The sequence below is a fragment of the Streptomyces ferrugineus genome (assembly GCF_015160855.1).
GTDB lineage: Bacteria > Actinomycetota > Actinomycetes > Streptomycetales > Streptomycetaceae > Streptomyces > Streptomyces ferrugineus.
The window spans coordinates 4,899,296-4,956,966 of record NZ_CP063373.1; the positions used below are offsets into that span (position 1 = coordinate 4,899,296).

Consider the following 57,671-nt stretch of genomic DNA (forward strand, 5'->3'; position numbering starts at 1 on the left):
GCTCGAGGCCACGGTGTGGGACCGCTACGAACTCACACCGGGAGCCGAGATGGCAGGACCCGCGGTCTTCGAGGAACGCGAGACATCCTGCTCCTTCGGGCCGGAATGCCGGATCAGGGTCACCGACGACCTGACCCTCGTCGTCGAGTTCGACCGCACCGGTACCGCCTCCTAGAAGCCGCACGACTTGACAGCAACAGTGGGCCGGAGCCGCGGGGGTCGATCGTCCCCCATCACCTCACCCCACAGGCCCGCACCAACCACCTCATTCAGTAGCTGCCCCGGTCGGTGGCGGCACGAAGGGACGATCCTCATGACGACGACGTCGGCAGGGCAGCGCCAAGGGACTCGGCGCATCACGTTCCTGGTGGCTCTCGCGGTTTTCGCACAGGAGTCGACCTGGAACTTCTACGAATCTCAGGTTCCGCCGCTCCTGTGGGAGCACCTCGCCAGCGCAGCCGTCGTAGGTCTGCTGATGGGCATGGACAACCTGCTGGGCATCTTCATCCAGCCGTGGATCGGCAACCGGTCGGACCGCACGAGGACCTCCTGGGGGCGGCGGATGCCCTACCTGGTCGTCGGAATGCCGATCGCCGCCGTGCTGTTCGTCGTCATCCCGCACACGGCGGCGTCCTTGCCGCTGTTGATCGCGGTGATGTTCTCGTACGCGCTCGTGGCGAACACGTTCAAGCCGATCGCCGAAGCACTCGTGCCGGACTTCATCGCGCCCGAGCGGCGCAGCCGGGCCAATGCCGCAGTCAAGATCGCGTCGAGTCTGACGGCCATCGTCGCGGCGGTCATCAGCGTCCTCCTGGTCGACAACCATCTGAGCCTCGCCTTCGCGATCCCCGCGATCATCATGCTGATCTCGATCGCGGTGCTCGCCGGCACCGTGCGCGACAGCCGGTCCCCGGCCTACCGCGCCGCGCTGGCCGAAAGCGACGAGACACACAGGGACGGGCGCGCCGAGCCACGAGTCAGGGACACCCTCCTGGAGATCCTCAAGGACACCGACCGCCGCCGGCTCCTGCTCCTCGTCGCGATTCTGCTCTTCGGCAGCGCCTGGGCCGCGTCCAGGTCGTTGATGACGCCGTACGGGACGGAAGCGCTCGACATGTCACGCGGCGCCGCCGGAGGGCTCACCCTGCCGAGCGGTCTCGCGTTCATCGTGGCCGCCTACCCGGCCGCCGTGCTCGCCGAGCGCTACGGACGGCTTCGGGTCATGACCGCGGGTATGTCGGTCTTCGCCGGCGCCATGGTGCTGGGGACGCTCATCCAGACTGCGACGGGAGCCACCGTCGCCCTGTGCATCGCGGCAGCCGGTGCGACCTGTTTCCTGGTCAACGCGGTGGTCGTCCTGTGGAACCTCGCACCCTCGGCACGCGTGTTCGGCACCTACGCCGGTCTGTACACCGTCGGTTGGGCCGGCGGCGGCTTCCTGGGTCCGGCGCTGGTCGGCGCGATGGTCGACGTCAACGGCTGGCGCTTGATGCTCCTGGACATCGCCGTCGTCGCCGCGCTGTCGATCACCGTCGTCACCAGGATCAGCGCACTCCAGCGGCGCACAGCCCCCGCACTCGCACAGCGGCAGGAGACGAGGAACACATGGCCCACATCCTGATCACCACGGACTACCTGCGGCCCGGCGACGAGGTCGACCAGTACCTGCGGACACACGGCCACACGACCGTCCACTCACCGATGGCCGGCCGACGCGACCCCGAGCAACTCGTCGCCCTCCTCGACGGCATCGACGCGGCACTCGTCGCCAATGAGCCCCTGACCGCCGACGTCCTGTCCCGAGCTCCCCGCCTGCGCGCCGTCGTGCGGACCGGCGTAGGCCATGACTCGATCGATATCGCCGCCGCGGGCAGGCTCGGCATCACGGTGAGCAATCTGCCGGGCATCAACGCCAACGCCGTGGCCGAGTACACCCTCGGTCTGCTGCTGGCCGCGGCACGGCGCCTGGTGCAGAGCGCGTCCGGGGTCAGGGCCGGTGGCTGGCCCAGGCAGGACGGCCGTGAACTGCGCGGGTCCACTCTCGGCCTGCTCGGGTACGGCGCGGCCGCCCGTGCCGTCGTACCGCTGGCCCAGGCGTTCGGCATGCGTGTCCTCTGCACGACCGGTGTGCCGGAGCACGAGCGCACCGATCCGTCGGTGCGGTTCGTCGGACTTCCCGAGCTGCTGACGACCGCCGACTACGTGTCGATCCACACCGCGCTCACGGACCGGACGCGACGACTCCTCGACGCCACCGCGTTCGGCCGGATGAAGCCGACGGCGATCCTGGTCAACACGGCTCGCGGAGCGATCGTCGACGAGCAGGCACTGGCCGACGCCGTGCGCACGGGACGGATCGCCGGAGCGGCGCTCGACGTGGTGGGCGACGAGCCGCTCGCCGCCGACAGCCCGCTGCGGGACGTGGACGGGATCGTCGTCTACTCCCACCTCGCCGGACAGACCGCCGAAGCACGCGCGGCTGCCGGCATCGAGGGCGCGGCCGAGGTGATGGCCGCCCTCGCGGGCCGCCCCCGATTCCCCGTGAACACCCACCTGCTGCCCCAGACCCAGCCGGACGGATGACACACCCCTGCCATGCCACTCACCCCACACCGACAGGTAAGGAAGAACACCCATGGACAACGAACCGGCCCGTTCCGTCAGGGTCCTCACACCAACAGGCATGCTCGGAGCCGGATTTCCCGAGGCCACCGTCGAACGCGGCCTGGAACTGGGCGCCGACGTGATCGCCGTGGACGGAGGGAGCACCGACTCCGGCCCCTACTACCTCGGTGCGTCGCAGCCCAAGACCACCCGCGCGGCGGTCGCCCGCGACCTTCGCGTGCTGCTGAAAGCCGCGGCACGCGCCGGCATCCCGCTGATCGTGGGCTCCTGCGGTACCAGCGGCACCGACAACGGCGTCGACTGGGTCTCCGAGATCGTCGCGGACATCCAGGCAGACGAAGGACTGAGCCTCCCGGTAGCGCGGATCTACAGCGAGCAGGACGCCGACCGCCTCAAGGAGCAACTGACGGCCGGCCGCATCCACCCGCTGCCGCCACTGGGAGATCTCCAGCCGGACACCCTCGACAGCTGCACCCACATCGTCGGAATGATGGGGCACGAACCGATCGTCGCCGCGATCGAGGCCGGCGCCCAGGTCGTGCTGGCGGGACGGGCCACCGACACGGCCGTCGCGGCCGCCTACCCCCTCATGAAGGGGATGCCGGCCGGACCGACCTGGCACGCCTCCAAGATCGTCGAATGCGGCGGACAATGCACCAGCGACCCAAGGGCCGGTGGAGTACTGGCCACCATCGACACCGACGGCTTCACCATCGAGCCGCTCGACCCGACCGCGGCCTGCACCCCCATCCTGGTCGCCGCACACATGCTCTACGAGACCGTGAACCCCTTCCGGATGCGTGAGCCCGACGGCACCCTCGACGTCAGCGAGGCCACCTACACGGCCCTCGACGACCGCACGGTGCGCGTGGAGGGTTCGCGTTTCCACGTTGCCGACCAGCACACCGTCAAGCTCGAGGGCGCGCGCGTCACCGGCTACGAGACGATGTCCTTCAGCGCCGTCCGGGACCCGCACATCCTCGCCCAGATCGACGACTGGGCCGACCTGTTGCGCGCGGTGCTGACGCAGCGGGTGGAGCAGACTCTGGGCCTCGGCGAGGACAAGTACGCCTTCGACGTACGCCTCTACGGCCACAACGCCGTACTGGAGCAGGCCGACCCGGCCCAGGGCCCGCCCCGTGAGGTGGGAGTCATGCTCCTCGTCAACGCGCCGGACCAGGAGACCGCCACCGCCGTCGCCAAGATCGCGAACCCCTTGATGCTGCACCTGCCGACTGCCGACATGCACTACCTGCCCAGTCTGGCCTTCGCCACCTCCCCGGCCGAGATCGAGCGCGGCCCCGCGTACGAGTTCGTCCTCAACCACGCCGTCGACACCACCACCCCCACCGACATGTTCCGCATCGAGATCGAGGAGACCCCGCGCCATGGCTGAGTCCGGCCCCACCACGCTCGGAGACCTGGCCTTCGAGGTCCGGTCCAAGAACGCCGGGCCCTTCTGGGTCACCATGGAACTGTTCATGCGTGACGCCGAGAGCTACGCCATCGCCGCCGACGAGTCGTTCCTCAACGAGCACACGGTCGCCGAGCTCTACGGAGTCGACGAGACCGAGATCCAGATGTTCCGCATCCCGTCGCTGAACGTCGTAAAGATCTCCTTCCCGCGCCCGGTCAGCCAGGCATCCCTCCGCGACCGTGACATTCACTCCGGACAGCATCACGTTCCCCTGGCGACGCTGCTCGTGCCCGCGACCTGAACACGCTTGGGGCCGGGTGGACATCGCCGTCCGTCCCACGTGGCCTGAGCTTGGTGTTTAACCTCGGCCGTTCACCTGACCCGCTGATCTTGGTTCGTTCCAGGGACAACAGGGCGGCCGTTCTTCACGCTTCGAGGTGTCGAGCAACGTCGCGTGAAGGAACGGCCGCTGGTGAAGAGTCTCGCCGCTGAACAGTCCGCTGACGCCGCGGTGGGCGTCCTGTCCCACTTTCGTGTCGAGTTCTACGACTGCCTCTACACCCGGGCGGATGCGCTCTTCGAGCTCACCGACGCGGTGCTGTGCTCGGACGGCCCGGTGACGTCGCTGGTCGAGTTGACGCTCACCGCCGAGCACCGGCGCGGGCACGGAGCGATGTACGACGCGGTCAACCACGGCTGGCTGGAACCGCGCCGCCTGCGCAGGCTGCTGGCCGCCACGCCGCTGCCACGCGCCGCCGACGGGCGGATCGTGCTCGCGGTGGACGTGAGCAACTGGCTGCGACCCGACGCCCCCACCAGCCCGGAGTTGCTGTTCTGCCACGTCTACGGGCGGGGCCGCAGCGCGGATCAGTTCATCCCCGGCTGGCCCTACTCCTTCGTCGCCGCCCTGGAGACGGGACGCACGTCATGGACGGCCGTGCTGGACGCGATCCGGCTGGGGTCGTGCGACGATGCCACCGCGGTGACCGCCGCCCAGCTGCGCGAGGTGGTCACCCGGCTGGTGCACGCCGGGCAGTGGCAGCCGGGCGACGCAGACATCCTCGTCGTGATGGACACCGGCTACGACGTCACCCGCCTCGCCTACGTCCTGGCCGACCTGCCCGTCGAACTGGTCGGCCGCCTACGCTCGGACCGCGTCATGCTCCGGGACGCCGGCCCACGCCGCTCCTCCCCGCGTGGCGGGCAGCCCCGCAAGCACGGCGGCGTCCTCACCTTCTCCAAGCCGGAGACCTGGCACACCCCCGACCAAGCCACGACCTGCGACACCACCCGCTACGGCACGGCCGAAGCCCTCGCCTGGGACCGGATGCACCCCCGATTGCAGGCCCGCGGCCCCTGGCTCGACCACTGCGGCGAACTCCCTCTGATCCACGGCACGTTGATCCGGCTGAAGGTCGAGCACCTACCTGGTGACCGCGACCCCAAGCCGGTATGGATGTGGTCCTCGCGCACCGGCATGACCGGCCAGGACGTCGACCTGCGCTGGCAGGCGTTCCTCCGCAGATTCGATCTTGAACATACCTTCCGGCTGTTCAAGCAGACCCTGGGCTGGACCGTCCCCAAGGTCCGCGATCCGCACACGGCCGACCTGTGGACCTGGCTGATCATCGCCGCCCACACCCAACTCCGCCTCGCCCGGCCCCTCGCCGAGGACCTCCGCCGCCCCTGGGAACGGCCCTCCGAGCCGCGCCGGCTCACCCCCGCCCGAGTCCGCCGAGGGTTCCGCCACCTCCGCGTGAAGACCGCCCGTCCCGCCGACGTGCCCAGACCCTCCAAGCCCGGACCCGGACGCCCACCCGGCTCGAAGAACCGCAGGCCAGCCCCACGTCACGAGCCTGGGAAGACCGTGAAACGAATCGAAACCCTCACCGAACACGTCCGCCTGAAACAGCAGCGAGGTTAATGATCAAGCTGAGGTCCCGGTCCGTATGCGAACCGGATGCGTTTGAACGGCCTGCTACTCGGCCGGCGGCGACATCCTGTGGGCGTCCACCGCTGGGCCGCGTCAGGCACCTCCCGGCGACCGGCCCGGAGGTGCCTGGCGGCAGCGCTTGGCTGCCGAAGTGGCCGTCATGCAGGCCGGCACGCCCTACGCCCTACCCCCTGTGCTCAGCGCCAGCCCAGTGCCGGAGCGACATGGGTCAGGAGGCTCTCGATCACGTGGGCGTTGTACGCGACCCCGAGCTGGTTCGGCACGGTGAGCAGCAGGGTGTCGGCGACGGCGACGGCTTCGTCGTCGGCGAGTTGCTTGACCAGCACATCGGGCTCGGCGGCGTAGGAGCGGCCGAAGACTGCGCGGGTGTTGGCGTCGATGTAGCCGATCTGATCCTTGGAGTCGCTCTCACGGCCGAAGTAGGCGCGATCACGGTCGTCGATCAGTGCGAAGATGCTGCGGCTGACCGACACCCGCGGCTCGCGGGTGTGCCCGGCCTCCCGCCAGGCCGCACGGTAGGCCTCGATCTGCTTGCGCTGCTGGACGTGCAGCGGTTCGCCGCTTTCGTCGTCCTTGAGGGTCGAGCTCTGCAGGTTCATCCCGAGCGTGGCCGCCCACACCGCCGTGGCGTTCGAGCCGGACCCCCACCAGATACGGTCCCTGAGGCCCTCGGAGTGCGGCTCGATGCGCAGCAGCCCCGGCGGGTTGGAGAACATCGGATTGGGGTTGGGCCGCGCGAACCCCTCGCCCCGGAGCACATCGAGGAGGCGCTCGGTGTGGGCGCGTGCCATGTCGCCGTCGGTCATCCCCTCGGACGGCACATGCCCGAAGTGGCGCCAGCCGTCAATGACCTGCTCCGGTGATCCCCGGCTGAGGCCGAGCTGCAGCCGACCACCGGAGATCAGGTCTGCGGCGCCGGCGTCCTCGGCCATGTACAGCGGGTTCTCGTAGCGCATGTCGATCACGCCGGTGCCGATCTCGATCCGGCTGGTACGCGCGCCGATGGCCGCGAGCAGCGGGAATGGCGAGGCGTACTGCCGCGCGAAGTGATGGACCCGGAAGTACGCGCCGTCGGCGCCCAGTTCCTCCGCGGCCACCGCGAGGTCGATCGCCTGGAGGAGGGAATCCGCCGCGGAGCGCGTCTGCGAGTGCGGGGACGGCGTCCAGTGTCCGAAGGACAGGAACCCGATCTTTTTCATACCGCTTTCAACAATCAAGGTCGCTGTTCATTCCCTGCCGACCCTGCCGCGCCCTGGGACCAGCAACGCGGTCGCCAGGGCACGCGCATGCGACCCTTCGCGAGCATCGGTGCCCTGGCCCGGGCGGTCACGAGCCAGTCCCGCTCGCTGGCCTCACCCCCCTGCTGGCCGGCTCTGAGCTTGGTGTTTAACCTCGGCCGTTCACCTGACCCGCTGATCTTGGTTCGTTCCAGGGACAACAGGGCGGCCGTTCTTCACGCTTCGAGGTGTCGAGCAACGTCGCGTGAAGGAACGGCCGCTGGTGAAGAGTCTCGCCGCTGAACAGTCCGCTGACGCCGCGGTGGGCGTCCTGTCCCACTTTCGTGTCGAGTTCTACGACTGCCTCTACACCCGGGCGGATGCGCTCTTCGAGCTCACCGACGCGGTGCTGTGCTCGGACGGCCCGGTGACGTCGCTGGTCGAGTTGACGCTCACCGCCGAGCACCGGCGCGGGCACGGAGCGATGTACGACGCGGTCAACCACGGCTGGCTGGAACCGCGCCGCCTGCGCAGGCTGCTGGCCGCCACGCCGCTGCCACGCGCCGCCGACGGGCGGATCGTGCTCGCGGTGGACGTGAGCAACTGGCTGCGACCCGACGCCCCCACCAGCCCGGAGTTGCTGTTCTGCCACGTCTACGGGCGGGGCCGCAGCGCGGATCAGTTCATCCCCGGCTGGCCCTACTCCTTCGTCGCCGCCCTGGAGACGGGACGCACGTCATGGACGGCCGTGCTGGACGCGATCCGGCTGGGGCCGTGCGACGATGCCACCGCGGTGACCGCCGCCCAGCTGCGCGAGGTGGTCACCCGGCTGGTGCACGCCGGGCAGTGGCAGCCGGGCGACGCAGACATCCTCGTCGTGATGGACACCGGCTACGACGTCACCCGCCTCGCCTACGTCCTGGCCGACCTGCCCGTCGAACTGGTCGGCCGCCTACGCTCGGACCGCGTCATGCTCCGGGACGCCGGCCCACGCCGCTCCTCCCCGCGTGGCGGGCAGCCCCGCAAGCACGGCGGCGTCCTCACCTTCTCCAAGCCGGAGACCTGGCACACCCCCGACCAAGCCACGACCTGCGACACCACCCGCTACGGCACGGCCGAAGCCCTCGCCTGGGACCGGATGCACCCCCGATTGCAGGCCCGCGGCCCCTGGCTCGACCACTGCGGCGAACTCCCTCTGATCCACGGCACGTTGATCCGGCTGAAGGTCGAGCACCTACCTGGTGACCGCGACCCCAAGCCGGTATGGATGTGGTCCTCGCGCACCGGCATGACCGGCCAGGACGTCGACCTGCGCTGGCAGGCGTTCCTCCGCAGATTCGATCTTGAACATACCTTCCGGCTGTTCAAGCAGACCCTGGGCTGGACCGTCCCCAAGGTCCGCGATCCGCACACGGCCGACCTGTGGACCTGGCTGATCATCGCCGCCCACACCCAACTCCGCCTCGCCCGGCCCCTCGCCGAGGACCTCCGCCGCCCCTGGGAACGGCCCTCCGAGCCGCGCCGGCTCACCCCCGCCCGAGTCCGCCGAGGGTTCCGCCACCTCCGCGTGAAGACCGCCCGTCCCGCCGACGTGCCCAGACCCTCCAAGCCCGGACCCGGACGCCCACCCGGCTCGAAGAACCGCAGGCCAGCCCCACGTCACGAGCCTGGGAAGACCGTGAAACGAATCGAAACCCTCACCGAACACGTCCGCCTGAAACAGCAGCGAGGTTAATGATCAAGCTGAGTGCCTGTGTCTGATCCAGTCATGCCAAGACTGGCGTCTTTCGTGTCCGATGACACGCGACGCTGTGAAACACCGCGAGGGGCAGCCGGATGACCCCGGCTGCCCATCGCGCCTGCTTCAGCGGTCCGGCGTCGCGCTCCGGACCTGCTGCGTGGTCAGGTCAGGCGGTGGCGGATCCACCAGGTGCAGAACCCGGTCAGGGCCAGGGCGAGGCCGAGGAAGAGCCCGGTCTCGGCCCATTGAAGGGCCCAGAAGTTGCCGGCGGGCTGGTACGTCACCTGCTGCTTGTAGCCCAGGGCGCCGAGGTCGGCGATGCAGCGGTCGAATTGCTGCAGGGTGGGCGGGTCTGACTCGGTGTGCAGGCAGTCGGCGAAGGACGACGGCACGGGGGCTGGCTGACCTGCGGCGTTCAGCGTCTGTTGGGAGGTCTCCCAGGCACCGGGCACCTCGGGATGCGCGACGATCTGCTTGGCGCCCTCCTGGATGCTGATGGGGGCGCCGCCGGGCTCGATCGGCACGGTGGTCCGGTCCGGGGCGGCCAGATGAGGCCGGATCCACATCGGCGCGGAGATCTGGACGGCGGTGTAGACGACGAGCGTGGTTGCCATCGCGGGCAGGGTGCGGCGGATGATGAGGCCGAGGGTGACGCCCAGGACGAAGGCGAAGGCGGCATGGGCCATGGGGACGACACCCCGTGCGGCGAAGGCCACGGGGTCGAGCCGAGGGAAGTACGTGTCCGTCGCGCCACCGCCGTTGACAGCCCGGTCGATGGGGCTGCTCCACCAGCTCACTGCGAGTGCGGCCAGTCCGGCGGCGGTCATGGCGGCTGCCGCACCAAGGCCCAGCTTGGTCGCCAGCCAGCGTGTGCGAGTGACGCCCTGGTTCCACGCAAGGTAGTGGGTGCCGGTCTCCAGTTCACGGGCGATCAGCGGTGCGCCCCAGAACATTCCGATGACCGCCGGCACGGCAAGCACGACCAGCAGTCCGGCGTAGTAGAGGGTCTGATCCGAACTGGAGAGCCGGTCCACCAGGCTGCTGCCGGCAGCGCGGTAAAGGTCGGCCAACTGCGGTCCTGTGATCGCGAGGGTGGCGGCGAGGGCAGTCACCGCGGCGGACATCACGGCGGCCTGGGTGCGGAACTGGCGCCAGGTCAGCCAGATCATCGAAGGACCTCCAGTGCGGGTCGGGTGTCGCGTACCGCATCGGCGGGCCGGGTCATGTAGGCCAGGACGATGTCTTCCAGACCGAGCGGGCTGACGGTCCAGGACGGGTCGTGGACGGCGGTGTCGGTGCGCACCAGGAGGGTGGTCTGCCGGTCGGTGTGGCTGGCGGTGATGACGTGCTGACCGGCCGGGAGCGTGTCCGGGTTCCGGCGCGGTCCGGTGAGCCGGTGGTGGCAGGCGACGAGGTCGTCGATGTCGCCGGCCACTTGTACCCGGGAGTCGACCAGGACGATGACGTAGTCGCAGGCCCGCTCCACGTCGGAGACCAGGTGGGAGGAGAGCACGACGCTCAGCTCGTGCTCGGCGACGGCCTCCATCAGGTCCTGCATGAACTCTCGCCGGGCGAGGGGGTCGAGGGCGGCGACCGGCTCGTCCAGGATGAGCAGCTCTGGTCGCTTGGCGAGGCCCAGGGTGAGGGCGAGTTGCGCGCGCTGGCCGCCGGACAGCCTCCCGGCCTTCTGTTTGAGGTCCAGGCCGAGCCGCCGGATCCGGTCCCGGGCCAGGACGTCGTCCCAGCCGGGGTTGAGGCGGGCACCCAGCCGCAGGTGATCGGTGATGCTCAGGGCGGCATAGGTCGGGGTGTCCTGGGCGACGAAGCCGACCTTGGCCAGCTGCGCGGGGCCGCTGGCGGGACGGCCGCCGCACACCTCGATGGTGCCTGCGGTCGGCTTCAGCATCCCGGAGGCCAGGTTCAACAGGGTTGATTTGCCCGCCCCGTTGGGTCCGACCAGCCCGACGACCCGCCCGGCGGGCACGTCCAGGTCGCAGTTCTGCAGCGCCCAGCGCTGCTTGTATCTCTTGCCCAGAGCCTGGGCCCGTAAGACGGCGCTCACGCTATGTCCTCTCCAGCGGCGGTCCGAAAGGTGGTCATGAACAGTGCCTCGATGGACTCCTCGTCGAGCCCGGCCAGGCGGGCCTTGGCCAGCCACCGCCGGAGGTCCTTCTGGAGCGGGCCGTGCGCGGCGAGCGAGGCGTCGGCCAGCGTCCGCGTCACGAACGTCCCCACCCCCGGCCGGGCGGCCACCAGTCCCTCGTGCTCCAGCTCCCGGTACGCCTTGAGCACGGTGTTCGGATTGACCGCCACCTGCCTGGCCACCTCCTTGACCGTGGGGAGCCGGTCCCCTTCCTTAAGCAGGCCCAGCCTCAGCGCGTGGCGCACTTGCTGGACCAGTTGCTGGTACGGGGACGTGCCGGAACGGTCGTTCAGGTGGAACTCAATCACGGGTTCCTCCATTTATCTAGTTGCCTAGTACTTTAGCCTCATCATGTGATGTTCGGTCAACGGGGAAGGTGCGGCATCGGCCGAAACTGACGAAGGAACAAGGAACTGCGTGGGAGTGCACCGGAGAATCGGGCCTGGCAGTCAGGCCGCTTGTGCGACCGGAGTCCACGTCGTGACCTGTGTGGCAGGGCGGCTTGACCGACGGGTCAGACGTCGGGTCATCAGGGTGATGGCGGCCCATGTGATCAGCGATTCGCTCATCTCAGGGAGGCGTTCGTAGTCGCGGCAGTGCCGACGGGCACGCATGATCCACGACCAAGATCGCTCCACCACCCACCGGCGCGGGCCTTGGCGCCCGGCGGACGGCGAACGGTCTAACGCGAGCCGGAACAGTAATTCCCGTGCCACGAGAGAGACTTGGGCCGCGGCGTCGGTGACCATGACCAGGAGGACAAGGCCGCTGTTGTCGGAGATCAGGTGTCTCTTCCGGCCATTGATCAACTTCCCGCCATCCCACCGTCGCGTGGCCTTGCCGACGGTCTCGGAGGCCTTGATGCTCTGCGAGTCGACGATCGCCGACGCCGCACGGGGTGTCTTCCCACTGGCCAGACGGACCTTTCGGCAGAGCTGGTCGCGGATGACGCCGATGACCCCGGCGGCGGCCCAGCGCCGGGCGAACCCGTAAATCATCCGCCTACCAGTTACGTGGAATCACGGCTCGCTGGATGCGGCTCGTATCCTGCGGGATCATCACGAGCTGAGGGGCCCCATGGGCAGTGGGATATCGGTGGAGGAAAAGTGGCCGGTGCTGGGCCGGCACGAGCGGGCGGCCGAGTGGCTTCGGGTGTGGACGGATCTGGGGAGGGCTCCTCGGACGATCGACGCGTACGCACGGGGGCTGGCTGAGTACCTGCTGGTCTGTGAGCGGGACGGAATCGACCCGGTTGCCGCGACCCGGTTACATGTGGCCGCGTTCGTGAAGGACCTGAGCACGCGGCCGAGTCGGCGCGGACCCAGCGTCGTGGCACTGGACTCCGGGGCCGGTCTGGCGAATGCGACGCTCCAGCAACGGCTGGTGCCGGTACGGCTGTTCTACGACTACCTCATCGAGGAGGGCTTGCGGGAGTCCAACCCGGTCGGCCGCGGACGCTACACACCCGACCGGAGGTTCGGCGGTCATCAGCGAGGGCTGGTACCCCGCCTGACGAAGCTGCCCTGGATCCCGAGCGAACGGCAGTGGCTCGACCTGCTGGAGATCGTGCGCGAGGAGCCCGTACGCAATCGCGTCATGCTCGCTCTCGCCTATGGCGCGGCACTGCGGCGGGAGGAACTGTGCTCGCTGCGGACCGATGACCTTGACCCCGCCCACCGGACCCTACGGATCCGGGCGGAGACGACGAAGACTCGGCGCGAGCGGATCGTTCCGTACTCGGCGGCGACCGGGGTCCTGCTGTCCGGCTACCTCGCGCACCGAGCCACGATCAACAGGGCCCGGGGACCGCTGTTCTTGTCGGAGTCACGCCGCAACTACGGCCAGCCGCTGACTCTGTGGACGTGGTCGAAGGTGATCCGGCGGGTCGCTCTCGCCGCTGACCTGCCGCGGTTCTCGACGCACACCACGCGGCATTTGTGCTTGACCGAATTGGCCCGGATGGGCTGGGAACTGCACGCTATCGCTTCCTTCGCCGGGCACCGCAGCACCGAGTCGACCCTGACCTACATCCACCTCTCCGGCCGTGACCTGGCGGAGAAGCTGAACCGGGGCATGCAGCAGATCCACTCCTGGCGTGTGGACATGCTGACCCGCACGGGCCAAGGCACTCAGGCGGTTGCCAAGTGACCGCGCAACCGAGTACGACGTCCGCACGGCCGACCAGCACCCTGACCTGGCCATGGCCTGTCGACCTCGCCTCCTATGACCGTCACGGTCTGCTAACCGAGGCCGAGGCGGAAGCACTCCAGGACCTCAGTATCGAGCGCGTCCGGCGCGAGGGACTCACCTCTGACGCGGTGGTCCTGCGGCCTATGGCCCGGCTGGTGCGGCCGCTGGCGGACTCCCTTGCCGCCGTGCACTTGCCTCCGGACGACCGTCATCAGCGGCGGTTCGCCCGGGACGCGGCCGGACTGGTTCTGATCCGCTGCGGCGAACTCCGCCGGGCCTTTTGGGGCTGGCCGGTGCAGGACTGGGTGGACCTAATTGACTCAAGCGGCGCCGAGTTCCGACGCACATGGGGTGGCCAGATCGGCCCCAACGCCCGGCCGTTCGTGATCGTCTATGCCTATCTGCTCGGCGAGTTCACCGCCTTCGACCGGCTCGGCCGCTTCCAGCGGCTGCCCCTGGCCCACCGGGTGTTCGGAGCCGACCGTGTCGACGATGCGGTCAGGCGGATCTGCGGAGTCCTGGCCGGCTGGGGTTACCGCCGTGATGCCGAGCGGCTGGCCTCGGCGATCTGCCAGATGCTGCTGCTGAACCGCAGTCCGCTGCTGGAGGACCTGTCCACTGACGCACTGGCCGCACTCCGCGTCCACCCGGCGATGAGCGGGCAGTGGGGCAAGGACCTCCACGGCCTCCACCGAGCGGTCGCCGCGCTCGGCCACGCGGATGCGTCGCCAGCAGGACACGAGTCCGGGCCGACAGCGATGGAAGGAGTCCCAGCTCCATGGGTGGAGTGGGTCGAGCGTTGGCACGCAACGTCGACGCTCACCGCAACGGTCCGCGGCGGTTACCGCAGCGTGCTCGCCAAGATCGGCCGAGGCTGGCCGCCGAACATCCCGGGGTCACCGAGCCGGGCCAGTGGAACCGGCAGACCTGCGCGGCCTGGGTCGCCGCAGTGGACCGGATGGCCGTCGGCGACTTCTCGCAGTGGACGCACGGCATGCTCTCCCAGGACCGCTTGGGCAAGCCGCTCACTGCGGAGTCGAAGTCCGGCTACCTCAAGGTGCCGCGCGCGTTCTTTCGTGACCTGCACGAATGGGAGTGGATCCCGCGCCGCTTCGACCCTTCCCATGCCCTGCGGAAACCCCGAAGCGTTCGTGCCCTGATGGGTCCGGACCCACGCGTGATCGCCGACGACATCTGGGCCAAGCTGCTGTGGGCCGGCCTGAACGTCGAGCCCGGTGACCTGCCGACTGCGGACGGCCGCACGTATCCGGTCGAGCTGATCCGGGCCATTACTTTGACCTGGCTGTTCGCCGGACAACGCAGCGATGAGATAGCCCGCCTCCGGGTCGGCTGCATCCGCTGGCAGCACGACGGCCTGCCCATCCCCGGCGACTCCGGAGAGGTCCTCGCCCGCGACGCGGTCTGCCTGCTGGACGTGCCCACCCACAAGACCGGCACCGCGTTCACCAAGCCCGTCGACCCGCTCCTGGGCCAGGCCATCGAGGCATGGCAGGCCGTCCGACCCGCCCAGCCCGCCACGCTCGACTCCAAGACCAGCGAGTACGCCGACTTCCTGTTCGCCCATCGTGCCCGCCGGGTCGCCAAGCACTACATCAACACAGCGATCATCCCGATGCTCTGCCGCAAGGCCGGCGTCCCCACAGCGGACGTCCGCGGCAACCTCACCAGCCACCGGGCCCGGTCCACCATCGCCAGCCAGCTCTACAACGCCAAGGAGCCCATGACGCTCTTCGAGCTGCAGGAATGGCTCGGCCACCGGACGCCCGAGGCGACCACACACTACGCGAAGCTCACCCCGAACACCCTGGCCAGGGCCTACAACGACGCCGGATACTTCGCGAGAAACGTCCGCACCATCGAAGTCCTGGTCGACCGCGACGCGGTCGCCTCCGGCGCCGCTGCCGGCGGCGAGCCCTGGCAGTACTACGACCTCGGCCACGGCTGGTGCACCTACACCTTCTTCGAACAGTGCCAGCACCGCATGGCCTGCGCACGCTGCGACTTCTACACCCCGAAAGCCTCCAGCAAGGGGCAGTTGCTGGAGGCGAAGGACAACCTGCAGAAGATGCTGGCCGGCATCCCCCTCACCGACGACGAACGCGCCGCCGTCGACGACGGCCAAGCCGCCCTCGACCAGCTCCTGGAGCGGCTCACCGACATCCCCACTCCCGCCGGGCTGACCCCACGAGAGATCGGGCTCCCGGCCACCGCGACGTTCCTGCCGATCATCGACGTTCGCCAAGGGCCGTCCGCGCCAGAGACGATCCGCTAAGACTCCAGACCCTGGTTACCGACACCCGGCTCCCAGAGCACACGGTCTGATCGTCTACGCGGTCTGATCGTCTACGCATAATGCGAGGCATGGACCTACGCTCGGAGCTGCTGCCACCGCCCGTGACCCAACAACAGCTCGACGAGATGTGCAGTGAGATCGAGCGCATCTCCGACTTGATCGCTCGCGGCGGCCCCGCTGAAGAGGCCGTCGCCGCCTTCAACAAGAAGACCGGGCACGAGTACACGATCCTCGACTTCGCCGAGTACTACGGATGGCGCGACCTGGAGGACTTTGCCCGGGAAGCCGCCCGGCCGGCATGGCCGAAGGTGCCCGACATCACGCGCGGCGAGCTCGTCGAGATCGTCTGCAGGATCTTGGCCACCGGCCCCGAGGCCGACTACTACCTGCGGCTTTTTGAAGTCAACGTGCCCCATCCGCGGGCGGCTGGCCTGATCTTCCATCCTCCAGCCGAACTGCAGGACGCCTCCGCCGAGACGATCACCGATGCGGCACTGAGCTACCGCGCGATCCCATTGTGACCAGATGAGCCAAGAGTCCCCCAGGGGGTTGACACCAGGACTCAGATTCCACAGAAAGGGCGGGGTAGTCGGCGGGCATGGACCGCCTTATGTGGAATCGAGCAGGGCTACGCTGCTGCCATGGCCCCGATCCCGTGGGGCAAGTTCCCCACTCTCGCTGAACATCAACTGGCCTGCCGGTGGCTGCAGTTCATGGCGAACATCGGTCGGGCTCCCAATACGATCGACGCGTACGGGCGAGCGGTCGAGGACCACCTGCGATTCTGCGCGGTGGACGGCACAGATCCCGTACTGGCCGGTGCGGACACGGTCGCCGCCTGGATCGGGGACATGCTCGATCGGCCCCGCCAGCGAACGGTGAAGGCGCCTTTGCGGCCGAAGACGGGTCTGGCGAACGCGACGGTCCAGCAGCGTCTGGTGGCCGTGCGGTCCTTCTACGAGTACCTGGTGGAAGACGGACTGCGCGAACGGAATCCGGTACGGCGGGGGCAGACCAGCCGACGTGGCCGCAGTCCTCGGCAAGGGCTCGTACGGCGCATCGAGCCGGCGCCCTGGATCCCCAACGAAGACATATGGCAGCGGATTCTCACCGCGTGCGCCGAGGAGCCGTTACGCAACCGGCTCATGGTCACGCTCGCCTACGACGGGGCTCTGCGCCGTGAGGAGCTTGTCCAGCTCGACGTCGAGGACTTCGAGCCCGCGCACCGCCTGGTCCATCTGCGTGCGGAGACGACCAAGTCCCAGCGGGCCAGGGAGGTCGCCTTCGGCGTCACGTCGACCCGGCTGTTCGTCGCCTACCTCAACGAACGCCGGGGGCTGTTCGGCCGTATCGACGGACCGCTCTTCCGGGCTGCTTCCAATCGCAACTACGGGCGACCGCTGGGGCCTTCCTCCTGGTCGAAGACCGTCGAACGCATCGCCCGCAGAGCCGGTGCCGCACGGCTGTCCACCCACACCTTCCGACACCTGCGGCTGACTGATCTGGCCCGCGCCGACTGGACCATCGATCAGATCGCCCAGTACGCCGGCCACCGCGACCTGGCGACCACGATGCGCTACATCCATCTGTCCGGCCGGGAGTTGGCCGCTCGGCTGCATCACGCGTCGGCATCGGTCCAGCAGGACCGGGAGAACCTGCTGGCGGCACTGGCGGCAGTCCGATGAGCGCGATCGAACGGCCGGCACCGGCCGCGCTCGCAAAGTACTGCGCCGACATCGCAGCCCAGAGCCCGGTGCTGACGGCGGATGAGCGGGCGGCGCTCGGCCGCCTGTCCGCGCTGGATCATCAGGTGATACACGCGCGCAATCGTGCTGACCTGGCCCGGCTGATCGACCCTCTGGAGACGGTCTCGGCTCGGTGGGGGAACGCACTGACCGACTCGGCCCGCAACATGCTCCTGATGGAGGTCGGCCGGCGCTCCGTGGCCTACTGGGCCTGGGACGAACAGACCTGGACGGCATTCGTTGCCTCCGTCACGGGCGAGATCCGTCACCGGCGCCGGGCCCACCTGGTGGCCTGGGGTTATCTCTTCGGTGGACACCGGCGACTGCACCACCGGGTCGGGATGCCCAAGTTGCGTCCGCTGGCCGACTTCGTGTTCGGATACGGGGCGGTCGATCCTGCTCTGGACCAGGTCTGCACGCTGCTGGAACGCTGGGAGACTCAACCGAAATCGCAGCCGGAGCTGGTCCGCTCCTCGGTGCTCGATGCCTTGCTCAGCGCAGGCAGCCCGCGTCTGGAGGACGTGACGCTGGAGCTGCTGGAGGACCTGGTCGCCGACCATCCGGCGTCCAGCGCCCGGCGCCGTGGGTTCTTCAAGATGTCGAGGGTCCTGGCGGCCAACGGCTACATCCCCGAACCGCTCACCGGCAGTCACCAACAGCGCGGAACGCGTCCGGAGACCGTGGCCTCGGTGCCGCCGGAGTGGTTGGAAGTTGTCCTGCGCTGGCGGAAGTTCAGCACCAACGAGCCCGGCACCGTCCGCACCAAGTTCCCCTTGCTGCTGGTGGCCGGACGCTGGGCAGCCGAGAAGCACCCGGAGGCGACGAGCCCACAAGCGTGGACGCGTGACATCGCCGCCGAGTACATCGCGGACACCATGACCGCAGTTCGCGGCCAATGGGCCGGCCACAACCGCAACCGCACCGGCTGGGGCGAGCCCCTGGGCGCCAGCGGGAAGGCCGGACGGGTCGACACCATCCGCAGCTTCTTCTGCGACCTGATCGAATGGGAATGGATCACCCCCAGGTTCGATCCCCGCCGTGTCCTCGCTCTGCCGCTGTCAGTCCGGGCAGGCCGCGACCCAGACCCCCGGATCATCGACGATGCCGCCTGGGCCAAGCTCATGGCCGCCGGTCTGACGCTGACCGCCGAGGGCCTGCGCGCCTACGGGACACCACGGGCGAAGGCTGCCGGATGGCACGCGAACTACTACCCGATCGAGATGATCCGCGCCCTGGTCGGGGTGTGGTTGTTCGGCGGGCTGCGGATGGACGAGATACGTCGTCTCGAACTCGAATGCGTCCGCTGGGACCAGGCCACCGACCCGGACAGCGGCGAGACCTACCGCGTCTGCCTGCTGCACATCCCGGTGAACAAGACGACGGCGGCGTTCTCCAAGCCGGTCGATCCCATCGTCGGTGAGCTCATCGATGCCTGGAAGACCGTCCGCCCTGCCCAGCCGGACATCACCGATCGCAAGACCGGACAGCGGCGCCAGCACCTGTTCTGCTACCGGGCCCAGCTCATCGGCTCCGCCTACCTCAACGACAAGCTCATCCCGATTCTCTGCGCGAAAGCTGGCATTCCCGAGACCGACTCCCGCGGCGCACTCACCAGCCACCGGGCTCGCGCCACGATCGCCACCCAGCTGCTGAACGCAAAAGACCCTCTGTCCCTGGCTGACCTGCAGCAATGGCTCGGGCATAAACACCCATCCAGCACCCGCCACTACGCCAAGATCCTCCAACGGACGCTGTCCGCGGCCTACAAGCGCGCCGACTATTTCGCCCGGAACGTGCGCACCATCCAAGTCCTCATCGACCGCCAGTCCATCCTCACCGGAGCCGCCGCTGGCGGCGAGCAGCCCTGGAAGTACTACGACCTGGGCGAGGGCTACTGCTCCTACGACTTCTTCGCCAAGTGCCCCCACCGGCTGGCCTGCGCACGCTGCCCGTTCTACGTCCCCAAGACCTCAAGCCGCGGCCAGCTTCTGGCCGTCAAGGACGGCATCGACCAGATGCTCGAACAGCTCGACCTCACCGACGACGAGCGCGAAGCCCTCGAGGGCGACCGCGAAGCGGTCGCAGCCCTCGCGGAACGGCTTAGCGACACCCCCACCCCGGCCGGCCCAACCCCCAGGGAGTTGGGCACCACCGACCGCTTCATTCCCCTGACCCAGCTCACGAGCACGATCACGACCCGCGGAGACAACGGCGGCCAATAGCCACGCTCATCCCAGGTGCGGATCGAGGAGAAACCAGTAGTTCACCGTGGGTCCCTGCGCAGCGAGCCCACCTCCGAGGGATTCGTACAGGGACCGGGCCGCCACGTTCGCCTCACCGGTGGTCAAGAACATCTTCGTGGCCCCGGCCTTCGCCCCCGCCTCCATGAAGGCGCGAAGAAGATCCCGTCCGACGCCCCGACGGCGACGAGCTTCCGCCACCTCCAGGTGGTGGACATAAAGCATCGATGACGAGTCCGGACGCGCCAAATGATGCCCCCAGCACCACCCAAGGATCTCTGCCTCATCAGCCGCTACGAAGGCGAGTGCGCTGGGCGTGTCAGCGAACGCCCGAACCGCATCGACCTCCTCGACTCCACGGAAGTGGCGGACCGCCTGCTCAAGCAGTGACGGGTCGTCTCGCGAAATCTGTGTGATCACGGCCTCATCCTGCCCCGATCGCTCAGGCGGCCGGAACGGTCAGCAACATCCCTCGCCGGACCTGGCACATCCCGCACCTCACCAGCCATGCAGTCACCCAGAAAGGTCACACCCCTGTCTCGATTCTCAATAACTTGCCACTTGATGCCGTTATCCACCAGGTAGCGGATGCCGCCGACGATCTCCCGCCGCGGCCATTTCTCCGGGTGTCCACCGGTCGATTTCTGGCAGGCCGGGACGGGTAAAAGCGACTCGATCAGGTGCCATTCGGCATCCGTCATGTCGGACGGGTAGCGGGGCTCGCGCATCCCGGGGTGGGCCCGGCGCGGTGGGAAGCACTGCGGACGCGTGGACCGGGCCCGGTCTCCTCTGTTCTCTCGCCGAGCGTCCCGGCCGTGAGGAGTGGTCAGCGCGGTGGGCGGGCGGCCATCGCGAGGTTCGACTCGGTCGCCTTCATCTGATCGCTGAGGTATCCGGCCCAGGTGCTTTTGGGGAATAGGGCCAGGTGTGGGCCGATCGTGCCCGTGATCACCCGACGGAACTGGGTGGGCTTCTCGCTGAGCCAGGCCCGCTCCCACTCCTCCAGTTCGGCCCCGCTCGCAAGAGTGATAACCCAGGTCACGCGTCCAAATGACGGGCGGCCAGCCGCGTTCGGCGCACAGGTCGCGCAGCGTGGCCAGGCCCCGTCTGGTCTGCCAGCGGCTGAGTTCGCAGGAGCCCATCAGCCGCGCGAGCGTCATGCCGGCGGGCGCGTCCTCGAACAGGGCAATGCGGATCAGGTCCGGCGTGGCGCTCCGCGATCGGGGAACGCTTGGCCACGGTTACTCTCCCCGCAACAGGCGGGCGAGTTCGTCGTCCATGTCGACCTCGCCGGTCTCGGCAGCGGTCTCGATCCAGTCCAGCGTGGCCCGGCAGTGCGCGACGTTCTGCGCCAGGACCGCCTGTTCGTCGTCCGACAGGTGCCGACCGCGCAATTGGGGCACCGCCTTCCCACAGGCCGCCACGAAGTGGTGGCAGGCGCCGACCAGTCCAAAAACTCCTGGGTCCGCTCGATCTTCCTCACCGTCCGCCCCGCTGGCGTCTCCCGACGGAACGCATCGGCCTGCTGCTGAGAGCGGTCGGTCTGGGCTCGGTTGACCGCATGGCGGGCGGTGTCGTCGGCGACCACCCTGGACGCGACCTCCGGACGGCGCAGCACATCGGAGGCGACCTGAGCCGCCACTGCGTCGTCCTCGATGAGGTCGTGGACGACCTCGGTCCGGTGTTGCGTGGTCTCCGCCTTGTTGACCATGTGACGGGCGGTGTCGTCCGCGACCACTTTGGCCGCGACCTCCGGACGGCGCAGGACATCCGTGGCCACCTGGGCGGCGACCTCGTCGTCGGCCAGGCGGTGGAGGTGGACTTTGTGGGAGACGCCGTGACGACGCTGGCCGGCCGGCCAGCGGTGTGCGGCGAACCGGTAGCTGCGGACCGTACTAAGCGACAGCCCCAGGTCATCGGCGTATATCTGCAACGAGACGTCGACGCCGAACGGCTCCTCACCGGGAGCCGGGTGAGCGCCGCCGACCGGCTGCATCGGCTCGATCTCCAGCGCGTGGTCGCCGATGGTGAACTGGATGCGCTGCATCTGCTCGACCAGTTCCCGGTCGGCGGCGATGATCTGCTCGTAGCGCTGGCGGGTTATGTGGCCGATTGTGGCGGTGGGCATGACGCCTCACCCGTCCCTCACGGGTCAGGGCCCGGCAGACCGGACCGCCTGCGACAACACCCCGGCCCAACTTCCGTCAGAGTCAAGCCAGTTCGAGATCCAACACCAGCAATGACAGCAACTGACCGTTCGAAACCAAACCGGACACATGAACCGTTCGTCGAAGCGTTTATCCGGACGCTTGGGCGAACGCTTCCTTACGCGCCACCCAGGCCCTCCGGCGGCACCGAGGCGAGCAGTACACCGCGTTGCGGCGGTGATCCACCCCGGCCGCCCAGACCGTCCCGCACACCGGGCACACCCGCCGACCCTCGTCCCGCGCGAACGCGGCCGTGTGAAGCCGCACCCGTCGCAGACGGCGCCACTGCCTGGAACGGCACACCCCCGAGCAGAACACCGCACGGGGCCCGGCCTCCAGCCTCAGCCAGTCACCGCACCCCGGTCAACGCCGTTCCCGTACAGGCCCGTTGATCCCGGCCACCAAACCAGACTAGACCCGCCCGAAGATCCATACCGGAGGTTGAGAAACGGGCACTGAGCCCCTGCAGGCCGATGTCGGCCCGCAGGAGCAGTGAGGTGTCCGGCTGGAGTCGGCCCGGCTACGGGCCCGGCCTCTCCTGGCAGTTGCCCGCGGAGCGGTGCCCGTCAGCGCCTCTTGTACGCGGCGGTGACTTCGACCTCCACCAGCCAGCCCTTGACGGCCAGCGAGGCGACCTCCATCGTGGCGCGCGCGGGACGGGCTTTGTTGGCGACCAGCGGTGTCTTGGGGGCGGAGGTGCCCATCGGGACCGGGACGACCTCCTTCGAGGTGAGGTCGATGTTGGCGAAGTACTGCCGGTACGCGCGGTTCCATCCGGCGTAGTCGGCGGTCTCGGCGCCGGGTGGTTTCATCAGGTAGCACTTCATGGTGATGACGTCGGCCAGGGTCAGACCCGCCGTTTCGAGGTTGGTCTTGATGTTGCGCAGGACGACGAGCGCCTGGGCCTCGGTGACCGTGACGCCTGTGGCCCCCTGAGTGAGGGCCGGGTCGGTGTAGAGCTCGGGTGAGCCGGCCGGCGCGGACGGGTTGAGCGCGGTCGGGCCGAGGCCGCTGCTCTGGTAGATCGCCACCTCGCCGCCGGTCGCCACCCCGGTGGCGATGGCCGGGTTGGACTGGCCCTCGGGCAGCATGACGCGGACCTCTTTGGCGGTGGGCCACCATCCCTTGCCCTCGGCCAGTGCGGTGCCGCCGGTGAGGAGCGAGGCGGTCAGTGCCGTACCGATCACAGCCTTCGTACGTCGCTTCATGCGGCCATCACCCTTTCGTGGATGTCGGTCACGACCTTGCGGGCCGAGGTGAACGCCCCGTGCTGCCAGGCGATGACGTGGCTGAGCCAGTCACCGGCGAAGTAGACGTGCCCGGCGGGCTGGTTGAGCAGCTGGTACTCGGGACCGGTCTGCGAGGGCCAGCCCACCCAGCCGGCCTCGATATGGGGCGTGCGGTGCCAGGCGACGCTGAAGGAGTGGTCGAGTTCGGTGCGGTACTTGTCGCCGTGGATCTTCACGCCTCGGCTCAGCGCCCGCGCAAGGCGCTGGGTGTGCGGCAGATCGCTGTACGCGACGGCGTTGGCACCGAAGTTGTAGTAGCCGATGAGCGTGCCACGGCGGCCCTGGTAGCCGTAGGAGGGGTACCAGATGGTGGCCAGGTCCGTGTCGGTCGGCGTGATGCCGCCGTAGATGTGCTCGTCCGTCTCCCACCAGCGGCTGCGGTACTCGAGCCCGATCTTGCCGACGGGGGTCGGGACAGCGTATTTCAGGGCCGCGGTGATGTCGGTCCCAAGATTGTGCTTGAGGCGGGCCATGACCATCGGCGGGATCGCCGCGACGACGAAGTCGGCGCGTTGGGTGCGGGTACGGCCGCCGGCGTCCTCGTACGTGATCTCGGCGCCGTCCGGCAGGTCCTTGACCTCCAGCGCCTTGGCGCCGTAGGTGATGCGGTTCTGGCCGATCGCCTTGGCCAGGGCGTACGGGATCGCGTCCATGCCGCCCACCGGCTGGAACATCAGCATGGCCTGGTCGTAGCCGAGTTCGAAGGCGAAGCGCTGCCCCACGCCGCTGGCGATGACGTCCGACAGCGACGGCACCGGGCCGAGGACGGTGCCGTCCTCGAAGGCCGCGCCCGGCTCGACGGAGTAGCCACGCCGGTCGGTGCCGGTGTAGGCGTAGCCGTCGGCCTTGCCCTTGATGGCGCCGAAGCTCTGCAGGAACGTGATCAGCCGTTCCTTGTCCTGCGCGGTGAGCCGTGCGTCCAGAGCGCCCTGGTCGGTTGCCTTGGCGAGGAGTTCGGAGACGTAGCCGTAGACGTCGGCCTTCGCCGTGCGCCAGCGCATGGGCCTGCCCGCGAGGGCGGCGCCGCTCTCGTGGTGGATGTACGCGTTGGCGTTCTGGTTGGTGAACACTTGCAGTTCGACGCCGAGTTCGCGGCAGTACTCGAGCGTGACGTGGGACTGCGGCAGCCGGGCCGGGCCCGCGTTCATGTACTGGCCCTCGGTGAACGTCGCCGTCTGCGTACGCCCGTCGAGGTCGGTCAGCTTCGTGCCGCCGCGGACCGTCCAGTTGCGGCCGCCGGGGCGGTTCTTCGCCTCCAGGATCCGGCAGTCGTAACCGGCCTTGCCCAGCTCGTACGCCGTCGCCAGGCCGGCTATGCCGCCGCCGAGCACGAGCACCTTCTTGCCGCCGCGCCCGGTGAGCGCGAAGTCGCTTCGCTGAGGCGCCCGGTACTCATCCGCCCGCGCGTCCGGCACCGGCGCGAGCCCGAGTGCGCCCATGGCCGAGTACAGCACCCCGGCGCCACCCGCGACGCCGACGGATCTCAGGAAGTCGCGGCGGGATGCCGGGGATTGCTCTGCAGCCATCAATTCCTCCTCACCCCGCACCCCGGGGCGAGCGCCGGCCGGGGAGCGGTCGTTCGGTCAACCCGGTCACGTGGGGGGTGCGAGTCACTGAGGAGACCGGAGGTGCTTCATGAGCCTCCGTCAGGACTGTTACAGCGCTATGCCACTGACGTAACCGGTCCGAGCCATGCGCTGCGAGGCAAGAGGAAGGAACGGGCGCGGTCCCGTCTTTGGGCCTGGGCAAGCCCTCCCCGCCGGGGCAGCCCCTGTGCAGATCGACATGCGCACGCTCGGTCGTTTCGCGATGTGACGGTGAAGCACACGGACAGCGCCACCGCCCCTGCGGGCATCGGAGGACGCCGGTGCGGCCGTGTTCACATCTCCGGCCGGTCGATCGGTCGGTGTTTGGCCGCTATAGGGGTTTCTGTTTCAAGCTTGCCGCAGAGCAGGTCCTCACCCAGGGGCTGTGCCAGGTTGCCCCGCGGCTGGAAGCCGGAGCGTGTCTACAGCTTCTCTCCCGTCTTGCCGAGCACTGCGGTTCCGCCGCTGCGGAGGATCAGATCGTCGGCCAGGATCCATGTGGCCTCGTAGGGGGAGGACACGTCGGTCACCGCTGCTGGTGGCCGGTGCCCGGATCGACCCCGATCACTAGGCCGTCCTCTCCGGTGATCAGCGGGCCGGGGGCCGCCAGGCGGGCGGCCCGGATGACGGCGACCGGGGGGCCTCACGCTTCCCGCCTCACGCTTCCCGCCTCCCTTCTGCCGCTGTCCACGGCCTGCCGGGGGAGCCAGATCTGGTCCGCCACGCGGTCCGGGGGCCAGGAGCGGACCGGGCCGTACGCCACGTACTGGCGCACCGCGTCGTGGAGCCGGTACAGGAGTCGGCCGTCGGCGGCCGGTCCGACCCCGTGCACCATCTGGCGGTCAATGAGGTCATCGAGTAGATCGGCGGCCGGTCCTCGCGACGGTGTCACATGAGTCACCATGTCGTCGACACCGAAGTCGCCGTTCACCGTCCTCAGCCGCTGTAACGCGGCCCTGACCGGGGCGGGCAGTGAGCTGTAGCAGGCCGCCACACTGGCCTCCAGCGACAGATCGCCGATGTGCAGGAAACGCAGCCGGTCCTGCTCGTTCGTCAGCCGGTCCGCCAGATCACGCAGCGACCGGTGCGGTCGCGCCGACAGCCACAGCCCGGCGATGTGCAGGGCCAGCGGCAGCCCCCCGCAGAACCGCAGCACACTCGACGCGGCCGATCGCTCCGCGTCCGTGCGTTCGGTTCCGAGCAGGTCCTCCAACACCTGGAGGGCGTCCTCATCGCTCAGGGCGCCGATGTGCCGGCGGAACTGGTCGGAGAGCGCGGGGAGTTCGCGGCGCGCGGCCACCAGTACGGCGCTGCGCGAGCCGTCCACCAGCAGCGGCCGTATCTGAGCCTCGCTGTCGGCGTTGTCCAGGACGACGAGGACGCGCCTCCTGTTCAGCGCGTCCCGCAGCCGGGCGGCTGCTTCCTCCGGATGGTCCACCGCCGGTCCGGCACCGAGGGAGCGCAGTACGCGGGGGACGATCTCGTCCGGCGTCAGCGGTGTGGAGGACGCTCCTGGGTGGAGATCCACGAACACCTGTCCGTCCGGGAACCGGTCGCGTACGCCGTGCGCCGCCTCCAGGACCAGCGACGTCTTCCCCACGCCGGGAGGCCCGACGACGACCGCGGGCCGCCCGGTGTCGCCCTGCTCCGTGGCGGAGAGGTGCGCACGCAGCGAGTCGACGTGCGCCGTCCGGCCGACGAGTCTGTGGCGGGGCGCCGCGGGGAGTTCGGCGGGTACGAGACCGGGTGGTGGCTGATGCTTCCCGGCGCCGGGTCTGCGCATCAGCCGCCCGATCTCGTCCGGGGGCAGCCCGAGGGCCTTGGCGATCAGCAGCAGTGACTGTTTGCGGGGGCGGGAGGTGTGGCCGGTCTCGAGGTTGCGGATGGCCCGCACACTCACTCCGGACCGTTCTGAGAGGTCCTCCTGGGTCAGGCAGGCCGCCTCGCGTGCGGTGACCAAGGCGTCCGCGAGCGTCGTGGGCAACGATGTCCGGGGCACGAAAGGCAGGTCTCTGCTTGCGGGTCGGTGGTCGGCGAGCGGCCGGGTGTCCAGGGGCGGACTGCCACCCTCACGGTTGGCGGAGGCTCGTGTTCGGTCGGCTTCGGCCGGCGTCGGGTCGGCTTCGGTTCGGCTGGTGAGAACACCCTGTCGTGTCACGACTTTCCCAGGGTTGGCGGGGCGGGACTGGTCCTCAGGGGCTCGGTCGTGGGGGCCGGCCTGAGGGCTCAGCGTTCTGCATGCAGTCACGGCCGCCGCACCGGGGCGGGCCGTGTCGGGGGCCGGTCGCGCGGTCAGGGGGCGGCAGCGTGCGGTTCGCCGTGAACGTGGGGGGCGCGAGCAACGAGGTGGAGCAGTCGGGACCGGACGGGGCCTCAGCCGGACGCCCGGTCCGCCATGGGCATCAAGGTCACTACGAACTTGTAGCGGGAGCCGCGGTATACGGAACGGACCCACTCCACCGGTCTGCCCTCCGTGTCGTGCGAGTGTCGGGACAGCAGCATCATCGGAAGGCCCACGTCCGTCGCGAGCAGCCTGGCCTCGTACGGGGTCGCGAGCGAGGTCTCGATGCCCTCCTCGGCCTCCGACAGGTGCACGCCGTACACCTCGCCGAGCGCCGTGTACAAGGATCTGTACCTGGCCAGCGACTCGCGCAGGTCGGGGAAGCGCCGTGCGGACAGGTGGGTCGTCTCGACGGCCATGGGCTCGTCACCGGCCAGCCGCAGCCGCTCGATGCGCACCACCCGCTCACCGACATCGATGTCGAGCAGACGCGACAGCTCCTCGTCGGCCTCGATATGACGCATGTCCAGGATGCGCGAAGCGGGTTCGAGGCCCTGTGCCTGCATCTCCTCGGTATGGGAGGTGAGTTGGAGGACGCGGTAGAGCTTCGGCCGTGCAATGAAGGTGCCTTTTCCATGGATCCGGTCCAGCCGGCCTTCACCGACGAGCTCCTGCAGCGCCAGCCGGACTGTGGTGCGCGAGGTGTTGAGCCGGACGGCGAGTAATCGCTCGGCCGGCATGCGTGAACCCGGCGTCAGCGACCCCGCGATCGCGAGGACCTGTTGCTTCACGCGGTAGTACTTCGGCACCCGTGCGGCGCCACCGGGCATGCCGGTGTCGTGCTGAACGATGCTTACGTCGGTGGTCATGACCTGCCTTCCGGGCGCACTCGCAGGTGTCTCGTTATAGCCCCCAACTCGCCTTTGGTCTAGTCCAACTGGGGGCGGTGTGTCACGGCGCGGAGGCGGTTCTGTGGCCTCCCGGGAGTGGCTGGGCGGCCTTCTGGGCAATCCCGGCGTACTGAAAAGCCTAGACCAAGTCGCGTGCGGGCCCACGGCCTTCGGCACCGTCCGGCGTGGCGGCAGGCAGCAGCGCATCGCAACGCACGGCCTGCGAGCGGCACTTGCGGTGACCGCGAGGCCGCCGGGGGCAGGGGTGTCGCATCGCCACGCCCAGAGCGGCCCCGGTCTGCGGGGCGGTCGGCAACAGGCAACTGGCAGGCAGTTCGCGGCAACTTCGCCGGGTTGCGATTGACACCACGAATTGGTCTAGTCCACTTTGAAGCAACCTCAGTTCGATCAGTGACGGCCCGGAGTTCCCCTCGGCCACTGAGGACTCGAGCCTTGGAGTGATCGCATGCCGACATCCGACCCCTACCTGTACCGCGCCCCGACACGGCGCCCGTATTTCAGCGCCGACGGCGAGACATACCTCGCACAGACGCAGCTGAGAGAGATCGAGATCGAGAAGTCACGGCCACTGCGCGTGCTGTCGGAACAGGACTTCGCCTTCTGGCAGACGTACGGATACGTCGTGGTGCGCAACGCCGTCTCGCCGGGCGCGGCAAAGAGCCTGTACGAGTTCGCCTGGGAGTTCCAGGGACTGGACCCCGACCGGCCCGAAACCTGGTACGAGGAACGCGAGTTCCGCTCGGATCTCGACCGCGACCTGCACGTCTACGGCTTCGTCGAGGCGTACCACCACCAGCTCATGTGGGACACCCGGCAGACACAGCGGGTCTACGACGCCTTCGCCGACGTGTGGGACTGCGACGAGCTGTGGGTCACCCTCGACCGGCTGAACCTCAACCCGCCCAACCGCGGCAGCCGTTCGCGTTCCCTCATCGAGCCGACCGCCGAGGGCTTCGACATCGAACTGCACTGGGACGTCGACACCACACTGGGCGTGCTGCCGCAGCGGGTGCAGGGCATCCTGGCCCTCAACGACACCCAGCCCGAACTGGGCGGGTTCCAGTGCGCACCCGAGCTGTTCCGGCGGTTCGACGAGTGGCGGATCGCGCAGCCGGCCGACCGGGACCCGATCCGGCCCGCGATCGACCGCGCCGAGTTCCCCGTGGTGCGGCCCGACCTGCAGGCCGGCGACCTGCTGATCTTCAACGGACTGCTGGCCCACGGGGTCGCGCCCAACGTCTCCGAGCACGGTGTCCGCGCCGTGCAGTACCTGTCGATGATGCCGGCGCTGGAGGAGCACGAGGAACTGCGACGCTCCCGCGTCGAGTCGTGGCGCACCCTCAGCACGCCCGACTGGAACGGCACGCTGCTCGGGGACGCCGTTCGGCACGAATCGCTCCGGTACGGCACCGCCACGCTCGACGACCTCGGCAGGAAACTCCTGGGACTCGACTCCTGGAGCGAACGAGAGAGCACCAAGTGAACCGACAGACCAGCACCGACCGGATCTGCCTGGCCCTGCCCACGAACAGGGCGTGCGCGGACGCCATCGTGGGGATCGGCGAGGAGGCCGCGTACGCGGCCCGCAACTTCGGCACCGAGGTGCACCTGCTCATCCTCGACTCCTGCGACGAGACCACGCGGGCCGAGCACGCCCGTGTCGTGGCCGGCCTGCCCGCCACTGCGAACGTGATCGTCCACCACCTCGACGAAGCCCGCCAGCGGGACTTCCTACGCCGCACGATCCAGCGCTCCGACGTCGCCGTGCCCAAGCTGCTGCTCGGCCTCATGCTGCCGACCGCACTCTCCTACGGCGCCTGCACCAATCGCGCCTTCCTGATCGCCAGTGCCCTCGGCTGCCGGTCCGTGCACCGGCGGGACTCGGACTGCACCTACCAAGTCCTGGACGGCGAACGTGTCTTCCCCATCCACCACGAGCTGTCCTCGCTCGGCAGGCCCGCCATCGAGGCGTCTGCCGCCGTGACCGAGACCGTCCTCGCCGCCGACCACGGCCACCGTCCGGTGTCCATGGTCGGAGCCTCCTTCATCGGCGAACCGTCCGTGGACATCGCCGAGATCGAGCAGCTCGACGCGGGCGTCTACCACGACGTCGTCAGCCTGTGGGCACCCGCCCACTGGTCGGACGAGCAGAAGGAACAGCTGGTCGAGGAGTCCTTCAAGGGCGCCGGAACCACCCCCTTCACCGGAGACCACTCCACCCTGACGCTGGTCGACCCCATGCGGGTGGACATGAGCAACATCGGCTTCGACCACGACGTGTACGAGCGGGTACCGCTGCCACCGGCGACCGACACCATCGGCAGCGACTACTTCCTCATCCACCTCGTGCACGACGCCGCGCTGCCCGGCGTGCTGCACAACCGCCACATCGAGAACTTCTACACGCCCTTCCGGCGCACCGACGCCGGCTTCCGCGCCTACCAGATGCGGTTCGTGAAGTTCCTGCTGTCGATGCTCTACTTCAACGACGTCTACGAGCGCATGGGCGCGGCCGGTGCCGCACTGCTGGACGAGCGGCAGCACGTCCGCGGCGACGTCATCTCCGGCTTCCTGCGCGACAGCGCCGCTCTGGACTGGACGGAGAACATCTGGCGCCTGGACCGGGTCAGCACCTCGTACCGCAAACTGGGCGGCCGCTACGCCAAGTTCGCCGACCGGATGGACGCGCGCCGGGATCAGCTGCTGGACGAGGCACGGCGGGACACGGAGGACTTCGCGCTGCTGATCGACGCCTGGCCCGCGCTGGTGCGCGCCGCCCGGGAGACCGGCCTCGGGAGCGCGGACGCGTGATCGCCGACCTGGGCGTGCGACTGGCCTCCGCCCTGGCCGCCGCGTCGTCGGACTGCGTCGTCTTCGATCTCACCGGGGTCGGCAGCCAGTACGACCACCTGGTGCGCGAACTGCCCGGCGTCATCGTCCGGTTCGCGATGAAGGCGTGCCCGGTCGACGAGGTGCTGACCTGCCTCGCCGACCGGGGCGCCGGCTTCGACGCGGCGAGCCCCACGGAGATCGAGCAGGCGCTGCGGCTGGGCGTACCCGCGGACCGCATCCACTACGGCAACACCGTGAAGTCCGACGCGAACATCGCCGAGGCCCACCGGCTCGGCGTGCGGACCTTCGCCACGGACAGCGTGCAGGACGTGGCGGCCGTCGCCGCGCACGCCCCCGGCGCCCGCGTCTACTGCCGCCTCGCCACCAGCGGGGAAGGCGCCCTGTGGGGACTGAGCCGCAAGTTCGGCTGCTCGCAGGACGACGCCGTCCGCGTGCTGACGGCGGCGCGGGCCGCCGGACTGACCCCGGCGGGACTCTCGGTGCACGTCGGCTCGCAGCAGATGACGTACGAGGCATGGCGCCAGGCCCTCGACCAACTGGCCGACACCATGGTGGCGTTGCTCGAACAGGGAATCGTGCTCGACCACGTCAACTTCGGCGGTGGACTGCCCGCGCTCGGTTACCTCGACCGGCACGGCCGCAGCCTGGAGCCGCCGCTGGACAAGATGTTCGCCGTTCTACGCGAAGGCATGGACGAACTGCGGCACCTCAACGCGGCGCCTCTCGCCTTCGTCATGGAGCCCGGCCGCCATCTGGTCGCCGATCACGGCGCGATCCGTGCGCACGTCTACCGGCTCACCGAGCGGCGGCAGCCCGACGGCGAGCTCGTGCACTGGCTGTACCTGAGCTGCGGAAAGTTCAACGGCCTCTACGAGATGGACGAGCTCTGTCACCGGCTCGTCTTCCCGGGGCACTTCGACAACGAGTACGTCGCCGCCGTGGTGGCCGGTCCCACGTGCGACAGCGACGACGCCCACGCAATCGCGCACCGCCTCGTGCCCAAGGCGCTGACCTCCGGCGACCCGGTCTGGGTCCTGTCTGCCGGCGCGTACGCCACCAGCTACATGACACAAGGCTTCAACGGCTTCGCACCGCTTCCGCACACGACGGTACGTGACGGGATCGGGCGTGCGGGGGCGGCGGCGTGAGCGGGGGAGGGGCGGGCCACGACGAGCGCATCCGTCCCGTGCGCGACGGTGACTGGCCGGGCATAGCCGCGATGGAGGCGGCGGCCTACGCGGGAAGCTCACTGACCGAGGGCCGGGCGGCGCTGGAGTCGAAGGGGCGCGCCTCGCCGGACACCTGCTTCGTGCTGGACATCGAGGGGCGCGTCGCCGGGTACCTGCTCTCGCTGCCGTACCCGATGTTCCAGTACCCGGCGCTGGCCAGGTACGACGAGGCCGTGCACGACTCGCGCAACCTCCATCTGCACGACATGGTCGTCGCGCAGGAGCAGCGGGGCAGGGGCTGGGGCGGCGGACTGCTGGCCCGGCTGACGGCCGCCGCGCGACCCCGGTTCCAGCACATCTCGCTCGTCGCCGTCGACGGCATGGCCGCCTTCTGGGCCGCGCACGGCTACCGGGCCCACCCGGGAGTCCGGCTCCCGGAGAGCTACGGCGACAACGCCGTGTACATGTCCATCGCGGTGCCCGGCAGCGGTACCAGCCATTCGAAGGAGGTGGCCCGGTTCCCGTGCCCCGTGTCCTAGACGACTTCAGACGTACGCAGTTGGCGATCGCGGCGCTGTTCTGTTTCCTCGGGTTCCAGTACGCCACCTGGATCTCCCGGATCCCCGCCCTCAAGACACGCCTCGACCTCAGCGCCGGGGAGGTGGGCCTGCTGCTCATGGTCACCGGGGCAGGCGCGGCGGCTTCCTTCCCGCTCGTCACGTTCCTGATGAAGCGCCTCGGAGCGCGCCACCTCGCCCTGCTGTCCGGGCTGGGCCTGGTGGCGATCCTCCTGGCGCTGTCCGTGGCTCCCAACTACCCCGTGGCGCTGGTGATCCTCTGCGCGGACGGCGTGGCCGTCGGCTGCCTGAACGTGGCCATGAACGCGCAGGGTGCCGCCCTCGAGGCGGCCCACGGACGTACGGCGATGACACAACTGCATGCCACCTTCAGCGCCGGTTCGTTCCTCGCCGCCCTGGTGTCATCCGGCGTGACCACGGTGACCTCCGGCATCGTCACCCACTTCGCCGCCGCGTCAGCCGTACTACTGGTGCTCCTCGCCTGCGCACGCCCGCGCCTGCTCGCCGAAGACGCTCCCGCTGACGAGCCGGCCGATCAGGAGGAGGGCAAACGCCGCCGCGGAATGGCCAGGCCGACCCGGGTGATGCTCTGGCTCGGCTGCACCATGGTGTTCGCCGAGGTGGTCGAAGGCTCCATGAACGACTGGTCCGCGCTCTACCTGAAGGACGTCGCCGGCGCATCGGCCCAGGTCGCTCCGCTGGGCATCGCGGTCATCTCGGTCGTGATGGTCCTCGCGCGCCTCTTCGGCGACGGCTGGCGCAGCCGCTGGGGCGACGCCGTTGTCGTCCGCGTCGGCAGCGCCGTGGCCGGCATCGGACTGGCGCTGGCACTGTTGGCCGGAGGCGTAGTGCCCGCGCTCCTCGGCTTCGCGTGCGTGGCGCTGGGCGTGGCCGCCGTGACGCCGTGCCTCTACGTCGCCGCCGCAGCCGAAGGCCCGCACGCCCTCTCCCTGGTCGCCGCCACCGGCACCACCGGCCTCCTCGTCGGTCCCGCCGTGATCGGCTTCGTGGCCGAAGCCAGCGACCTGACCTGGGGGATGGCCGTCGTGGCAGCCTCAGCCGTCATCGTCTCCCTGTGCACGACCCGCCTGAGCTGGGCCCCCACGAAGGCGACGTCCGAGGGGAGTATGGACACGGAGGTGGTCGGAAAGGGGGCCGCGTGACCGCCCTCTCGGGGGCGGAAGTCCTGGGCGACCGCCCCTGCCTGACGACCTCGCGCATGGTTGGCCGTGGCACATCGAGGCGTACCGTGCTGACGCTGTTCACGTTCGAAGCTCGCGCTCGAGGGTGGCGGCCTGTCGGTGTGTGAGCAGCGCGGCGACGGCTTGGACGATGTCGCTCATATGCTCGCGGCGGCCAAGGCGGCGGGCGAGATCCCGCAGTTCTTCAGGTGCGCGGTGCCGTGCTCGACGCGGATGCGCCGCGAGGAGTGCGCCTTACGCTGCGGCTCGTGCCGCTCTTCGTACCAGGCGGGGGCGTTCTTCTTGAACTTGCGTGTGGCGGTGTCACCGGGGCGTCCGCCGGTCTGCGCCCCATGTCCTGATAGCCGGCATGCGCGAGGATCTCCAGGAACGGACCGTCGGCCAGGAGTTGGGCCAGTCCCAGCTGTCTGGCCGGGTGATGTTGGCGCAGCTGCCCGGCCGGACCGGGCTGCAGAACACCACGCGCCCTTCGGCGTCCGTGAGGACCATGGACTTCACGGCGTTCTGCTTGGTCTTGCCGGAGACGAGCTTGTCCTGGTCCTTGCGGCCTGCGGCCGGGCGTCGCACGCGGATCACTGTGCCGTCGATGATCGCAGTCTGACCGCCGGCGCCCAGGTGGCCGATGACCTCGGCGAGTGTGCCCAGCCGGATGCCCGGCGCGATGGTGCAGACTCACCAGGGGCCGGCAGCCGTGCCTGATGCCGCTCGTGCCACAACGGCCCTGCCTCAGCGACGAATTCAGCGACGAATTCAGCTATCACCGTCGGCGACAGCCCGGTGACCGGGTACTCAGCCACGATCAACTCACGCGCCCCAGCCCCCATCATGCCCAGTTCAACGAGCTACCGGGGCGCCGAGCCACGGCCACCGTGCAGGAGGTCGCAAGGAGAGCCGGCGGTTCCGATTCGCCGGGTGCTTCGGACTGCCTTCGCCAAGAACTCATCTGCTTCGTCGGGCCATATGTCCCTCCGTGACTCCTCCCCCTCCCAACGGCTTGTCCCAGGGCCTGCCGGTCGCAGTGCCACGGACCGGGAAACGGCAGGTCTTCACCATCACCCCGATGGCCGCCGCTACCGCCACCGGCGAAGCCTGTTGCGGGGTTGACGGGGTTGGCGGGGTTGTAGGGTCAGGCGGAAGTCCACACGCCGGTGCGGGCGGCGTCGCGGACGTAGTCGGTGAAGTCCCTGGGTGCTCGTCCGAGGGCGCGGTGGACGCCGTCGGCGAGGTGGGCCCTGCGGCCGTCGAAGACCTCGGCCATGAGATCCGCCAGCGGTCGGGCGAGCCGTTGTGGTGTTCCGTGTTCGGTCAAGGTGGTGGCGAACTGCTCCTTACCGACCGGCACGTAGCGGATCGTGCGTCCCGTCTGGCGTGCGATTTCGGCGACCGCGTCGGTGAATGTCAGCAGTCGCGGTCCGGTCACTTCGTAGGTCTCGCCGGTGTGGCCCTCTTCGATCAGTGCCGCTGCCGCGACGTCGGCGATGTCTTCCGCGTCGGTGAACGGCTCGGCCACATCGCCTGCCGGCAGTGCCACCACCCCTGCCTTGATCGCGTCGGTCAGGACGTCTTCGCTGAAGTTCTGGGAGATGAAGCCGGTGCGCACGATGGTCCATTCCGCGCCGCAGGCGCGCACCGCCTGCTCGCAGCGCTCCGCTTCAGCTGCGCCGCGGTCTGCCAGCAGCACCAGCCGCTGCACGCCGCAGCGAACCGCGAGGTCGGAGAACGAACCGACGGCCTGCGCGGCCCCGGGGAAGCCGGCGTCCGGGTGGTAGGCCACATACACCGACCGCACGCCGTGCAGTGCGGGCTCCCAGGTGGTTTGGTCATGCCAGTCGAAGGGCGGCGTACCGCGGCGGGAGCCGACCCTCACTGGCAGTTCCCGCGACCTCAGCTTGGCCACCACGCGGCGTCCGGTCTTACCCGTCCCCGCAAGAACCAGCGTCCTTCCATGCTGTGTTTGCGTCATGCTGCCAGTGCACGCCATCAGGATCAGACAAGCAATAGCCAAAACGCTCGCTTACGTGCTTGAGCGTCTAACCTGGCCCCTATGGACGCACTCTCCGGTCTCCTGGCCGGTCCGAGAGCCCACAGCGCCTTCATCCTGCGCTCCGTCTTGAGCCCGCCCTGGTCGGTGCGAGTCCAGGACCAGGCACCACTGAGCATCGTGGCACTCACACGCGGCACAGCCTGGGCGATCCCCGACGACGGCGACGCGGTGCGCCTGCTTCCCGGGGACATCGCGATCATGCGGGGGCCGGACCCGTACACCTTCGCCGACGCACCCTCAACGCCCGTTCAGGTCGTGATCAACCCCGGTCCGCGGCGCACCACCCCCACCGGCGAGCGCCTGCGCGAGGTCATCGACCTCGGCCCGCGCACTTGGGGCACCGGAGACCCCGACAGGGCAGCTGTGATGCTGATCGGCAAGTACCAGATGAGCGGCGAGATCAGCCACCGGCTCCTTCGCACACTTCAGCCCCTCCTCGTGCTCCCGCACGAGGCTCAGCCATCCTCCCCACTGATCGGCATGCTCACCGAAGAAATCACCAAGGAGGAAGCCGGCCAACAGGTCGTCCTGGACCGACTACTGGACCTCCTGCTCGTCACCGCTCTCCGGACATGGTTCGCGCGCCCCGAGGCCGAGGCACCGGCCTGGTACCGCGCGCTGGCCGATCCCGTGATCGGCCCTACCCTCCGGCTTCTTCACAACGACCCCGCCCACCCGTGGACCGTCGCCGCGCTGGCGGCGAGAGCCGGTGTCTCCCGCGCAGGTCTGGCTCGCCGGTTCACCGACCTGGTTGGCGAGCCCCCGATGGCCTATCTCACCGGCTGGCGGCTGGACACCGCTGCAGACCTGCTCCAAGAACCGGACATCACCATCGAAGCCGTGGCCCGCCAGGTGGGCTACGCGAGCGCCTCCGCACTGAGCTCCGCGTTCAAACGAGAACGTGGGAGTAGCCCTCGAGAGTACAGGCGCAGTCGGGAAATGTGATCAAGCGTGTTGCTGCGGATGAGCCGGCTTCGACTGGAGGAGATCGTTGATCAACTGTTCTGTCTCCATGTCAAGATCGCAGTCGAGTGACCGGTCGACCTGTTGGACCTGGGTGATGGCGGTGTGGAGCCCGGAGCGGCTTGATGTGCCGTCAGGTCGTCCGAGGGAGCGCTGGACCGGTCTTCGCTTTGAGGGCCAGACCGTCATCGTCACAGGCGGCAGCGGGGGCATGGGCAGCAGCCATGTGCAGGGCTACCACGACGAGGGGGCGAACGTCGTCATTGCCGGCCGCGACGACGACGCTGGCGGCGATCTCGCTGCTCAGCTCGGTCATCGGGCTCTGTCTGTTCACCTGGATGTCGCCAGCGAGGACGACTGGGCGGCGGCGGTGCGAGAGGTCGAACGGACGGCCCCGCCGCAGGTCGTGATCGACGCCGTCACCCGCTTGGTCGTCGTGGTCGGCCGACCGCTGCCCGGCAACAGCCATGACTTCCGCGGCTGGGAGGAATCCGGCGCCAAGGCCGCCGTGGGCACCACCACGACGATCGCTGATGGCGGCTACCAGGGGAGGTACGGGGAGAAGACCGCGGCGGACCGGCTGGGTACCGGACTGGTGATCCCGCACCGGCGAGCCGCCGGGCAAGCCGAACTCCCGTGCGAAGTCCGGTGGATGGCCCTGCTGACGCCGGTCGTGTACGCAGCCGCGCAGTAGCTCGGTTTTGGAGAGCAGTACAGATAACCCGTGCCGAGGTCCTCATCCAGGAGGTGATCGCCCCGCCTACCACCAGCCCCGGACAGCTTCTTCTCTCATGCCTCGATGTGACGGGCTGTGTCCTCGGTGATGGGAAGCCTGCGCCCGTAGCAGCGGCGTTTGAGGTTGTCGTAGACAAGGGTGGGCTTGCCGTCGACGCGCTGCCCGCAGCCGCGTCGCAGCCGGGGATTCCTCGACCGCGCCCGCCTGCTCGGCCTCATGGACCAGGTTCCCAGCCATCGCATCGACCGCGCTCGCCTCCCGAGCGAACGGGCCTCGGTCAGGGGCACCATGTGGTCGATGTCGATGTCGATGTCGATGTCGATGTCGATGTCGATGTCGATGTCGAGGTCGATGTCGGACGGCGACGTCGCGACGGTGGCGGCGTAGTACGACCACCAACTCCCGTCGGCTGTGCGGATGCGGCCAGGCACCAGGATGACATCCAGGTGGTCGCACTGCTGGAGCGCGTAGAGGATCTGGGTTCGTACCGTCGCAGACACCGGCCTGAGCGAGCTGGCGGACATGAGCACCGTCGTCGACGCCTTCCGTACTGCCCGCAACCCGAGGACCGGTCAGCCGTACGGCGGCCAGCACCGCCGCTCGCTGCTGGGGCACTGGCGCCATGTCGACCTGGTTCGTCCACAACACCCCCGCCATCAAGGCCGCGGTCCGCAATGCCATGAGCGACCAGGCTCAGCACGGTGTGGAAGCGGCCGCGGTTCCTGGGCCCGAGCGGGCCACACCCGCCGGCCTGCACACCGAACTCCCACTCGCCCGCGAAGAGATCCAGGAACTCAAGAGGGAGCGCGACGCCTTGAAGCACCGCGTCCGACTCGCCTTGATCGCGGAGATCGATCTGGAACATCAAAATCAGGCCCTGGCCACAAACCTCGCCGAGGCTCGTGCCGGGGCTGGAAGACTCGCCGGACAACGTGAGGAAGCAGAAGAAACCGTTGCCTCGCTGCGGATCGCCCTGCGAAAGGCGATGCGGGCAGTGCCTTGATCTGCCGGTCCGGTGCGGTTTTCCGCAGGGCGTCCGCTGCGGACAACCGCACCGGACCGGACGGCAATCCTCATACCGGCCGTTGACCTGTGATTTCTAGCTTGGAGGTCATCCGGGGCGCCTGCCCCGGATGACCGACCCGCCAGCCTGGAGACTCACATGCACCCCATGTCCTTGGCTCTGCCTCAGGAGCCCGCCGACGGCATCGAGGGCTGGGCCGCCGATCTCGTCGACACCCTGGGGGGTCCCGGAGCCGGCCTGGCCATCGCGCTGGAGAACCTCTTCCCTCCGCTGCCCAGCGAGGTGATCCTTCCGTTGACCGGGTTCGCAGCCGGGCAGGGGGTTCTCACCCTGACCTCGGCGCTGTTCTGGACCACGCTCGGCTCGGTTGCGGGAGCCGTGGTCCTCTACTGGATCGGCATGCTCTTCGGCCGTGCACGCATGCACGCAATTTGGGCGAAACTGCCGCTGGTGAAGACTTCGGATCTGGAGCGCACGGAGGCCTGGTTCACCAAGCACGGTACCAAGGCCGTCTTCCTCGGCCGCATGGTGCCGATCTTTCGCAGCCTCATCTCCGTCCCCGCCGGGGTGGAGCGCATGCCGCTGGCCCTGTTCATCATGCTGACCACGCTGGGCAGCCTGATCTGGAACGCCGTGTTGGTGATGGCCGGTTACTGGCTGGGCGACCAGTGGGAGGCGGTGGAGGCCTACGTCGGCATTCTCTCCAAGGCGGTGCTGGTCCTGGTCGTCGTCGCTCTTGCGACATACGTGGCCGTACGGCTGCGTGGCCGCAACCAGGCCCAGCACCGCCGTACTTCATGACGCACCACAGGCACGCTCGCCCAGCGGGCGCGCCCCGCGCACAGCCTGAGCGATCTTGCTCCGGCTGTGCGGCCCCACTAGGCTCAGCGGTCGTGCAGGGGGACTCCGCAGGGACCACAGCCCATCACCTGCCTCGCCCACTGGGCCCGGACGGCTCCGGCGAGGGCGAGGCCAAAGGGACCCTACCGACCTACTGGCCGCGTCGGAGCGCCGGTACGTTCCTCGGCTGCGTCACGGCCTTGTTCGGTCTCCTCTACTTCCTCGTCGTCGGCACCGCTCTCGGCCCCCTCCTGCTGTGGCCGTTCACCCGGACCCGCGCACGCGGCGGCCTCATGGCCGGGGCCCGTCGGCTGACGACTCTGGAACGAACGCGCCGGTCCGTCTTCTTCGGAGACCGCTTCCCCGGGCACTACGAGGTGTCCGACCAGAAGATCCTGCGCTACCTGGCGGTCCGCATCCTCACAGGGCTGGTGTGCGGCGTCGTGATCGCGCTGCTGATCTTCGGCCTCGTGCTGGTGGGGCTGCTCGTGCGGGGGATCCTCCAGGGGGGACCCCGCTGGCACAACGTCCTGGGGCAGATGGTCCTCGGCGGAGTGCTGCTCTTCCTGGACCTGCAAGGCCTGTATTCCCTGGCGCGCCTGGACGCACGGATCGCCCACGAGTGCTTCGGCCCTTCCGAGCGTGAACTGCTGCGTCGGCGCATCGACGAGCTGGCGACCAGTCGGTTCGCGGTGGTGCAGGCGGTGGACGCCGAACGTCGGCGCATCGAGCGGGACCTCCACGACGGGATCCAGCAGCGCCTGGTGGCACTGGGCATGCTGCTCGGCCGTGCACGCCGGGGACGCGACCCCGAGCAGGCAGACGCCCTGCTGGGCCAGGCACACCAGGAGTCCCAGGACATCCTCGCGGAACTGCGCGAAGTGACCTGGCGGGTCTATCCCTCGGCGCTGGACAGTCTGGGGCTCCAGGAGGCTCTGGGCGGCGTGTCCGAGCGGTGCGACATCCCCGTCCGTATGGAGTTCGACGTCCGTGGGCCACTGCCACAATCGGTGGAGACTGCTGCGTACTTCGTGGTGTCGGAGTCCGTGACCAACGCGTCCAAGCACTCCCGTGCCACCGCCGTCTCCGTGCGGGTGGAACTCCACGGCAGGGTGCTCGCGGTACAGGTTCAGGACAACGGCAACGGCGGCGCGAATCCTTCAGGCAGTGGGCTGAGCGGACTGCGCAGCCGAGTGGCCGCGCTGGATGGCGTCCTGCACGTCGACAGCCCCGCCGGGGGACCCACCACCATCACCGCGGAACTGCCATGCGCCTGATGATCGCCGAGGACTCGACCCTGCTGCGCGAGGGGCTGGTGCGGCTTCTCGTCGAGGAGGGCAACATGGTCCTGGGCGCGTTCGGCGACGCCGATCTCCTGCTGGAGGAGATGGCCGTGCGGCGACCCGACATCGTCGTCCTCGACATTCGAATGCCTCCGACACATACCGACGAGGGACTGCGTGCGGCGCTGGAGATCCGCGAGCGGTGGCCGGAGGTCGGCGTACTGGTGCTGTCCCAGCACATCGAGCGCAACTACGCGGCGCAACTGCTGGCCTCAAGCGCGGAACGGGTGGGGTACCTCCTCAAGGACCGCGTCGCTCAGGTCGAGGAGTTCCTGGACGCGCTGGAACGCGTCCATGCGGGCGGCGCCGCCATCGATCCCGAGGTGGTGCGGCAGCTGGTCATCCGCACGACGCACTCAGATCCACTGACCCGCCTCACGCCCCGCGAACGGACTGTCCTCGAAGCCCTGGCCCAAGGGCACACCAATACGGCGATCGCGCAGAAGCTGCACATCTCTCTGAGCGCGGTGGAGAAGAACCTCAACACGATCTTCGACAAGCTGGAGCTGTCGCACACCATCGGTTACAGCCGACGGATCCTTGCGGTCCTGAGGTATCTGGAGTCGTAGGGCGCCGACCTGCACGCGGCGGAGTCCTCCGCACGGCACAGGCACCCTAATCCCAGCATGCAGATAACACGGGTGTTGCAGCCGTCGGCCGGGTCGTCGCCGGCGTTCCAGTGGCGGAACTTGTCGCGGCCGTACCCGTCGCGTGACTCGGTGGCCACGGGTAGAAGGGCGACGGCGTCGGTCAGGGGCGGGGGCCGGCGCTGGTCGGCGGATGGTAGGTGGGACCGGATCCTGCGTGCCGTCCATGCGGACGCCGAGCTGGCTGGCCGGATCGACTGGAGCATGGTCGGCAGCAGAAGAACACGTCAGCTGACCCGAAGACCGACCGCCAGCGTCAGTTCAAGGACCCGGTGCGGCGATGCGAGATCCGGAAACAGCTCCCGCAGCTGCGACATCCGGTACCGGACGGTCTGGGGATGGACGAACAACGCCGCCGCCACCTCCTCCCGCCTGCCCTGGTGCAGCAGCCACGCCCGCAACGTCTCCTCCAGCCGCCGCGCGGTCGCGTCAGGCAAGGCCCGCAACGGTGCGAGGGCTCGGGCACGCAGGTCTGCGAGCGCGTCCGCGTCGGCGCTCAGCACCAGCTCGGGCAGGTGGTCCTCGGTATCGCGGATATCGCAGGAGAGGGAGTGCGCGCGTACGGCTCGTGCGTACGAGGCGGACGCACGAGTCCATGGCCGGGCCGGGCCGACCACGGCGGTGCGGTCGGTCAGCTGCCGCAAGAGATGTGGTCGGTCGGCGTCGGGGACGAGCAGCACACCGGTGGCGTCCGGCAGATCGTCGAGGACGAGGGCGCTCGGGTCGAGCGCGCGGTGGGCAGGCCGGGCCTGGGCGGCGGGCAGCAGGACCGCGGTCAGCGAAACCGGAGGCTGCCACCCGGCCCGTTGAGCAGAGGCAAGCAGCACGTCCGGGCTCGCGCCGGCGAGGAGGTCGCGGGCCAGGTGTTCCAGGTGGCGCTCGTGGGCCCTGCCCCGGGCGGCCAGTTCGTCGGCGTGGCCTGCGGCGCTCGCGGCGGAGAGCTCGTCGATGTAGGCGAAGGTCAGCTCGGCGAACTTGGCGACCTCGGCGGCGGGCAGACCTGCGGGTACGGCACCCGCTGCCAGGCAACGCCAGGCCACGCGGGCGCCGACGCGGTAGGCGCTGAGCAGGGCGTCCATCGAACGGCCGTCACGCACCTCGCCGCGGCCCAGCTCGTAAGCCGCGTCACCGGCGTCGCCGCCTGTGGCGTTCCCGCTCGCCACGTCCAGGTAGTGGCCCAGGGCGGTGCGGACGGCCCGGCGGATGGTGCCACCCATACGGCCCGAAAGGGCGCCTGCGTAGGAAGGGACCTCGTCGATGATCGCCTGGACGACCTCGTCGGCGGTCGTCTTCAGCGCGGCCCGAAGTGCGGTGACCGTCGTCTCATCCAGGGCCAGTTCGCTGGCCCTCCGGATCACATGGCTCATATTTTGTTCCCTGCGAACAATTCAGCCGATCAGATTCACGTCCTACGGACAGGACTTTACGCCCTGAGGCGCATCAAGCTGGAGTCATGACGAGTGCAGCCCTCCGCAGCAGGGCGTGGAAACTGCTGGAGATGGTCACGACGCCGCTGCTGCCGTCGGACTACCTCGACCTGGTCAGCCCGCTGCGTGCGGGTGCCGACCTGCGTGGGCGCATCGAGGCCGTGCACCCCGAGACGCCTGACGCCGCGACCATCGTGATCAGGCCAGGACGGGGCTGGCGCGGCCACACGGCCGGTCAGTACGTGCGGATCGGGGTTGACGTCGACGGTGTGCGCCTGTGGCGTGCCTACTCGCTCACCTCGCCGACCAACCGCCGGGACGGGCGCGTCACGATCACCGTGAAGGCGATTCCGGACGGCAAGGTCAGCAACCACCTGGTCCGCAGGGCGAAACCGGGCACGCTGATCCAGCTCGACCAGGCGACCGGTGACTTCGTGCTGCCGCAGGCCAAGCCCGCCAAGGTGCTCTACCTGACGGCCGGCAGCGGCATCACGCCCGTGATGGGCATGCTGCGCGACACCGAGTTCGACGACGTCGTCATGGTCCACTGCGCGCCACAGCCGCACGACGTGATCTTCCGCAACGAACTGCACGACCTGGCAGCAGACAAGAAGCTGCGTCTGACCGAGGTGCACACCGCCACCGACGGCATGCTCGACATCGCCCGTCTCGACGAACTCGTGCCCGACTGGGCTGACCGCGAGACCTGGGCCTGCGGGCCCGCGGGCCTGCTCGACGCCGCCGAAAAGCACTGGAGCGAGCACGGCGTCCCGGAGCGCCTGCACACCGAGCGCTTCCGCTCCAGCATCGTCGCCGCCGGCGACGGCGGCGAGGTCACGTTCAGCGCCACCGGCAAGAGGGTCGACGCGGACGGCGCCACGCCGTTGCTGGACGTCGGCGAGGAGGCCGGTGTGCTCATGCCGTCCGGGTGCCGCATGGGCATCTGCTTCGGCTGCGTCACGCCGCTCAAGGCGGGCGCCGTCCGCGACCTGCGCACCGGCGAGATCACCGAGGCCGAGCCGGGCGTCCTCATCCAGACCTGCGTGTCCGCCGCGGCGGGCCCCTGCGACATCGAACGGTAGGAGCACCTTGACCGCCATCGACCCCACCGCCCACCTGACCGCGGAGCAGATCGAGGAGCTCGGCCGCGAGCTGGACGCGATCCGCGACGAGGTGATCGCCGGCCGCGGCGAGAAGGACGCCGCCTACATCCGCAAGGTCATCTCGGCGCAGCGCAAGCTCGAGCTGGTCAGCAGGGGTGTGCTGCTGTTCTCGATCTTCCCGCCCGCGTGGCTGATCGGCACCGCCGGCCTGTCCGTGGCGAAGATCATGGACAACATGGAGATCGGCCACAACATCCTGCACGGCCAGTGGGACTGGATGCGGGACCCGAAGATCCACTCCACCACCTGGGAGTGGGACCACGTCTCGCCGGCCGACCAGTGGAAGCACTCGCACAACGAGCTGCACCACACGTACACCAACGTGATCGGCAAGGACAACGACCTCGGCTACGGCATCATGCGCGTCGACGAGGACCAGAAGTGGCACCCGTTCCACCTCGGTCAGCCGCTGTGGAACTTCATCAACGCCTGCTTCTTCGAGTACGGCATCGCGGCGTACGACCTGGAGCTCGGCAAGAACCTGCACAAGCGCCGCCGCAAGAACCCGGAGTTCCGCGCGCGGGCCAAGGCCGTGGGCCGCAAGATCCGCAAGCAGGTGCTCAAGGACTACGTGATCCACCCGCTGCTGTCGGGCCCGTCGTTCCTCCCCACGCTCGCCGCCACGTTCACCGCGAACCTGGTCCGCAACATCTGGTCCCACTCGGTCATCATGTGCGGGCACTTCCCCGAGGGCGTACAGGTCTTCGAGCGCCGGTCGATCAAGGGCGAGACGCGCGGCCAGTGGTACCTGCGCCAGATGATGGGCTCGGCGAACATCAGCGGCAGCAAGGCCATGCACTTCATGACCGGCAACCTGTCGCACCAGATCGAGCACCACCTGTTCCCGGACCTGCCGAGCAACCGGTACGCCGAGGTCGCGGTCAAGGTGCGCGCGTTGTTCGAAAAGTACGAGCTGGAGTACGTCACCGGGCCGCTGCCCAAGCAGGTGTTCTCCGCGTGGCGCAAGGTCTTCCGGCTCTCGCTGCCGAACAAGAAGCCCAAGGTCAAAACGCCGTCCCGCGAGCAGGAGCTCGTCGCGGCCTGATTCCCGGCATTGGCCTTGGTTCAGACCTTTCGGTCGTACCGGCGGCACCGCCGGGTTCGGTGAGATCCGTGCGGACGGTGGGCAACCGCGACATCAGGCAGTACGACACGGGATCCGGGACAGCCCGGTGTCCGGCTGCACTGCTACCTGGACGTGCGCCAGGAGCTCAAAACACAGCCCCCGGCGAGGTGTTGTAGTGCGCTGACCTGCCATGGTCGGGCCGATAGTCGGGTGCGTACGCTCGCTTTGCCGACGGGCGGGCTGGGTGGAAGGCATGGGGCTGTGACGCGGGCGCTGCCGGAACCGATGCTCTCCGCCCCTGTGTCCGACCCGGCTCTGCTGCCGGGGTAGGCGGGTGAGCCGAAATGGCCCTGGTCTCCGTCGACGGGTGGTGCTGCGCTCCAGGCGCGGTACCGAGATGCTTCCGGCGTTTCCGGAGATTGGGGCCGAGGCCGCACAGTTGCCGGACGCGACCGCACTGGACGGCGAGCTGGTCGTATGGGACGCAGCGGGACGGCTCGCCTTCGAGCAGCTGCAGAACCGGCTTCAGCGGCGCGGCGCCCGGGCGGACCGGGCGGCTGACGAGTGGCTGGCCCACTTCGTCGCGTGCGATCCGCTGCGGCTGTCCGGGACCGACACGACCGGATGGCCGTATCGGCGGTGCAGGGCCGCGCTCGAGTCCGTGTTCGCCGCCCGTCGGCTGTCCGCCCCGTGGGTGCTGTGCCCCTCGACCACCGACCCGGACACCTTGCGAGTGTGGCTGACGTGGGCGTCGGTCGGGATGGAAGGTGTGCTACGGCCTGGTGATCCTCACCTCCGCCGACGAGGCCGTCGCCTGCACCCGGCAGCTCGGCATCCAGGTGCCCGTCGCCGGCTACGACGAGGTGGGCAGGCTCGGCCGGGCCTTCGACCGCATGCTGCCGCCTCGCCCAGTCCGAGGAGGACCAGCGACGTCTGGTCCAGGACGCCAGCCACCAGCTGCGTACGCCGCTGACCTCGCTGCGTACGAACATCTCACTGCTCGCCGTATCGACGAGCTGTCCCCGGCCACCCGCGACGAGCTGGTCGCCGACCTGACCCAGGAGGCCCGCGAACTGACCGACCTGGTCAACGAGCTGGTCGACCTCGCAGAGATCGCCGAGGAGGTCGCGGGCCTAGCCCGGCGCCGCACGGCGCGGCAGGTCGTGATCCGCGCCGTCGGCGACACCACGATTGACGGCCGCCCGGGCCTGCTCCGGCGCGCGGTGTCGAACCTGGTGGAGAACGCGGCGAAGTTCGACCGCGACGGCACCGCCCCCATCGAGATCAACATCATCGGCCCCGCCCGGCCGGGTCCCGCCCGCGTCGAGGTCCTCGACCGCGGTCCCGGCATCGCCGCAGGTGACCTCATCCGTGTCTTCGACCGCTTCTACCGCGCCGCGGACGCCCGCTCCCTGCCCGGCTCCGGGCTGAGACTGTCCATCGTGCGGGAGGTGGCGCTCTCGCACGGCGGGGCGCCCTTCGTGGAAGCTCGTCTGGCCCGGCTCGTGAAATGCCACGCGCCGCAGCTGCTCGACGCCCGACCGGTGAAGATCCATACGGTATAGCGGGCGGCATCGGTCTGGATCGTCAACTGAACGATCGAGCCCGGGTTTTGCAGGCCCAGCTGTCCCACTCCAGGCCGATGTCCCGGGCCCCGGGGACGGTGAGGGCGAGGTTCCAGCCGCTAGGGCCGGCGAACAGGTCGAGGATGATCCGCTTCACGAGGCTGGCTCGGAATTCTCCTGTACTGGCTCGGCTTCGCCACGGCAGACCCAGGGAGAGCAGCCGTCGACCACGCCGGGACGTGGCCGATCGGGGCCTGGGCGAGCGGTTCCCGGGAGCGGTGCAGGAACGCCTGCCCGAGCAGCCGACCCGCCGCACGAAGGCACTCCCCGGTGCGAAATACTCTCCCGATGAGTTCACGCACTGCCCTGATCAGCCAGCCAATCACGATACGGAGGGCCGTAGCGCGGGATGCCAAACGGCTCACGCGGCTCGTGCGTGGCTCAGGCGCCTATCAGGGTAAGTACGCGGCTGCGGTCGCGGGATACCGGGTCGGTCCTGATTACATCGAGGCCCACCGCGCCTTCGTGGCCGTCGGTGCCGACGAGCGTGGAGGCCGGGTCCTTGGGTTCTACTCGCTCGTCCTCGCTCCACCGGAGCTCGACCTGCTGTTCGTCGCCGACGAAGTGCAAGGACGGGGTATTGGACGGTTGCTCGTCGCGCACATGCAGTCCGAGGCCCGTGCCGCCGGGCTCGACCGTCTCAAGGTCGTGTCGCATCTTTCCGCCGAGGACTTCTACCACCGCGTCGGTGCGGTGCGGACCGGGACCGTGTTCGCGAACCCGCCCGCCGTGCCGTGGGACCGTCCCGAATTCGAGTTTCGCATCCCTTCGGAATGACGCGGTGTGCCGGTTGGAGGGATTCGAGGCCGTCCGTCGGGCAGCCGGTGCGGCGGCCAACTTGGCTGCCTGTCAAAGCCGGTCACGGGCGAACGGGGAGTCTGACGGGGCCTCTCACATCGTCGGCCTGGACCTCGACGTCGGCGACGAGGGCGGACGGCCTGGTCGCGCTCGCCGACCGCCTTGAGCAGCCGTGGCCCAAGACCCTGACGGTGGCGACCCCGTCCGGGGGCGGCACTTGTACTTCGGCGTGCCGGACGGCTGCACCATCGGCAGCTACCTGATCGGGCCTGGGAAATCGAACTTCGAGTACCTCAGCCCGATCGAGCTCGAGGAGAATCACTACTCCGCGCAGCGGACTACCGAACCAGCGAAACCCCCTCAACCCGCTCCGACCAGCTGATCGCCGATCGGCACCTTTCGCACAGCGGGGGAACCTCAGAGGCAGCTGTCAGCAGTGGATCCGGACGGTTTGGTAGCCGATGTTGTCCTTGATCTTGTGCCAGCCAGAGGGCAAGTACACGGCCTGACTGACCTGGCCCTTGCAGCCGTTCGGGACGTATACGCCGTCGGCGTCCTTCATGCCGTCCGAGCCGTCCACGGAGCGTTCGCCCGGGTAGAGCCGGACCTTGTTGCCGCATGCGGTGCCGCTGCCGCCGCAGTTCCAGTTGTCGGCGACGACCAGCCACTTGTCTGACCTGCTGCTGTTGTTGACGCGTCCGCACAGCTCCTGGCCAACGATGTACGTGCAGTTCCCGGCCGCAGCCGGTCCGGCTGCGGCCATGTTGAGGCCGATTCCGGACAGTAGGACAACTCCGGTTGTCAGAGCCGCCCGGGTACGCGACATACGGATCCTATTCATGGTCCTGCCTCTCCATGGTCCTGCGGTACGGCCTCAGCATGAAAGACGGCGCGAGGCACAGGTACCTATAGATGTTCAGGGTGTCGCCTGCCGGTCCTCAGAGGGTGCTGGACCGCCCGGCGATCTGACCGAAGGTGGGCAGCCCCAGGTGGATCACCGAGGGCTTGAGTGCGGAATCGAGCTGGGCCAGCTTCTCCTCGGCGCCGGCCAGGCTGATCTCCAAGCCCTCGACCTCACCGAGCAAGCCTTCGCGCTGAGCTTCGGCGATCCGGTCGAGCAAGTTGTCGCGGATCTCGCTCAGACGGTCCCGTTGAGACGGCTCCGGCCGGAGGAGCGAACATCGCCCCTTCCCCCGGGCTGCATCACTGCAGGCTCTGATCAGCGTCGGGGTCCTGGCCCCCGTTGCCCAGCGCGTCAGACGGGCACAGCGAGGCCGCATCGAGCATCTCTCCCAAGACGTCGTAGAGCTCCTCGACGCGCACCTGGCCGCCGCCAGGCCCGCCCACCAGTTCACGGACGGAACGGTCGTCACGAGCAAGTGGCAGCAAGCACTAGACCAAGATGACTGGAGCACCGAGACGGGCGAGAACTACCCCCAGTGGTGGTGAAACCTGCCCACCGTCGGCGGCCCACTACGGCGGCCGTCATCGTGGGAGCGCCCTGACGCGGTCAGCCGTGCGGGCCGTCGTGATGCCGCGCCCAGTCGAGCCGGTGGACGAGCCACGCGGAGACCGACCAGACGCCGTGGCTGCCAGGCACGTCGTTGGCGTTCAGCTCAACAACGTAGCCGTCGGGGCCCTGGAAGCCCTCGCGTGTTCCACCCCACCAAGACTCGCCGTTGTACCGGAACGCCGGCTGGGCGTCCAAGCCGGCAACAGCCGCGTGCACGGCTGCTCCCGAGTCGAGCAGGTGCCGGTCCAGTTCCAGACCAGGGACACGTTCGAGTACTTCCTGGAGCGCTTGGAGGGCGTCGTCGGGCTCGCTGTAATGAGCGTCGAGGAGGGAGACGTTCGCTTCCCTCTCCACACCGGGCGCGGTGATCACTCCGTCGACGAAGAGGAAGCTGAGCTCAGCACGGACAAGAACATTGTCGTAGGCCACGACCGAGACCTCTGAGTCGCTGCCGTCGTAGGTGTCTTGGATGGTCGCCTCGGCCTCGGCCAGGAAGTAGACGGTCGCGTACGCGTTGTCGTGGCGACGTGGGCCGAGCTCGCCGGGGCGGTCCTGTGTGCCGTCCTCGTGCGGGTGGCGTCGTCCCAGGAGGACATTGTTCTCTACGGTGACTTCCTCGATTCCGGCCAATGCGACGAGCCTGGTGACGCTGACTCCGTAGACGCGGATGTCCAGCATCGCGTCGTCGCCCCGGCGCTGGAGCTCCTCCTCGAGGGTGGAGGTGGGGCCGACATCGATGGCCCTGTGATCGAGCGCGTCCGCGGGGAGCCGTTCGAGCAGGTAGCGGACGATCGCAGTGCGAGCTTGCCCGTGGTCGATGGTGACATCGAACAGAGTCGGGCGAAGGTCCTCCTTCGTGCGTATAAGGGGCTGGGGAAGCCCCCATGCGGCGAAGGCAGACGGGATGTCCCGGTCCGCGGTGAGGAAGAGCAACTCCTCCGGCCCTGCCTGCCCGAGCACGTCGCGCAGCCAGGGGCTGTCGCTGGCCCTCGTCGTTGTCGCCGGTGGTGCCATCGTGCGGGGTGGGCGGGATGGCACCGGTTCGGTCATATTGACCCCGGCCGCGCCGAGTTTGTCGATGAGCGGGGCGAGCTCGGCCAGTTCGGCGACGATGGAGGGGGCCTTCTCGGTGCCGATGCCCTCGCCCTGCCGCATCGCTTCCGCGTCGGCGTCGCGGATGTTGTCCATCGTGGCGAAGTGCCGGGCGACCCGGCGGGACATGGAGCGGCCGGTGCCGCGTACCCCGAGCGCGCACAGCACGCGTGACAGCGGCTGGCTCTTGGCCGTGGTGATCGCCGTGAGGAGGTTGTCGGTGCTGGTCTCGCCCATCCGCTCCAGGCCGAGGAACTGCTCGCGGGTGAGCGTGAACAGGTCGGCGAGGTCGGCGACGAGATCGGCCTCGACGAGCTGGACGACGCGGGTGTGGCCGAGGCCTTCGATGTCGAGCTGGTCGCGTATTTGGCGACCGCGACCTTCGCCGAACGCGACAGGGCCTGCACGAGCAGCTTGTACGGCTTGGCCGCGACCGCCTGGGCCGGCTGGAGGAAGTAGCCCTCGCCGATGCGGTTGTGGCCACTGTTTGAGACTGACCGTTGACCGCTCGCTCAGCCCCCGGGACGGCGGTCAGTTGCAGCAGGTGCAGCCGGGCTTGCAGCCGCAGGCGTCGGTCTCCGCGGCGGCGTTGGTGCTGGCGGTGGGGATGGAGGCGCAGCAGGTGTCGCCGCGCCAGGCTTCGCGGCCTTCACCAGCTGATCAGCATCTCCCGCACAGCGGGGGGACCTCACTGGAACAATCAGCGGGCCACCAGCGCCAGTGACATCTAAGCGCTGGGCGTTCTGGCGTACGAGCTCCTGGAGGGCGCCCCGCCCTTCACGGGACCGTACGAGCACGACTACCAGGATCAGCACCTGCACGGAGCCGTGCCGCCCCTCACTACAGCTCCGCCCCTGATCGTCGCGGCTACTCAACTGCGGGACACGACGCGTCACGCCTGGTCCGCTGGCTCACATGTCAGCCGCCTCCCGGCGGTTGGACCTACACCAGAGGGTCAAGAGCGGCGTCCGCTCCGCACTTGACGCAGGCCGTGGCACCCTGGCGGCGCAGTGCACCTGCCCGAGTGCCTCTGACCGGGATGTACAGCGCGGTGATCTCCCACTCGGTATCCGAGGTGTCCGACGGATAGCGGCGCGGACGATTCACCGCGACGCACCCGCCCACAAGACATCGATGATCAACACCACCATCTACAACGGACGCCGGCTACTTCACAGGCTCTAACGGTCGTCTCAGCTTCGCTCGTTAGGAAGTAGGCCATCGGACAAGCGATGTAACCCGTATGTAGGAGGCTAGTGATGGCAGTCAACGCAGCGCCGTCCGGGGAAGCGCCAGCCGGTCGGTTGGCAGGCCGGTGGGTGCCGTGGTTGGTGATTGGCTTATGGCTGGTGCTGGCGGCGGGCATGGTGCCGCTGAGCGGAAAGTTGAGCTCGGTCACCACCGACAGCGCCGTAGACACCCTGCCGGCCAGCGCCGAGTCCACCAAGGTGGCGGTGCTGGAGGACAGTCTTCCCGAGGGTGACGACAACACGTTCGTCTTCGTGTACCACCGCGCCGACGGCATGACCGACGCCGACCGTGCGACGGTCGAGCGCCACTACGACACCCTTGCCAAGCGGTACCCGCCGAAGGAGGCGGCGGCCGGCGAGGACGACGAGGGCTCACCGACGAGCCCCTCCACCGACCGCAAGGCGATGATGTTCACCCTCGAGGTGAGCACGACCTACGGCGCACCGGAGGACATCGTCGGCCCGTTGCGTGACGCCGCGAAGGACCGCCCCTCCGGCCTGGAACTCGACGTGACGGGCCCTGGCGCGATCGACGGCGACATGGATGCCATCTTCGACGGCATCGACGTACAGGTCCTCCTCACCACCATCCTCGTCGTCACGCTCCTGCTCATCCTCACCTACCGCAGCCCGGTGTTGTGGATCATCCCGCTGGTGGCCGTTGGCGCGGCCGCACTGACCTCGATGGGGACCGTCTACCTGCTCGTCAAGGGCTTCGGCATCGTGGTCAACGGCCAGAACTCGGCGCTGCTGACGATCCTGGTGTTCGGCGTCGGCACGGACTACGCGCTGTTGCTCATCGCTCGATATCGGGAGGCACTGCACCACCATGAGAACGTCCGGGTCGCGATGGTCCACGCGCTGCGCGGCGCGGCGCCGGCCATCGTCGCGTCCGCGGCCACCGTGGTCGCCGGCCTGCTCTGCCTGCTCGTCGCCGACCTGAACAGCACCAGCGGGTTGGGCCCGATCGGTGCGGCCGGCATCCTGTGCGCGCTGGTGGCCATGCTGACGCTGTTCCCGGCGGTGCTCGTGGTGCTCGGCAGGCGGATCTTCTGGCCGGCCACCCCGCGGTTCAGCACGGCCGTGGAGGAGAAGCCGGGGCTGTGGGGACGGCTCGGCACCGCCATCAGCCGCCGCCGGTGGGTGGCGACGCTCGGCTCGCTCGGAGTCCTCGGCGTGCTCGCCCTCGGGCTGGCGGGCAACACCGGCGCCCTGCGGGAGCAGGACCAGTTCCTGTCCGCGCCGGAGTCGGTCACCGGCTTCACCGTTCTCCGCCAGCACTTCCCGGAGCTCGGCGGCCAGCCGATGACGATCTTCACGCGGCCGGCGCACCAGGAGCGGGTGCTCGACATCGTCAAGGACACTCGCGGTGTGGCCCTGGCCATCCCGGAGCAGACCAGCGGTGGCTGGGCCAACATCTCCGTGTTCCCGAAGGACGCGCCGGACACCGTCGCAGAGTACGACACGATCAAGCGGGTGCGCACCGCCGTGCACGCGGTGAGCGGGGCGGAGGCGATCGTCGGCGGGCCGAGTGCGGAGAACCTCGACACCGAGGTGACCACCAGCCGCGACGAGAAGCTGGTGATCCCGCTGGTGCTCGCCGTCGTCCTGATCGTCCTCGGGCTGCTGCTGCGCGCGATCCTGGCCCCGCTGGTCCTGATGGCCACCGTGATCGTCTCATTCGCCGCGGCCTTCGGCGGCAGCGTGTTCGTCTTCGACACGATCCTCGGGTTCAAGGGCGTCGACTATTCGGTGCCGCTGCTGGCATTCCTGTTCCTGGTGGCGCTCGGCGTCGACTACAACATCTTCCTGGCCAGCCGGGCCCGGGAGGAGACCGTGCGCCTCGGCACCAGAGAGGGCATGCTCAAAGCCCTCTCCGCTACCGGTGGCGTCATCACCTCGGCAGGCCTGGTCCTGGCGGCCACGTTCGCGGTCCTCGCCACACTTCCGCTGGTGATGCTGATCGAGGTCGGGTTCCTGGTCGCCTTCGGCGTGCTGCTCGACGCCCTGCTGGTGCGGTCGGTCCTGGTGCCCGCCCTCACCCTGCTGATCGGCCGACGGATCTGGTGGCCGAGCCGGCTGTCCCGTCCAGCGGCGGAGCTGCCGGACGGTCAACAGTCGCTCGCCGACGACGGGGAGCCCGCGCTGCAACGGTGAGCGCGGCGGCACGGACGAGATCCGGGACGGGGACCTAGGCCCGTCCCGGATCTTTTCATGGGCCCGACGGTCGCCGCCCCTTGGTCCTGCGCCACGCGCCGGGGCTGGGGTCGGCGCATTGCCGTGTCCTGCCCGGTGGTGGGCCGCGTGGGCCATTGCCCGACGGCCGCCGCCCTTTGGTCCTGCGCCGTGCGGCCGGGGCTGGGGTCGGCGCATCGCGGTGTCCTGCCCCGACGGTGAGCCGCGCGGGGCCATGCCCGAGGGCCGCCGTCCCTAGGGCCCTTCTGATGGATCTCCGCGGCGTCGCGACGCCCGGCACGCACTCTCGCCGCACCGGACAAAAGCCCTAGTAGCTCCGCTACGAGGACTTCCGCCCGGCACGCCGAGAGCACGCACCGAACGCCGCTCCTTCTTCCACGGAGATCCATCAGAAGGGCCCTAGTACTCCAGTTGCAGTTCTCCATATGCCCTGGTCAGAGGGCTCGTTCGGAGTCTAGTTGGCTGACGTCCCGTCAGGATGGCGGTGGTTCGTGACTCACCCGATCGGGGTGCGTTGGAACCGGTTATGGAGATGGAGAGCGGTGTCGAAGTAGGTCTGTGGGAAGGCGAGTTGGAGTCGCTGCTGCTCCGGGTGGGTGAGCGGTTCGGCCGCGTCGAGCCGCGGCGGCGGATGCGGGACTACGTGCGTGGCCTGTTGGCGCCGGTGGGCCGGAAGAACAGCTGGCAGCTGGCCGAGCATGCGGGCCATGACACCCCGTACGGGCTGCAGCGGCTGCTGTCGTGGTGCCAGTGGGATCCGGATGAGATCCGCGCCGACCTGCAGGATTACGTAGCCGAGCGGCTCGGGCAGCATGGCGGTGTGCTGATCGTCGACGACACCGGCTTCATCAAGAAGGGCACCGTCTCCGCCGGGGTGCAACGGCAATATTCCGGCACCGCCGGCCGCACGGAGAACTGCCAGATCGGGGTGTTCGCCGCCTACGCCTCAGCCAAGGGAAGGGCCTTGGTGGACCGCGAGCTCTACCTGCCCAAGTCCTGGACCGAGGATCCGGACCGGTGCCGCGCCGCCCGGGTCCCGGAGGACAGGTCCTTCGCGACCAAGCCGGAACTTGCACGCGCCATGGTCCGGCGGGCGCTGGATTCCGCCTTGCCGATCGCCTGGGTGACCGCGGATGCGGCCTACGGGCAGGAGTGGCACTTCCGTCGGATGCTGGAGGAGGCCGGTGTGGGCTACGTCCTGGCGGTGCCCAAGTCGCAGCAGGTCAAGTCGCCAGCGGGCAGCTGGCGCATCGACCATGTCCTGACCGGTGCCCCGGCCGAGGCATGGGAGCGGATCTCCTGCGGCCATGGCGCGAAGGGGCCGCGGGTCTATGACTGGGCCGCGGCCAAGCTGCCCACCGTCGACGGTTCCGATCCCGCCCACGACCGCTGGGTGCTGGCCCGTCGCAGCCTGGCGCGTCCCGAGGAGATCGCGTACTACCTCGCTTTCGCCCCGGCGGACGCCACCGTCTCCCAGCTGGTCCAGGTGGCTGGCTCCCGATGGGCCATCGAGGAATGCTTCCAGGCAGCGAAGAACGAATGCGGCCTGGACCAGTACGAAGTCCGCCGTTACGTCGGCTGGTATCGCCACATCACCCTGGCCATGCTCGCGCACGCTTTCCTGGCGGCGATGACAGCCCAGGCCCTCGAAAAGGGGGTCGAGGAAACGGTTCGAGCAGCCTCGCTCCCCTCACCGTGGCAGAAATCCGAAGGCTCCTGGACCTTGTCCATCCCCCCACAGTCCGACGCCACTCGCCCAGGCACCGTCTCCGCTGGTCAAGCTGGCGCCGACGTCACCAGGCCATCGCCCGCCACTGCCACTACCAACGCCGCACGCACCCCGATCGGGTGAGTCACGAACCACCGCCATCCTGACGGGACGTCAGCCAACTAGACTCCGAACGAGCCCTCTGACCAGGGCATATGGAGAACTGCAACTGGAGTACTAGTCCTGCGCCGCGCCGCCGGGGCGGGTCAGCGCACCGAGGTGTCCTCCCCGGCGGTGGGCCGCGCGATCGGGTCGGGCGGGGCCGCGGCCGGAAGATCGACCCGAAGCAGCGCGCCACCGCGTGCGGAGCGGGCGACGGTGGCCCGGCCGCCGTGGGCGTCGACGACCCGTTGCACGATCGACAGCCCCAGACCGGATCCCGGCAACGCCCGGGCGCTGTCGGCACGGTAGAACCGGTCGAACACCCGCGGTACGTCGGCGGCGTCGATGCCCGGCCCGGCGTCGTCGACCTCGAGCACCGCCGACGCGCCCTCGGCACGGAGCCGGACCTGGACCGGCTGGTCCGCGGGGGACCACTTGCCGGCGTTGTCGATGAGGTTGAGCACCGCCCGCTCGAGCGCAGCGGGGCGCCCGCTCACCCACACAGAGGTCACGTCGAGCGCCACCTCTATGTCGGGCACGCGGGAACCCGCCCGGGTCGCGGCGGCCACCACCACGTCGGCGAGGTCGAGCACCTCGGTGCTCTCGTCGCTGACGTCACCGCGCGCCAGGTCGGTCAGCTCGGCGACAAGGGTGCCCAACTCGGCCACCTGGGCGCCGAGATCGTTGAGCAGCCGGGTCCGGCTCTCCGCCGGCAGTGCGCTGTCCAGGGTGCCGCGCCGATCGAGCCGGATCAGCAGCTCGACGTTCAGGCGCAGGCTGGTGAGCGGGGTCTTGAGCTCGTGGGCGGCGTCCTCGGCGAGCAGCCGCTGGGCCCGCCGGGAGTCCCGGAGAGCGGCGAGCATGTCGTTGATCGACTGGATCAGCCGCCGGATCTCCCCACCGCCCTCATCCGGGATGTCGGCGTCGAGATCCCGGGTGTGCGCGACACGTACCGCGGCGGTGGTCAGCCGGTCGATCGGTGCCAGCCCGGTTCGCGCCACGGTCCGCCCGACAAGCGCGCCGCCGACCACGCAGAACAGCCCGATCAGCAGCATGCCGAACCCGAACCGGTTGATCAGGCTGTCGTCGGCGACGCGGGCCACCTGGACCGCGCCGTCGCCCGCCCGCAGCGTGTAGATGAGGTAGCCGTCCTCGTCGCTGTCGTTCGACTCCATCAGGTCGGCCGACGCGCCCTGCGCCACGCGCCCGGCGTGCTCGCTGACGGGGGGCAGCGTGGGTTGGCCGGCCGGCGTCCGGGTCGAGCCGTCGGGCAGGATGACCCGCACCAGCCGACCGGATCCGGGATACGGCGGTAGCTGGACCTGCGCCAGACCGGCGCGCTGCGCGTTCGTCGCCAGGACGCGGGAGTCGGCGCGCAGCTGATTCTCGGCGGTGTCCCGCAGCTCCCAGTCCAGTAGCTCGCTGGCCACCTGGAAGGCCACGAACACGCTGACCGCGATGGCCGTCGCCGCGATCACCGTCAGCCTGGTCCGCAGGGACCGCCGGCGCCACCATCGGGTCAGCCGGCGCGGTTCCCGGCCGGCGGGCCTGCTCACGGAGGAGTCTCCCGCAACGTGTATCCCAGGCCGCGCAGCGTGTAGATCAATCGCGGCTCACCCTCGGCCTCCATCTTGCGGCGCAGGTAGCTCACATATACCTGGAGGTTGTTGGCGGTGGCGCTCATGTCGAAGCCCCAGATCGCCTCGAACAGCGCGTCGCGGGTCAAGACCCGGGTCGCGTTGCGCATGAGGACCTGCAGGAGGGAGAACTCGGTCCGGGTCAGGCGCAGCGGCCGCCCGCCCCGCCACGCCTCGAACCTGTCGGGATCGAGTCGGACGTCGGCGAACGACAGGATCTGCGACTCCCCGTCGGTCGGCGTGCGCCGGCGCAGCAGGGCCCGCACCCGGGCCAGCAACTCCTCGGTGGCGAACGGCTTGGGCAGGTAGTCGTCGGCGCCCGCGTCCAGCCCCGTGACCCGGTCGGAGACCTGGTCACGGGCGGTCAGCATCAGCACCGGCAGATCCCGACCCGCGGCCCGCAACCGCCGGCAGGTCTCCAACCCGCCGAGGCGGGGCATCATCACGTCGAGGATCAGCAGATCCAGCGTGTCACCGCCGGCCCCACCGACCCCGTCGAGCACGGCGAGACCGTTGGCGACGGTGCTGGTGTCGTAACCCTCGACCTGGAGCACCCGCTCCAGCGACTCACGGATGGCCGCTTCATCATCCGCGATCATGATCCGCACGCCGGCCCGCCCCCTTCCAGTCGACGCTTTCGCCGCTCATTGTCCCCGACCAACCTGAAGCCAGGATTAGAGCGTCGCTGGGCACCCCGCGCTTAGCTTGACTCTGAAGCTCAGGAAAACCTAGCGGGCTTGGGGTCGGCGCCCGTGGGTTCCGATGCGGGTGACAC

Annotated in this window: 48 protein-coding genes and 8 pseudogenes (1 of these 56 cut by a window edge); 32 read left to right on the top strand and 24 right to left on the bottom strand. The window is 69.1% G+C overall.

From position 1 onward, the window contains the following. The 6 genes from IM697_RS22360 to IM697_RS22385 all read left to right on the top strand — a co-directional run. Nucleotides 1-175, top strand: the end of a protein-coding gene (locus IM697_RS22360; protein ID WP_194049466.1) for a hydantoinase/oxoprolinase family protein. Its footprint begins 1,913 nt before the window's first position; only the last 175 of its 2,088 coding nucleotides appear in the window; its start codon lies off the left edge, out of view; it ends in the stop codon at nt 173-175. A gap of 192 nt (nt 176-367) precedes the next feature. Beyond that, nucleotides 368-1,621, top strand: coding sequence for an MFS transporter (locus IM697_RS22365; RefSeq protein WP_228044849.1), 1,254 nt, complete (start codon nt 368-370; stop codon nt 1,619-1,621). Continuing rightward, nucleotides 1,606-2,583: a phosphoglycerate dehydrogenase gene (locus tag IM697_RS22370; RefSeq protein WP_194049468.1), complete on the top strand. Its 978-nt coding sequence runs from the start codon at nt 1,606-1,608 to the stop codon at nt 2,581-2,583. Before IM697_RS22365 ends, IM697_RS22370 begins: the two co-directional genes overlap by 16 nt. Nucleotides 2,584-2,635: 52 nt before the next feature. After that, entirely contained in the window at nt 2,636-4,021 is a 1,386-nt protein-coding gene (locus IM697_RS22375; protein ID WP_194049469.1) for an acyclic terpene utilization AtuA family protein, read from the top strand. Then, nucleotides 4,014-4,343: a DUF4387 domain-containing protein gene (locus IM697_RS22380; RefSeq protein ID WP_194049470.1), complete on the top strand. Its 330-nt coding sequence runs from the start codon at nt 4,014-4,016 to the stop codon at nt 4,341-4,343. Before IM697_RS22375 ends, IM697_RS22380 begins: the two co-directional genes overlap by 8 nt. Nucleotides 4,344-4,553: 210 nt before the next feature. After that, nucleotides 4,554-5,966, top strand: coding sequence for an NF041680 family putative transposase (locus IM697_RS22385; RefSeq protein ID WP_322734573.1), 1,413 nt, complete (start codon nt 4,554-4,556; stop codon nt 5,964-5,966). A gap of 206 nt (nt 5,967-6,172) precedes the next feature. Here the strand turns inward: IM697_RS22385 and IM697_RS22390 are convergent, their stop codons facing one another. After that, nucleotides 6,173-7,195: an LLM class flavin-dependent oxidoreductase gene (locus IM697_RS22390; RefSeq protein ID WP_194049471.1), complete on the bottom strand. Its 1,023-nt coding sequence runs from the start codon at nt 7,193-7,195 to the stop codon at nt 6,173-6,175. 340 nt (nt 7,196-7,535) lie between these two features. Between IM697_RS22390 and IM697_RS22395 the strand changes: the two genes are divergently transcribed. Beyond that, a complete protein-coding gene (locus IM697_RS22395) occupies nt 7,536-8,948 on the top strand; it encodes an NF041680 family putative transposase (protein WP_322734577.1) in 1,413 nt (470 codons plus the stop codon). Between the two features lie 167 nt (nt 8,949-9,115). Here IM697_RS22395 and IM697_RS22400 read toward each other — a convergent pair whose 3' ends face one another. The 4 genes from IM697_RS22400 to IM697_RS22415 form a co-directional block, all read right to left on the bottom strand. Next, nucleotides 9,116-10,123, bottom strand: coding sequence for a transporter (locus IM697_RS22400; RefSeq protein ID WP_194049473.1), 1,008 nt, complete (start codon nt 10,121-10,123; stop codon nt 9,116-9,118). Beyond that, nucleotides 10,120-11,016, bottom strand: coding sequence for an ABC transporter ATP-binding protein (locus tag IM697_RS22405; RefSeq protein WP_194049474.1), 897 nt, complete (start codon nt 11,014-11,016; stop codon nt 10,120-10,122). Before IM697_RS22405 ends, IM697_RS22400 begins: the two co-directional genes overlap by 4 nt. Further along, entirely contained in the window at nt 11,013-11,417 is a 405-nt protein-coding gene (locus IM697_RS22410; protein WP_194049475.1) for a GntR family transcriptional regulator, read from the bottom strand. Before IM697_RS22410 ends, IM697_RS22405 begins: the two co-directional genes overlap by 4 nt. 129 nt (nt 11,418-11,546) lie before the next feature. Then, the gene (locus IM697_RS22415) at nt 11,547-12,095 is read right to left on the bottom strand and encodes a transposase (RefSeq protein WP_194049476.1); all 549 of its coding nucleotides are present in this window, start codon (nt 12,093-12,095) and stop codon (nt 11,547-11,549) included. Between the two features lie 79 nt (nt 12,096-12,174). Between IM697_RS22415 and IM697_RS22420 the strand changes: the two genes are divergently transcribed. Further along, nucleotides 12,175-13,245: a tyrosine-type recombinase/integrase gene (locus tag IM697_RS22420; RefSeq protein ID WP_194049477.1), complete on the top strand. Its 1,071-nt coding sequence runs from the start codon at nt 12,175-12,177 to the stop codon at nt 13,243-13,245. A 362-nt stretch (nt 13,246-13,607) separates the two neighbouring features. Here IM697_RS22420 and IM697_RS44760 read toward each other — a convergent pair whose 3' ends face one another. Then, nucleotides 13,608-14,003 carry a hypothetical protein gene (locus IM697_RS44760; protein WP_228044851.1) on the bottom strand — a complete coding sequence of 132 codons (396 nt, stop codon included), beginning with the start codon at nt 14,001-14,003 and terminating at the stop codon, nt 13,608-13,610. 83 nt (nt 14,004-14,086) lie between these two features. Between IM697_RS44760 and IM697_RS22425 the strand changes: the two genes are divergently transcribed. The 4 genes from IM697_RS22425 (at nt 14,087) to IM697_RS22440 (ending at nt 19,568) form a co-directional block, all read left to right on the top strand. Then, a complete protein-coding gene (locus IM697_RS22425) occupies nt 14,087-15,580 on the top strand; it encodes a tyrosine-type recombinase/integrase (protein WP_228044853.1) in 1,494 nt (497 codons plus the stop codon). A gap of 89 nt (nt 15,581-15,669) precedes the next feature. After that, nucleotides 15,670-16,122, top strand: coding sequence for a hypothetical protein (locus IM697_RS22430; RefSeq protein WP_228044854.1), 453 nt, complete (start codon nt 15,670-15,672; stop codon nt 16,120-16,122). Between the two features lie 120 nt (nt 16,123-16,242). Continuing rightward, complete coding sequence (locus IM697_RS22435) at nt 16,243-17,286, top strand: tyrosine-type recombinase/integrase (protein ID WP_194049479.1); 1,044 nt, start codon at nt 16,243-16,245, stop codon at nt 17,284-17,286. Further along, nucleotides 17,283-19,568, top strand: coding sequence for a tyrosine-type recombinase/integrase (locus tag IM697_RS22440; protein WP_228044856.1), 2,286 nt, complete (start codon nt 17,283-17,285; stop codon nt 19,566-19,568). The genes IM697_RS22435 and IM697_RS22440 overlap by 4 nt, the downstream gene beginning before the upstream one ends. Nucleotides 19,569-19,574: 6 nt before the next feature. Here the strand turns inward: IM697_RS22440 and IM697_RS22445 are convergent, their stop codons facing one another. From IM697_RS22445 to IM697_RS22480, 8 genes and pseudogenes are all read right to left on the bottom strand, one after another. After that, on the bottom strand, nt 19,575-20,006 hold the full coding sequence (locus tag IM697_RS22445; protein WP_194049480.1) for a GNAT family N-acetyltransferase: 432 nt from the start codon (nt 20,004-20,006) through the stop codon (nt 19,575-19,577). Further along, nucleotides 20,003-20,287 carry a transposase gene (locus IM697_RS45945; RefSeq protein ID WP_194049481.1) on the bottom strand — a complete coding sequence of 95 codons (285 nt, stop codon included), beginning with the start codon at nt 20,285-20,287 and terminating at the stop codon, nt 20,003-20,005. The genes IM697_RS22445 and IM697_RS45945 overlap by 4 nt, the downstream gene beginning before the upstream one ends. A 125-nt stretch (nt 20,288-20,412) precedes the next feature. Next, nucleotides 20,413-20,628 carry a hypothetical protein gene (locus IM697_RS22455; protein WP_194049482.1) on the bottom strand — a complete coding sequence of 72 codons (216 nt, stop codon included), beginning with the start codon at nt 20,626-20,628 and terminating at the stop codon, nt 20,413-20,415. A gap of 199 nt (nt 20,629-20,827) precedes the next feature. Beyond that, nucleotides 20,828-21,714: pseudogene (locus IM697_RS22460) on the bottom strand (DUF6192 family protein). 645 nt (nt 21,715-22,359) lie between these two features. After that, complete coding sequence (locus IM697_RS22465) at nt 22,360-23,001, bottom strand: Rid family hydrolase (RefSeq protein ID WP_194049483.1); 642 nt, start codon at nt 22,999-23,001, stop codon at nt 22,360-22,362. Beyond that, nucleotides 22,998-24,608 carry a flavin monoamine oxidase family protein gene (locus IM697_RS22470; protein ID WP_194049484.1) on the bottom strand — a complete coding sequence of 537 codons (1,611 nt, stop codon included), beginning with the start codon at nt 24,606-24,608 and terminating at the stop codon, nt 22,998-23,000. The genes IM697_RS22465 and IM697_RS22470 overlap by 4 nt, the downstream gene beginning before the upstream one ends. A 703-nt stretch (nt 24,609-25,311) precedes the next feature. Further along, nucleotides 25,312-26,628, bottom strand: a complete 1,317-nt coding sequence (locus tag IM697_RS22475) for a helix-turn-helix domain-containing protein (RefSeq protein WP_265582733.1) — start codon at nt 26,626-26,628, stop codon at nt 25,312-25,314. A gap of 413 nt (nt 26,629-27,041) precedes the next feature. Then, entirely contained in the window at nt 27,042-27,818 is a 777-nt protein-coding gene (locus IM697_RS22480; RefSeq protein WP_194049486.1) for a GntR family transcriptional regulator, read from the bottom strand. A gap of 487 nt (nt 27,819-28,305) precedes the next feature. Here IM697_RS22480 and IM697_RS22485 point away from each other — a divergent pair, with 487 nt between their 5' ends. From IM697_RS22485 to IM697_RS22505, 5 genes are read left to right on the top strand one after another with little or no spacing between them, the layout of a single operon-like run. Next, the gene (locus tag IM697_RS22485; RefSeq protein ID WP_194049487.1) at nt 28,306-29,343 is read left to right on the top strand and encodes a phytanoyl-CoA dioxygenase family protein; all 1,038 of its coding nucleotides are present in this window, start codon (nt 28,306-28,308) and stop codon (nt 29,341-29,343) included. Next, the gene (locus tag IM697_RS22490) at nt 29,340-30,671 is read left to right on the top strand and encodes a DUF6271 family protein (protein WP_194049488.1); all 1,332 of its coding nucleotides are present in this window, start codon (nt 29,340-29,342) and stop codon (nt 30,669-30,671) included. Before IM697_RS22485 ends, IM697_RS22490 begins: the two co-directional genes overlap by 4 nt. Next, nucleotides 30,668-31,861 carry a type III PLP-dependent enzyme domain-containing protein gene (locus IM697_RS22495; protein WP_194049489.1) on the top strand — a complete coding sequence of 398 codons (1,194 nt, stop codon included), beginning with the start codon at nt 30,668-30,670 and terminating at the stop codon, nt 31,859-31,861. The genes IM697_RS22490 and IM697_RS22495 overlap by 4 nt, the downstream gene beginning before the upstream one ends. Beyond that, the gene (locus IM697_RS22500; protein ID WP_228044857.1) at nt 31,858-32,421 is read left to right on the top strand and encodes a GNAT family N-acetyltransferase; all 564 of its coding nucleotides are present in this window, start codon (nt 31,858-31,860) and stop codon (nt 32,419-32,421) included. Before IM697_RS22495 ends, IM697_RS22500 begins: the two co-directional genes overlap by 4 nt. After that, nucleotides 32,406-33,623 carry an MFS transporter gene (locus IM697_RS22505; protein WP_194049490.1) on the top strand — a complete coding sequence of 406 codons (1,218 nt, stop codon included), beginning with the start codon at nt 32,406-32,408 and terminating at the stop codon, nt 33,621-33,623. The genes IM697_RS22500 and IM697_RS22505 overlap by 16 nt, the downstream gene beginning before the upstream one ends. 342 nt (nt 33,624-33,965) lie before the next feature. On the opposite strand, the gene IM697_RS44770 is transcribed toward IM697_RS22505, so the two are convergent. Both IM697_RS44770 and IM697_RS22515 read right to left on the bottom strand, forming a co-directional pair. After that, on the bottom strand, nt 33,966-34,229 hold the full coding sequence (locus tag IM697_RS44770) for a hypothetical protein (protein WP_265582734.1): 264 nt from the start codon (nt 34,227-34,229) through the stop codon (nt 33,966-33,968). Between the two features lie 559 nt (nt 34,230-34,788). Continuing rightward, nucleotides 34,789-35,625 carry an NmrA family NAD(P)-binding protein gene (locus IM697_RS22515; RefSeq protein ID WP_194049817.1) on the bottom strand — a complete coding sequence of 279 codons (837 nt, stop codon included), beginning with the start codon at nt 35,623-35,625 and terminating at the stop codon, nt 34,789-34,791. An 81-nt stretch (nt 35,626-35,706) separates the two neighbouring features. On the opposite strand from IM697_RS22515, the gene IM697_RS22520 reads away from it, so the two are divergent. Continuing rightward, a complete protein-coding gene (locus tag IM697_RS22520; protein ID WP_194049491.1) occupies nt 35,707-36,651 on the top strand; it encodes an AraC family transcriptional regulator in 945 nt (314 codons plus the stop codon). Between the two features lie 229 nt (nt 36,652-36,880). Further along, nucleotides 36,881-37,306 (top strand): annotated as a pseudogene (locus IM697_RS22525) (hypothetical protein); the annotation flags it as partial. Nucleotides 37,307-37,458: 152 nt separating this feature from the next. On the opposite strand, the gene IM697_RS22530 reads toward IM697_RS22525, so the two are convergent. Next, complete coding sequence (locus tag IM697_RS22530) at nt 37,459-37,929, bottom strand: hypothetical protein (RefSeq protein WP_194050170.1); 471 nt, start codon at nt 37,927-37,929, stop codon at nt 37,459-37,461. Between the two features lie 98 nt (nt 37,930-38,027). Here IM697_RS22530 and IM697_RS22535 point away from each other — a divergent pair, with 98 nt between their 5' ends. The 5 genes and pseudogenes from IM697_RS22535 to IM697_RS22555 all read left to right on the top strand — a co-directional run. Beyond that, entirely contained in the window at nt 38,028-38,408 is a 381-nt protein-coding gene (locus IM697_RS22535) for a hypothetical protein (RefSeq protein WP_194049493.1), read from the top strand. Between the two features lie 159 nt (nt 38,409-38,567). After that, entirely contained in the window at nt 38,568-39,230 is a 663-nt protein-coding gene (locus IM697_RS22540; RefSeq protein WP_194049494.1) for a DedA family protein, read from the top strand. A 239-nt stretch (nt 39,231-39,469) separates the two neighbouring features. Next, the gene (locus IM697_RS22545; RefSeq protein ID WP_322734571.1) at nt 39,470-40,546 is read left to right on the top strand and encodes a sensor histidine kinase; all 1,077 of its coding nucleotides are present in this window, start codon (nt 39,470-39,472) and stop codon (nt 40,544-40,546) included. Then, the gene (locus tag IM697_RS22550) at nt 40,537-41,181 is read left to right on the top strand and encodes a response regulator (RefSeq protein WP_194049496.1); all 645 of its coding nucleotides are present in this window, start codon (nt 40,537-40,539) and stop codon (nt 41,179-41,181) included. The genes IM697_RS22545 and IM697_RS22550 overlap by 10 nt, the downstream gene beginning before the upstream one ends. Before the next feature lie 195 nt (nt 41,182-41,376). Continuing rightward, a pseudogene (locus IM697_RS22555) lies at nt 41,377-41,472 on the top strand (IS5/IS1182 family transposase); the annotation flags it as partial. A gap of 14 nt (nt 41,473-41,486) precedes the next feature. Here the strand turns inward: IM697_RS22555 and IM697_RS22560 are convergent. Further along, complete coding sequence (locus tag IM697_RS22560; protein WP_194049497.1) at nt 41,487-42,626, bottom strand: PucR family transcriptional regulator; 1,140 nt, start codon at nt 42,624-42,626, stop codon at nt 41,487-41,489. A gap of 86 nt (nt 42,627-42,712) precedes the next feature. Here IM697_RS22560 and IM697_RS22565 point away from each other — a divergent pair, with 86 nt between their 5' ends. The 6 genes and pseudogenes from IM697_RS22565 (at nt 42,713) to IM697_RS22585 (ending at nt 47,317) form a co-directional block, all read left to right on the top strand. Further along, entirely contained in the window at nt 42,713-43,768 is a 1,056-nt protein-coding gene (locus IM697_RS22565; protein WP_194049498.1) for a ferredoxin reductase, read from the top strand. Nucleotides 43,769-43,775: 7 nt separating this feature from the next. Then, complete coding sequence (locus IM697_RS22570) at nt 43,776-44,894, top strand: fatty acid desaturase family protein (RefSeq protein WP_194049499.1); 1,119 nt, start codon at nt 43,776-43,778, stop codon at nt 44,892-44,894. A 117-nt stretch (nt 44,895-45,011) separates the two neighbouring features. Continuing rightward, a pseudogene (locus IM697_RS44780) lies at nt 45,012-45,245 on the top strand (hypothetical protein); the annotation flags it as partial. Nucleotides 45,246-45,312: 67 nt separating this feature from the next. Then, a pseudogene (locus IM697_RS22575) lies at nt 45,313-45,627 on the top strand (ATP-dependent DNA ligase); the annotation flags it as partial. Between the two features lie 67 nt (nt 45,628-45,694). Next, nucleotides 45,695-46,480: pseudogene (locus IM697_RS22580) on the top strand (HAMP domain-containing sensor histidine kinase); the annotation flags it as partial. 348 nt (nt 46,481-46,828) lie between these two features. Further along, nucleotides 46,829-47,317 (top strand): GNAT family N-acetyltransferase, encoded by a 489-nt coding sequence (locus tag IM697_RS22585; RefSeq protein WP_194049500.1) that lies wholly within the window; start codon nt 46,829-46,831, stop codon nt 47,315-47,317. A 451-nt stretch (nt 47,318-47,768) separates the two neighbouring features. On the opposite strand, the gene IM697_RS22590 is transcribed toward IM697_RS22585, so the two are convergent. The 4 genes and pseudogenes from IM697_RS22590 to IM697_RS22600 form a co-directional block, all read right to left on the bottom strand. Continuing rightward, nucleotides 47,769-48,101: a hypothetical protein gene (locus IM697_RS22590; RefSeq protein WP_194049501.1), complete on the bottom strand. Its 333-nt coding sequence runs from the start codon at nt 48,099-48,101 to the stop codon at nt 47,769-47,771. 175 nt (nt 48,102-48,276) lie between these two features. Then, nucleotides 48,277-48,459: a hypothetical protein gene (locus IM697_RS44790; protein WP_228044860.1), complete on the bottom strand. Its 183-nt coding sequence runs from the start codon at nt 48,457-48,459 to the stop codon at nt 48,277-48,279. Between the two features lie 389 nt (nt 48,460-48,848). Next, nucleotides 48,849-49,811, bottom strand: coding sequence for a hypothetical protein (locus IM697_RS44795; RefSeq protein ID WP_228044861.1), 963 nt, complete (start codon nt 49,809-49,811; stop codon nt 48,849-48,851). 10 nt (nt 49,812-49,821) lie between these two features. After that, nucleotides 49,822-50,306: pseudogene (locus IM697_RS22600) on the bottom strand (helix-hairpin-helix domain-containing protein); the annotation flags it as partial. An 896-nt stretch (nt 50,307-51,202) separates the two neighbouring features. Between IM697_RS22600 and IM697_RS22605 the strand changes: the two are divergent. Then, nucleotides 51,203-53,350, top strand: a complete 2,148-nt coding sequence (locus IM697_RS22605; protein WP_194049502.1) for an MMPL family transporter — start codon at nt 51,203-51,205, stop codon at nt 53,348-53,350. A gap of 571 nt (nt 53,351-53,921) precedes the next feature. Then, a pseudogene (locus IM697_RS22610) lies at nt 53,922-55,058 on the top strand (IS701 family transposase); the annotation flags it as partial. Between the two features lie 305 nt (nt 55,059-55,363). Here IM697_RS22610 and IM697_RS22615 read toward each other — a convergent pair. Beyond that, the gene (locus IM697_RS22615; RefSeq protein WP_194049503.1) at nt 55,364-56,815 is read right to left on the bottom strand and encodes a sensor histidine kinase; all 1,452 of its coding nucleotides are present in this window, start codon (nt 56,813-56,815) and stop codon (nt 55,364-55,366) included. Beyond that, complete coding sequence (locus IM697_RS22620; RefSeq protein WP_194049504.1) at nt 56,812-57,504, bottom strand: response regulator transcription factor; 693 nt, start codon at nt 57,502-57,504, stop codon at nt 56,812-56,814. The genes IM697_RS22615 and IM697_RS22620 overlap by 4 nt, the downstream gene beginning before the upstream one ends. Nucleotides 57,505-57,671 lie beyond the last annotated feature (167 nt).

Excerpts from the sequence above, each read along its gene's own strand:
- IM697_RS22370 (WP_194049468.1), top strand. The coding sequence starts at position 1,606 with ATGGCCCACATCCTGATCACCACGGACTACCTGCGGCCCGGCGACGAG.
- IM697_RS22540 (WP_194049494.1), top strand. The coding sequence starts at position 38,568 with ATGCACCCCATGTCCTTGGCTCTGCCTCAGGAGCCCGCCGACGGCATC.
- IM697_RS22585 (WP_194049500.1), top strand. The coding sequence starts at position 46,829 with ATGAGTTCACGCACTGCCCTGATCAGCCAGCCAATCACGATACGGAGG.
- IM697_RS22530 (WP_194050170.1), bottom strand. The coding sequence starts at position 37,929 with ATGTCCGCCAGCTCGCTCAGGCCGGTGTCTGCGACGGTACGAACCCAG.
- IM697_RS22465 (WP_194049483.1), bottom strand. The coding sequence starts at position 23,001 with ATGAAGCGACGTACGAAGGCTGTGATCGGTACGGCACTGACCGCCTCG.
- IM697_RS22515 (WP_194049817.1), bottom strand. The coding sequence starts at position 35,625 with ATGACGCAAACACAGCATGGAAGGACGCTGGTTCTTGCGGGGACGGGT.
- IM697_RS22605 (WP_194049502.1), top strand. The coding sequence starts at position 51,203 with ATGGCAGTCAACGCAGCGCCGTCCGGGGAAGCGCCAGCCGGTCGGTTG.
- IM697_RS22550 (WP_194049496.1), top strand. The coding sequence starts at position 40,537 with ATGCGCCTGATGATCGCCGAGGACTCGACCCTGCTGCGCGAGGGGCTG.
- IM697_RS45945 (WP_194049481.1), bottom strand. The coding sequence starts at position 20,287 with ATGACGGATGCCGAATGGCACCTGATCGAGTCGCTTTTACCCGTCCCG.
- IM697_RS22435 (WP_194049479.1), top strand. The coding sequence starts at position 16,243 with ATGGCCCCGATCCCGTGGGGCAAGTTCCCCACTCTCGCTGAACATCAA.
- IM697_RS22560 (WP_194049497.1), bottom strand. The coding sequence starts at position 42,626 with ATGAGCCATGTGATCCGGAGGGCCAGCGAACTGGCCCTGGATGAGACG.
- IM697_RS22400 (WP_194049473.1), bottom strand. The coding sequence starts at position 10,123 with ATGATCTGGCTGACCTGGCGCCAGTTCCGCACCCAGGCCGCCGTGATG.
- IM697_RS22410 (WP_194049475.1), bottom strand. The coding sequence starts at position 11,417 with ATGGAGGAACCCGTGATTGAGTTCCACCTGAACGACCGTTCCGGCACG.
- IM697_RS22485 (WP_194049487.1), top strand. The coding sequence starts at position 28,306 with ATGCCGACATCCGACCCCTACCTGTACCGCGCCCCGACACGGCGCCCG.
- IM697_RS22480 (WP_194049486.1), bottom strand. The coding sequence starts at position 27,818 with ATGACCACCGACGTAAGCATCGTTCAGCACGACACCGGCATGCCCGGT.
- IM697_RS22440 (WP_228044856.1), top strand. The coding sequence starts at position 17,283 with ATGAGCGCGATCGAACGGCCGGCACCGGCCGCGCTCGCAAAGTACTGC.
- IM697_RS22430 (WP_228044854.1), top strand. The coding sequence starts at position 15,670 with ATGGACCTACGCTCGGAGCTGCTGCCACCGCCCGTGACCCAACAACAG.
- IM697_RS22590 (WP_194049501.1), bottom strand. The coding sequence starts at position 48,101 with ATGGCCGCAGCCGGACCGGCTGCGGCCGGGAACTGCACGTACATCGTT.
- IM697_RS22420 (WP_194049477.1), top strand. The coding sequence starts at position 12,175 with ATGGGCAGTGGGATATCGGTGGAGGAAAAGTGGCCGGTGCTGGGCCGG.
- IM697_RS22375 (WP_194049469.1), top strand. The coding sequence starts at position 2,636 with ATGGACAACGAACCGGCCCGTTCCGTCAGGGTCCTCACACCAACAGGC.
- IM697_RS22380 (WP_194049470.1), top strand. The coding sequence starts at position 4,014 with ATGGCTGAGTCCGGCCCCACCACGCTCGGAGACCTGGCCTTCGAGGTC.
- IM697_RS22520 (WP_194049491.1), top strand. The coding sequence starts at position 35,707 with ATGGACGCACTCTCCGGTCTCCTGGCCGGTCCGAGAGCCCACAGCGCC.
- IM697_RS22415 (WP_194049476.1), bottom strand. The coding sequence starts at position 12,095 with ATGATTTACGGGTTCGCCCGGCGCTGGGCCGCCGCCGGGGTCATCGGC.
- IM697_RS22535 (WP_194049493.1), top strand. The coding sequence starts at position 38,028 with ATGTCGACCTGGTTCGTCCACAACACCCCCGCCATCAAGGCCGCGGTC.
- IM697_RS22565 (WP_194049498.1), top strand. The coding sequence starts at position 42,713 with ATGACGAGTGCAGCCCTCCGCAGCAGGGCGTGGAAACTGCTGGAGATG.
- IM697_RS22390 (WP_194049471.1), bottom strand. The coding sequence starts at position 7,195 with ATGAAAAAGATCGGGTTCCTGTCCTTCGGACACTGGACGCCGTCCCCG.
- IM697_RS22470 (WP_194049484.1), bottom strand. The coding sequence starts at position 24,608 with ATGGCTGCAGAGCAATCCCCGGCATCCCGCCGCGACTTCCTGAGATCC.